The organism is Chryseobacterium culicis, from assembly GCF_002979755.1.
Taxonomy (GTDB): Bacteria; Bacteroidota; Bacteroidia; order Flavobacteriales; family Weeksellaceae; genus Chryseobacterium; species Chryseobacterium culicis_A.
This window is the reverse complement of record NZ_PCPP01000001.1, coordinates 115,344-156,566: the sequence shown is the minus strand read 5'-3', so window position 1 is coordinate 156,566 and position 41,223 is coordinate 115,344. Positions and strand designations below refer to the sequence as shown.

At 35.8% G+C, this 41,223-nt stretch carries 39 protein-coding genes and 19 tRNA genes (1 of these 58 cut by a window edge); 8 read left to right on the top strand and 50 right to left on the bottom strand.

Annotated elements, in window-relative coordinates:
* Window positions 1-108: 108 nt before the first annotated feature.
* The gene (locus tag CQ022_RS00815) at window positions 109-1,647 is read right to left on the bottom strand and encodes a SulP family inorganic anion transporter (protein WP_105684281.1); all 1,539 of its coding nucleotides are present in this window, start codon (window positions 1,645-1,647) and stop codon (window positions 109-111) included.
* Between the two features lie 620 nt (window positions 1,648-2,267).
* Between CQ022_RS00815 and CQ022_RS00810 the strand changes: the two genes are divergently transcribed.
* The 4 genes from CQ022_RS00810 to CQ022_RS00795 all read left to right on the top strand — a co-directional run bounded on the left by CQ022_RS00810 (window position 2,268) and on the right by CQ022_RS00795 (window position 4,843).
* Window positions 2,268-2,696 (top strand): transposase, encoded by a 429-nt coding sequence (locus tag CQ022_RS00810; protein ID WP_105684282.1) that lies wholly within the window; start codon window positions 2,268-2,270, stop codon window positions 2,694-2,696.
* Between the two features lie 11 nt (window positions 2,697-2,707).
* On the top strand, window positions 2,708-3,046 hold the full coding sequence (locus tag CQ022_RS00805; protein ID WP_105684283.1) for a hypothetical protein: 339 nt from the start codon (window positions 2,708-2,710) through the stop codon (window positions 3,044-3,046).
* A gap of 746 nt (window positions 3,047-3,792) precedes the next feature.
* On the top strand, window positions 3,793-4,026 hold the full coding sequence (locus tag CQ022_RS00800) for a hypothetical protein (RefSeq protein ID WP_105684284.1): 234 nt from the start codon (window positions 3,793-3,795) through the stop codon (window positions 4,024-4,026).
* 13 nt (window positions 4,027-4,039) lie between these two features.
* Window positions 4,040-4,843, top strand: a complete 804-nt coding sequence (locus CQ022_RS00795) for a GLPGLI family protein (protein WP_105684285.1) — start codon at window positions 4,040-4,042, stop codon at window positions 4,841-4,843.
* 228 nt (window positions 4,844-5,071) lie between these two features.
* Here CQ022_RS00795 and CQ022_RS00790 read toward each other — a convergent pair whose 3' ends face one another.
* Complete coding sequence (locus CQ022_RS00790; RefSeq protein ID WP_105684286.1) at window positions 5,072-5,911, bottom strand: hypothetical protein; 840 nt, start codon at window positions 5,909-5,911, stop codon at window positions 5,072-5,074.
* A 324-nt stretch (window positions 5,912-6,235) separates the two neighbouring features.
* On the opposite strand from CQ022_RS00790, the gene CQ022_RS23235 reads away from it, so the two are divergent.
* Window positions 6,236-6,358: a hypothetical protein gene (locus CQ022_RS23235; RefSeq protein WP_262497599.1), complete on the top strand. Its 123-nt coding sequence runs from the start codon at window positions 6,236-6,238 to the stop codon at window positions 6,356-6,358.
* 20 nt (window positions 6,359-6,378) lie between these two features.
* Here CQ022_RS23235 and CQ022_RS00785 read toward each other — a convergent pair whose 3' ends face one another.
* The 4 genes from CQ022_RS00785 to CQ022_RS00770 all read right to left on the bottom strand — a co-directional run bounded on the left by CQ022_RS00785 (window position 6,379) and on the right by CQ022_RS00770 (window position 10,048).
* Entirely contained in the window at window positions 6,379-6,600 is a 222-nt protein-coding gene (locus tag CQ022_RS00785) for a phosphate ABC transporter substrate-binding protein (protein WP_105684287.1), read from the bottom strand.
* A gap of 344 nt (window positions 6,601-6,944) precedes the next feature.
* Window positions 6,945-7,472 (bottom strand): DUF6584 family protein, encoded by a 528-nt coding sequence (locus CQ022_RS00780; RefSeq protein ID WP_123864366.1) that lies wholly within the window; start codon window positions 7,470-7,472, stop codon window positions 6,945-6,947.
* Window positions 7,473-7,710: 238 nt separating this feature from the next.
* Window positions 7,711-8,373 (bottom strand): hypothetical protein, encoded by a 663-nt coding sequence (locus CQ022_RS00775; protein ID WP_105684289.1) that lies wholly within the window; start codon window positions 8,371-8,373, stop codon window positions 7,711-7,713.
* A gap of 157 nt (window positions 8,374-8,530) precedes the next feature.
* Window positions 8,531-10,048, bottom strand: a complete 1,518-nt coding sequence (locus CQ022_RS00770; RefSeq protein WP_105684406.1) for a TROVE domain-containing protein — start codon at window positions 10,046-10,048, stop codon at window positions 8,531-8,533.
* A gap of 582 nt (window positions 10,049-10,630) precedes the next feature.
* Here CQ022_RS00770 and CQ022_RS00765 point away from each other — a divergent pair.
* The gene (locus tag CQ022_RS00765) at window positions 10,631-11,086 is read left to right on the top strand and encodes a VOC family protein (protein WP_105684290.1); all 456 of its coding nucleotides are present in this window, start codon (window positions 10,631-10,633) and stop codon (window positions 11,084-11,086) included.
* Between the two features lie 143 nt (window positions 11,087-11,229).
* On the opposite strand, the gene CQ022_RS00760 is transcribed toward CQ022_RS00765, so the two are convergent.
* The 33 genes from CQ022_RS00760 to CQ022_RS00605 form a co-directional block, all read right to left on the bottom strand.
* Complete coding sequence (locus CQ022_RS00760) at window positions 11,230-12,573, bottom strand: SWIM zinc finger family protein (RefSeq protein ID WP_105684291.1); 1,344 nt, start codon at window positions 12,571-12,573, stop codon at window positions 11,230-11,232.
* Window positions 12,574-12,576: 3 nt separating this feature from the next.
* Entirely contained in the window at window positions 12,577-15,273 is a 2,697-nt protein-coding gene (locus CQ022_RS00755) for a DUF6493 family protein (protein ID WP_105684292.1), read from the bottom strand.
* A gap of 37 nt (window positions 15,274-15,310) precedes the next feature.
* Window positions 15,311-15,826: a DUF6493 family protein gene (locus CQ022_RS00750; protein WP_105684293.1), complete on the bottom strand. Its 516-nt coding sequence runs from the start codon at window positions 15,824-15,826 to the stop codon at window positions 15,311-15,313.
* Between the two features lie 578 nt (window positions 15,827-16,404).
* Complete coding sequence (locus tag CQ022_RS00745) at window positions 16,405-16,956, bottom strand: 3'-5' exonuclease (protein WP_105684294.1); 552 nt, start codon at window positions 16,954-16,956, stop codon at window positions 16,405-16,407.
* 108 nt (window positions 16,957-17,064) lie between these two features.
* Entirely contained in the window at window positions 17,065-17,607 is a 543-nt protein-coding gene (locus CQ022_RS00740) for a 3'-5' exonuclease (protein WP_105684295.1), read from the bottom strand.
* 106 nt (window positions 17,608-17,713) lie between these two features.
* Window positions 17,714-18,277: a metallophosphoesterase family protein gene (locus CQ022_RS00735; protein WP_105684296.1), complete on the bottom strand. Its 564-nt coding sequence runs from the start codon at window positions 18,275-18,277 to the stop codon at window positions 17,714-17,716.
* Between the two features lie 23 nt (window positions 18,278-18,300).
* Entirely contained in the window at window positions 18,301-19,245 is a 945-nt protein-coding gene (locus CQ022_RS00730) for a peptidase (RefSeq protein ID WP_105684407.1), read from the bottom strand.
* A 198-nt stretch (window positions 19,246-19,443) separates the two neighbouring features.
* On the bottom strand, window positions 19,444-20,460 hold the full coding sequence (locus CQ022_RS00725; RefSeq protein WP_105684297.1) for an RNA ligase, Rnl2 family: 1,017 nt from the start codon (window positions 20,458-20,460) through the stop codon (window positions 19,444-19,446).
* Window positions 20,461-20,473: 13 nt separating this feature from the next.
* Window positions 20,474-20,845, bottom strand: a complete 372-nt coding sequence (locus CQ022_RS00720) for a cyclic-phosphate processing receiver domain-containing protein (RefSeq protein ID WP_105684298.1) — start codon at window positions 20,843-20,845, stop codon at window positions 20,474-20,476.
* A 36-nt stretch (window positions 20,846-20,881) separates the two neighbouring features.
* Window positions 20,882-21,367: a ribonuclease H-like YkuK family protein gene (locus CQ022_RS00715; protein WP_105684299.1), complete on the bottom strand. Its 486-nt coding sequence runs from the start codon at window positions 21,365-21,367 to the stop codon at window positions 20,882-20,884.
* Between the two features lie 100 nt (window positions 21,368-21,467).
* A tRNA-Trp gene (locus tag CQ022_RS00710) sits at window positions 21,468-21,538 on the bottom strand.
* A 184-nt stretch (window positions 21,539-21,722) separates the two neighbouring features.
* Window positions 21,723-21,795 (bottom strand) — tRNA-Phe (locus CQ022_RS00700).
* A gap of 81 nt (window positions 21,796-21,876) precedes the next feature.
* Window positions 21,877-21,952: transfer RNA gene (locus CQ022_RS00695), tRNA-Leu, on the bottom strand.
* A 372-nt stretch (window positions 21,953-22,324) separates the two neighbouring features.
* A tRNA-Glu gene (locus tag CQ022_RS00690) sits at window positions 22,325-22,396 on the bottom strand.
* An 84-nt stretch (window positions 22,397-22,480) separates the two neighbouring features.
* Window positions 22,481-22,564, bottom strand: a tRNA-Tyr gene (locus CQ022_RS22835).
* A 489-nt stretch (window positions 22,565-23,053) separates the two neighbouring features.
* Window positions 23,054-23,125: transfer RNA gene (locus CQ022_RS00685), tRNA-Asn, on the bottom strand.
* 4 nt (window positions 23,126-23,129) lie between these two features.
* A tRNA-Ile gene (locus CQ022_RS00680) sits at window positions 23,130-23,203 on the bottom strand.
* A gap of 5 nt (window positions 23,204-23,208) precedes the next feature.
* Window positions 23,209-23,280: transfer RNA gene (locus CQ022_RS00675), tRNA-Glu, on the bottom strand.
* Window positions 23,281-23,286: 6 nt separating this feature from the next.
* Window positions 23,287-23,358: transfer RNA gene (locus CQ022_RS22830), tRNA-Pro, on the bottom strand.
* Window positions 23,359-23,426: 68 nt separating this feature from the next.
* Window positions 23,427-23,498, bottom strand: a tRNA-Asp gene (locus tag CQ022_RS22825).
* An 8-nt stretch (window positions 23,499-23,506) separates the two neighbouring features.
* Window positions 23,507-23,580: transfer RNA gene (locus CQ022_RS00670), tRNA-Arg, on the bottom strand.
* 8 nt (window positions 23,581-23,588) lie between these two features.
* Window positions 23,589-23,662, bottom strand: a tRNA-Arg gene (locus CQ022_RS00665).
* 8 nt (window positions 23,663-23,670) lie between these two features.
* A tRNA-His gene (locus CQ022_RS00660) sits at window positions 23,671-23,743 on the bottom strand.
* Between the two features lie 569 nt (window positions 23,744-24,312).
* Window positions 24,313-24,441 carry a penicillin-binding protein gene (locus CQ022_RS00650; RefSeq protein ID WP_164976820.1) on the bottom strand — a complete coding sequence of 43 codons (129 nt, stop codon included), beginning with the start codon at window positions 24,439-24,441 and terminating at the stop codon, window positions 24,313-24,315.
* A 283-nt stretch (window positions 24,442-24,724) separates the two neighbouring features.
* On the bottom strand, window positions 24,725-25,747 hold the full coding sequence (locus CQ022_RS00645; RefSeq protein ID WP_105684408.1) for a hypothetical protein: 1,023 nt from the start codon (window positions 25,745-25,747) through the stop codon (window positions 24,725-24,727).
* Entirely contained in the window at window positions 25,740-27,437 is a 1,698-nt protein-coding gene (locus CQ022_RS00640) for a hypothetical protein (protein ID WP_105684302.1), read from the bottom strand. The genes CQ022_RS00645 and CQ022_RS00640 overlap by 8 nt, the downstream gene beginning before the upstream one ends.
* Window positions 27,427-29,805 (bottom strand): hypothetical protein, encoded by a 2,379-nt coding sequence (locus tag CQ022_RS00635; protein ID WP_105684303.1) that lies wholly within the window; start codon window positions 29,803-29,805, stop codon window positions 27,427-27,429. The genes CQ022_RS00640 and CQ022_RS00635 overlap by 11 nt, the downstream gene beginning before the upstream one ends.
* Window positions 29,796-30,539, bottom strand: a complete 744-nt coding sequence (locus CQ022_RS00630) for a hypothetical protein (RefSeq protein ID WP_105684304.1) — start codon at window positions 30,537-30,539, stop codon at window positions 29,796-29,798. Before CQ022_RS00630 ends, CQ022_RS00635 begins: the two co-directional genes overlap by 10 nt.
* Window positions 30,512-31,645 (bottom strand): AAA family ATPase, encoded by a 1,134-nt coding sequence (locus CQ022_RS00625; RefSeq protein WP_105684305.1) that lies wholly within the window; start codon window positions 31,643-31,645, stop codon window positions 30,512-30,514. The genes CQ022_RS00630 and CQ022_RS00625 overlap by 28 nt, the downstream gene beginning before the upstream one ends.
* 12 nt (window positions 31,646-31,657) lie before the next feature.
* The gene (locus tag CQ022_RS00620) at window positions 31,658-32,239 is read right to left on the bottom strand and encodes a DUF4919 domain-containing protein (RefSeq protein ID WP_105684306.1); all 582 of its coding nucleotides are present in this window, start codon (window positions 32,237-32,239) and stop codon (window positions 31,658-31,660) included.
* Window positions 32,226-32,882 carry a hypothetical protein gene (locus CQ022_RS00615; protein WP_165791709.1) on the bottom strand — a complete coding sequence of 219 codons (657 nt, stop codon included), beginning with the start codon at window positions 32,880-32,882 and terminating at the stop codon, window positions 32,226-32,228. Before CQ022_RS00615 ends, CQ022_RS00620 begins: the two co-directional genes overlap by 14 nt.
* A gap of 324 nt (window positions 32,883-33,206) precedes the next feature.
* Window positions 33,207-33,596 carry a VOC family protein gene (locus CQ022_RS00610; protein WP_105684307.1) on the bottom strand — a complete coding sequence of 130 codons (390 nt, stop codon included), beginning with the start codon at window positions 33,594-33,596 and terminating at the stop codon, window positions 33,207-33,209.
* A gap of 7 nt (window positions 33,597-33,603) precedes the next feature.
* A complete protein-coding gene (locus CQ022_RS00605) occupies window positions 33,604-34,746 on the bottom strand; it encodes an acyltransferase family protein (RefSeq protein ID WP_105684308.1) in 1,143 nt (380 codons plus the stop codon).
* A 109-nt stretch (window positions 34,747-34,855) separates the two neighbouring features.
* Here CQ022_RS00605 and CQ022_RS00600 point away from each other — a divergent pair, with 109 nt between their 5' ends.
* Together CQ022_RS00600 and deoD are read left to right on the top strand one after the other, a co-directional pair.
* Window positions 34,856-35,728 (top strand): AraC family transcriptional regulator, encoded by an 873-nt coding sequence (locus CQ022_RS00600; RefSeq protein WP_105684309.1) that lies wholly within the window; start codon window positions 34,856-34,858, stop codon window positions 35,726-35,728.
* Window positions 35,729-35,805: 77 nt separating this feature from the next.
* Window positions 35,806-36,516: a purine-nucleoside phosphorylase gene (deoD, locus tag CQ022_RS00595; RefSeq protein ID WP_105684310.1), complete on the top strand. Its 711-nt coding sequence runs from the start codon at window positions 35,806-35,808 to the stop codon at window positions 36,514-36,516.
* Window positions 36,517-36,576: 60 nt separating this feature from the next.
* Here deoD and CQ022_RS00590 read toward each other — a convergent pair whose 3' ends face one another.
* The 11 genes from CQ022_RS00590 to CQ022_RS00560 all read right to left on the bottom strand — a co-directional run.
* On the bottom strand, window positions 36,577-37,362 hold the full coding sequence (locus CQ022_RS00590) for a TatD family hydrolase (protein WP_105684311.1): 786 nt from the start codon (window positions 37,360-37,362) through the stop codon (window positions 36,577-36,579).
* Between the two features lie 6 nt (window positions 37,363-37,368).
* Entirely contained in the window at window positions 37,369-38,196 is an 828-nt protein-coding gene (locus CQ022_RS00585) for an SIR2 family NAD-dependent protein deacylase (RefSeq protein ID WP_105684312.1), read from the bottom strand.
* A gap of 20 nt (window positions 38,197-38,216) precedes the next feature.
* Window positions 38,217-38,286, bottom strand: a tRNA-OTHER gene (locus tag CQ022_RS00580).
* A gap of 4 nt (window positions 38,287-38,290) precedes the next feature.
* Window positions 38,291-40,222: a hypothetical protein gene (locus CQ022_RS00575; RefSeq protein WP_105684313.1), complete on the bottom strand. Its 1,932-nt coding sequence runs from the start codon at window positions 40,220-40,222 to the stop codon at window positions 38,291-38,293.
* Window positions 40,209-40,718: a hypothetical protein gene (locus tag CQ022_RS00570; protein WP_105684314.1), complete on the bottom strand. Its 510-nt coding sequence runs from the start codon at window positions 40,716-40,718 to the stop codon at window positions 40,209-40,211. The genes CQ022_RS00575 and CQ022_RS00570 overlap by 14 nt, the downstream gene beginning before the upstream one ends.
* A gap of 23 nt (window positions 40,719-40,741) precedes the next feature.
* Window positions 40,742-40,813 (bottom strand) — tRNA-Pro (locus CQ022_RS22820).
* A 13-nt stretch (window positions 40,814-40,826) separates the two neighbouring features.
* Window positions 40,827-40,896 (bottom strand) — tRNA-OTHER (locus CQ022_RS22815).
* An 11-nt stretch (window positions 40,897-40,907) separates the two neighbouring features.
* Window positions 40,908-40,984 (bottom strand) — tRNA-Ala (locus CQ022_RS22810).
* Between the two features lie 3 nt (window positions 40,985-40,987).
* Window positions 40,988-41,059 (bottom strand) — tRNA-Gly (locus tag CQ022_RS00565).
* An 8-nt stretch (window positions 41,060-41,067) separates the two neighbouring features.
* Window positions 41,068-41,138 (bottom strand) — tRNA-Ser (locus CQ022_RS22805).
* Window positions 41,139-41,148: 10 nt separating this feature from the next.
* Window positions 41,149-41,223, bottom strand: the 3' end of a protein-coding gene (locus tag CQ022_RS00560; protein WP_105684315.1) for an SDR family NAD(P)-dependent oxidoreductase. 1,290 nt of this gene lie beyond the right edge of the window; the window shows 75 of its 1,365 coding nt (coding positions 1,291-1,365); the start codon falls outside the window, past its right edge; its stop codon occupies window positions 41,149-41,151.

The window sequence follows — 41,223 nt, the reverse complement described above, 5'->3', positions numbered from 1 at the left end:
GGAATTTTGAATGGTCAATCGTCAATCCGCTGACGCTCGTCAATTTTTTCTCTACTGCAAAAATTCACTATTCACTTGCGTAGCAAAATTCACTTATTGACCCCTTTTTTATTTTTCCGGCATCACTTTATAGGTTGGATCTTCCTGGATGTTCACTTCTACTACAGCTTCTGCATTTTTAAGGATCTTCCGGCAGTCTTCACTGAGATGTCGCAGATGTACTATTTTATTTTCCTGTTTATAGCGTTTGGATAACTTGTCCAGAGCGTCTATTGCACTCATATCTACAATACGGCTTTCTTTAAAATCAACAACTACCTGCTCCGGATCGTTCATCGGATCAAATTTATCTGTAAATGCTGTCACAGAACCAAAAAACAGAGGTCCGTATATTTCGTAATACTTTATTCCGTTTTCATCAACATATTTTCTCGCCCTAATTCTTTTAGCATTATCCCAGGCAAAAACCAATGCTGAAATGATAACTCCTACTAAAACCGCTAAAGCCAGGTTATGAAGAATCACCGTAATCAATGCTACAGTAACTCCTACAAAAATATCAGACTTCGGCATTTTATTCACAATCCTGACGGATACCCACTGGAACGTACTGATAGCAACCATCATCATCACTCCTACCAGAGCAGCCATGGGAATTTTTTCTATAATCGGTGCTCCACACAGAATAATGATCAAAATCAGCAGCGATGCAATAATCCCTGATAATCTTGCTCTTGAACCTGCATTAAGATTCACCAAAGTCTGTGCTACCATCGCACATCCACCCATTCCGCCAAAGAAACCATTGGTAATATTAGCCAATCCCTGAGCTACGGATTCTTTATTGGCGCTTCCTTTGGTATTGGTAATTTCATCCACCATGGATAATGTCAGAAGAGATTCAATAAGTCCTACTCCGGCCATGATTAAGGCATAGGGAAAAATAATCTGTAAAGTTTCCAGGGAGAAAGGAATCTGGGGAATGTGAAAACTGGGAAGATTTCCACTGATATGGGCAATGTCTGCAACCGTTTTTGTTGGAATATTAAACCCAAGAACTACAGCAAATATGATGATAATAGCCACCAAAGAGGCAGGAACAATTTTCGTGATTTTTGGAAAAATATAGACAATAGCAATCGTGAGGGCAGTTAAACCCGCCATGATGTACAAAGGCATTCCCTGCAGCCAGCTTACCGCTCCACTGCTGTCAGTAATTTTGAACTGTTCCACCTGAGCCATGAAAATAATAATGGCCAATCCGTTCAGGAATCCATACATAACAGGCTGCGGAATCAGTCTCACAAATTTTCCGAGTTTAAAGATTCCTACCATCATCTGAAGGATTCCTGCAAGGGCTACAGTGGCAAAAAGATATTCTACTCCATGAGATTGTATCAGGGCGATTAATACCACGATCGTTGCTCCTGCTCCTCCGGAAACCATTCCCGGACGTCCTCCCAAGACTGCAGTTACAAGTCCCATCATGAAAGCCGCATACAACCCTGTAAGTGGAGACAAACCAGCAAGAATCGCAAATGATAGAGATTCCGGAATCATTGTCATAGCCACAGTAAAGCCAGCCAGCAGTTCATTTTTATAATTGATTTTTTTTGAAAAATCGAATAAGCTTATAGTATTTTTCATTGGTAGGCAAAGGTATGGACTGTCCCGATGGTATACAATTTTTTCTTTTTATGATTTTTTCACTGACCCATCTCTCATCTTGAATAATTCACACATTGGTTCTTATAATATGTTAATTTTAATTAAAATAAATATATAAAGTATGATTTTTACATTTTCAACTATTTTTACGTCTTATTTTTGTTTACATTTGAAAGCGAATAAGCAATTATTTGGTACTAATTAAAAATTCATCGTGTAAAAAGCTGTATATCAATTTATCTATAGCTTTTACTCATAGAATTATGTAAAACCTTAATAGGTTATATATTATTTCACACAAATGGCAGGAAAAGAAGTTTGGAAGAGAAGAAGAGAAAACCCATTGAAAATAAAGAATATATCCAAGTAGATTAAGGTGATTCCTACCCGCCTGTTTTTAAGATGTTTGGTATATTATAAATCTGTTTTCTAAGATGAATTGTCTTATGAAACCTATTTTAGTATTCTTAAATCATACGTTCTATCTTTTATCAATTTCAATTTCTTGTGAATTATTTCCTGTTATGCAAAATAATATATATCGCCTATTTTCGTTTTTTTATATATAAGTTTAAACAAAAGAACAATATTCAGTAAAAATGTTATATAAAGAAATCCATATTGGGAAATTTATTAAGGAGAGGGTTGATGAAAATGAAATAACAGCAGAGAGGATATGCAAATTTTTGAGTAAAGATGAAGAGGCTGTCGAAATGATGTATGACAGCAGATCAATGGATACAGATCTTCTTTTAAGATGGAGCAAATTATTGGAATACGATTTTTTCAGACTCTACAGCTCACATTTGATTTTATACGCTCCACCGTCTGCCATCAACAAGAACCAACAGAAATCTGAAAAAACGCCTTACTTCAGAAAAAACATTTACACTCAGGAAATCAAAGACTTTATTATGAAAAGGATTCTTTCCGGTGAGATGACCCAAAGCGAAGTCATTAAAGAATATTCCATTCCGAAAAGTACCCTCCACAGATGGCTTCAGAAGGGTGACAATGCAAACGGATAAACAGATAAGACATGCGCCCGAATTACAAGAAAATATATATGGATATGCTCAGAATGGAATATCCTGAAAAGCTAAAGGATCCAAAGGTCAAAGAGCTTCTTGAAAAGCTTCATACCAGTGAGGATGTACTTAAGTTCAACGAGAAACTGTTCAAACAGTCCAGAGAAAACCAAAAGCTCAAAACGTATGACCGGCAAACGATGCTAAAATTGCTGCAGTATCAGAAAAAACACGGTCATTCTACAAGCTATATGTCCAGAAAATATAAAATAAGCAGAACTACGCTTTCAAAATGGAAAGGGATGTTTGAAGAAGAGCTTGAAGATACAATGAAAAATGCCGGTAAGTAATCTACCGGCATTTTTTAAAGGTAATGATAAGGAAAAAACCGGGCTAAACGTTTGCCGGAGTCGAACCGGATAACCTTGCCGGAGTGACCGGCTTCGCTATTCCTCCCATGATTGCGTTACGATGAATTTTTCCTAACGACACTTTATAATAGTCATATAAAGAAGCTGGAAGTGGAAAGAAGAAAGATCGTAAAGTCTGAAAATTACTCTGACTTTATAGAAAATTATGATACAAAGAAATTCAGCTTACACTTAATCTGACACCAATTATCCTTAACCAGAAATTACAAAAAGTTTATTGGAATAAAGATTTTATAATTCATTTATCTGATGATGATTTTGAAGAAGAATCAAGTCATCAATAATGGCTGAAATCATTTCTGAGAATCAACAAGAAAAACTATCTATTAAATCCATCAATGAAAATGTGGGGAAATTATTACGGAAATTGTGCTCAGAAAAAGCATGTTCTTCGTTTGAGGTTAAAAGAAAGTATCAAAATAATATTTAAATTCTAAAAAATGAGCTTTTTTTATCTATTCCCGAACGAGTTTTGGAACTTTTATTTTTAGCGTTTAAAGCAAATTAAAGAATATTATGAAGCTAAATATATGTTTCATTTACATCATATTCTACACAATAACAAAGTTTTAGCAAATACAAACATCCATAATTGTCAATAAAAATTAAATTGTATACTTGTCATAAGATTGCAATCACAAAAAAACAATTTAAAAAATTAGACAATGATGAAAAAATTAATTGTATTAGCAGCCTTTGGAGTTACTGGTCTTGTTAGTGCCAAAGAAAGTGTTTTTAATGCTAAAGAAAAAAATGATCAAAAAGCAGTTGAATGGTGTGGAACTGTTACATATCATACATCTTGCGGATTTCCTATTCAAGACTCTTATTGTACGAGTTGGGGAGAACAGTGCCTAATGGATAATATGGCCTTATTGGATGAATATTTTTGTGGTTAAAATTTAAGCTTTAATGGTAAAGATATTTTCGCTAATAATAATTTTGATGGACAGTATTTTTGTTTTTTCACAAGACAAGAATACTGTTCTTTATTCTAACTTGATTTGTAAATATCATGTTAAATTCCTCAAAGATTCAACAAATAAATCGAGTGAGAGAGAAGAAATAATGACACTTTTTATTGGAGATAATGTTTCTCTTTTTAAAAGTGATCAAAAGGTAAAAAGTGATTCACTAAAAGAAGCCATTGTAAAAAATAGTATGAACAATATTACTTCAGGAAATCTTAATATTGATTTTTCAAAAGTTCCACGCGTAAATATGAATCAGGAAGTATTCCTAAGAGATGGCAAGCTAAAAGTTTATGATAAAGTATTTAAAAATTTGTTTTCATTTGAACCAGCTAATAAAGTTGAATGGAATTTATTGAATGAAACAAAAAAAATAAATGGGTATAATTGTAAAAAAGCTATCGGTAAATATGGAATGAGGGAACTTACTGCCTGGTACACCTTGGATATTCCAATTTCAGAAGGCCCTTATACCTTCAAAGGTCTTCCAGGGCTGGTTATTTACTTAGAAGATCAAAAACAAACATATTCTTTTGAATTATTTTATTTGAAAAAAGAAAAGCGGGAAATTATACCTCTTAAAAATGACGCTCCCACAACCTACGAAAAATTTTCAAATGCAAGACAAAATGCTAAAGATAATGCTGTAAGTAATGTAGGTGGACTTCTTCATAGAGAAATGACAAAACAGGAAATGGACTTAATAAGGAATAACGCAGGTAAATCAAATAATTATCTAGACTAAAAGGTGTTATTATATAAATTATCATACAAAGAAATCTTTCAACGTCCCACTTCCGGTTTCTCATATTATGAAAACAAGGCAATACGCGAATAATGTAGTCGTGCTCTAACCAACTGAGCTACTCTTCCTATTATAGACTGTGTTTTTTGTTGTGGAAGAGACGGGATTCGAACCCGTGACCCCGTCGTGATGAGCGAAGTAACATTTTTCTACGGCACTTGTTTGTTTTTATTTTTCTTCTTCAGCTATATATGTTTTAACAATAGGATGAACTCTGGCATTTTCAGGGTGATAGCTTAAACCAAAACTACTCCATCCGGAAGACCAATAAAGAATCATTTCTTTCAAATAAGGAATATCTTTGGATTCATCATACTTAAAATTTTCATTATTAATTTTTTGCACTTCATCAATAAGTTCAGGATAGAACCTTTCATCTTCTTCATCATATACATCTGTATAAATATTAAGATGCTCTCTTAACTCATATAGTAAATAAGTTCTGAAATCCCAGCCTACGATAACAATACCCGAGCCACTACCACCTATTACAGGATTCCATTTTAAGTTTTCATTGCTGACAACATATGCTGAATCTCTAACGGGCAATAATTGTGGGAGTTTTGAAAACCATTCATCAAAAATTTGCTTCTTTTTGTCAATTGATTTTGGTTTGATTCCCCAGGATTTCAACCAAACATGATTGACATCGATTACATCATTCCATATCCCTTTATAAAAATATTTTGTCTGAGCGGTAATCTCTTCTTCATTTTCAAGCCAATTATAAAAGAAAATACATTCTTCTGTAATCAACTCTCCTTCATATTCATATTCAACAATTTCTTTTTTGTCGATAGCATGAAGAATTTTTAGGAACTCTCTATGTTCAGAAGTAAAACTGACCTCATATTTTCTTTCAACCTGGTCTATCTCCTCTTCAGAAAGCCCCTGCCATCTGGCATTATAAAATCCTTTAGGACAATTTTCATCATCTACGGACCACAGTTTTTCTGTACTTTCTTTGACCCAGTATAAAAATTCAGTCAGATTACTTGGTATATCCATTGTTATTAATTTTAAAATAAAAAGAGGCAAGATTCAAAAAGACTTGTACAAGATCACTTTCATGACCTTCTGGAGTCGAACCAAATTAAACCGAAGTAGGCCTTTTCTACGGCACTCTTTTATATCAATCAAGGTAATTTTTTTCAGAATCTTCCGTGCATTTGCTCTACCTGCTGAGCTACCTCTCCTTTTCTGGGGAAAAGGCAGGATTCGAACCTGCGACCCAATGTTTACTCAATCTCGAAGTATGATTCTAAGACGACACTTGATTATTTTTTTTCATTTATTAGTTTTTAGTAAGCCTTCCTTACGACATTCTTTTATATGATCAGGGTAAAAGTGGCGGAACCTTTTCCTTTCCCTCTGCTCTATCATTTGAGCTACATTCCGTTTACAACAGGAATGGCAGGAGTGGAACCTGCATCTGAAGGAGTAACCGAAGTATGATTCCAAAACGACACCTGATTTTAATTTTTCCATTGAGTTCTTCTATACTTCTTCCAGTTTCTCTGGAACTTTGTGTACTTTGCATTCACCACTTCATAACCGTGTTGAAAACAGTACGAACAACCCATTTCATTCCCGTACAAGATTCTTGAGATCTGTACACCGGAAATTTTCTTCGGAAAGTCAGTCAATCCATATTCATTGAATCCGAATTTCTTTCTTACTTTTTTAATTTTTTTCATAAGTATTGAGTATTAACCTCAATACAGTGTTCCTTTTAGATTTGGTTTATGATAAATCATAATTATTCGTTTTATCTTTTGCAAATTTATATCGCTAGTGCGCATTCTTTTTACGCACTTATTTTTTTATTAAAAAACCAAGCAAATTAATAATAAGAGTAAATGATATTCAATTGGAAGTTGACGATGAAACTCTTATCGACGGCATTGGTTAGCTAGCGGGCAATCATGTGAAAGACTCTGTCTGTTTTTGGAATCGAAGTAGGTCTTTCTAACGGCACCGATAGTATTAACACTGCAAAATTATATTACATGTACGCAATCTTTTTACGTAGTTTATTTTTTTATTGAAAGAAAAATGATTTTATCAATTCAAACAGCTTATATATTCCGAGAATAGGAATCAAAATAATTGATCCAACGAATAAAAAAGTTCCAAGTTTACTTAGAAAACCTGTTTGACTTTCTGAATATTTTCCCTTCTCTCTTATTTTAGCTTTAAAAACAGGAATATGCTTTGTGGCTTTGAAACTATCCTGCTCAAGTTTAGCCATTACTTTTATGGCATACTCATCAAGACAATCTTTGTCTCCCCTGAAAACAATATCTTTTAGAATTGCGCTTCCCGAATTACTCAATGATTTTCTGTAAATCTCCACAGCATTTTTCATTTCATTATTCTCTGGAGTACATAGAATCCAAAATTTACCTGCTTCATCAAGAAATCCTGCTTCAAAATAAATCTGTCCTAATTTTTTTCTCAGGGAAATATCATTGGGAAACTGATTGATCATATTTCTTAGCCTGTCGCATGCTTTTTTCTTTCTGCCTGCTTTAAGATCCTGTTCAATTCTGAACATTAAATTACCCATAGTACTATTTTAAATTAAACCAAGATTTTTTGATTCTGTTCGTTTTGCCTTGAAGCAAAAGAACCAAAAGTTCAAGACTTGGAAACTCCGGCTAAAAATAATCTATGCTCTCTAAAAATTCTAAAACTTGCGCGAATGTAATATGAGTTCTTCGTTTTACTATTTGCCTCGCGCTTCAAACAATAGAATTTTCTTAACGTTCGCATAGTTTATTTTCTTAACGCCTCCATTTCCTATGTCATTCTTTAATTCCCGCCAATTGTTTTGAAATTTTCTCTGGATATTTACAATTCAGCGTTTTTAGAACAGACATTATTCTGTTTTTTAAATTGATTTGTTGCATGACTACTTTTTCTAACTCAGCTTTGAGTTCAGATTCTTCTACTTCTGCAACAATTTTTATGTTTTCAACGTCTTCAACGTTAGATTCTGTATATTCTGAGAAACAGACTTTTCCATTTTCTCTTTTGTAAAACACCCACGGATGTCCTATCCAAAGGACTTTCCATTCTGAAAATGGTGTCTTAAAAATATTTTCCCAATCTTCAATATTACTTATATCACCACAACAGTTAGGCTGTATCCGTATTTTATCTTCTATTTTTAATACAATTCCGCCGTCAAAAGCCATGATGCAAATATCTTCTTCAGATTCATCTGATTCCATGTCTTCCATTTTGGCCTCTACAATCATCTTCAGATTTTCATCATCGAGAGTTTCAATATCCGCCAGGTAAGATCCTTTCTCAATGGTCTCAAAATTGAAATTCAGTTGAGAAACGGCTTCTTCCCATTTGGTAAACCATTCTTCGGGATCGGGATAATCAGAAATTTCCGGCAGTTCGAATTCTTCTTTAGCATATCTCAGTGGACTAATTTCAATGGTATTAATGAGTTTCATAGCATATCGTTTTTTTTAGCCCCGATTGCAACGGCATCCTTTTTCTTAATGGCTTGCAAAAAGCTTTGGCGAAAAAGATACAGTGGAAAGCGGGATTAAGCTCCTAAATATATGGATGGTGTTCGTAGTTATCTGTTTTATTTAAAAGCAGTGCCTGTTACAGCACTACTTTTTGAATCATTTTCACTGCAGATTTTTTGTCTTCCAAAGCATTCAGTACATCGAAAATTTTGTCGGACCAACCTGCAATAAGGTGTACATCATTTTTTCTGACATCAAGCGGCTGCTGACCGTAACCTGCCAGGTCAAAAATATACAGTTTTGCATGAGGAGCAATGGTTTTATATCTGTTCCAACAGTCTTCGAAAGAATTCCTGTTTCCAGTGCTATCCCACAGCTGGATATCGGTGAAAAGCATTACTTTATCCACCTGTTCTTTTCTTTTGATCAGATCTTCGATGACCAGATAACCATTGGTAGAATATCCTACTTCACCTTCTCTCTTGTAGAATGCATCTACATTCCTTAAGATACCGTTTTTCGGCATTGGAACTCTTAACCAGCGGTCACCAAAGATACCTGTCACCACGTTTTTACACTGTGACTGCAAGATCATAGACATCAGCAAACCGATATCATACAGCAATATTTTACTTTTGCTGGAAACCGCTTTCTGCATAGAGCCTGACACATCCGCGGCAATTACTACAGAAGTGTCAAAGCCAAAACCTTTGATGTTTTTTGCACTTACCACCACCGCATTTTCCAAGGCTTCCAATACTGAAGACAGATAAGGAGAATCTATTGTTTTTAATTCTCTATAGGCTGCCAGGAATCGGAACGGAAGTTGCTTTGCGTTGGATACTGCTTTTTCATCTGAAAGATATCTGCAAACTTTATTCATTGCATCAGGTGATACTCCGGCTTCCAGGATATTCCTCAGATTTCTCATGGTTGCCATATAGCCTAATTTATTACTGAAAATCAATTCTTCCCACTTGTTTTTGAAGGCCATTTTTCTTTCTGCATCGTTTGCAAATTTCTTCTGACCCAAAACGGAAAGTTCTACTTCCCAAGTGTAAGGGGTTTCCAGTGTATTATTGGCAATTTTGTTGAAAACAGACTGCTGATTTTCATCTTTAGCTTTCGGGTGAACCAGGAAGAGCGCATCTTTCAGGGTTACCTCTGCTTTTCTGTTGTATTTGGCAAACTGATATTCATCAAATTTATTGAATGATTTTACCAAACCTTTCTGAATCTGCTTTGACAGTTTGTTCAGCTTTTTGGTATCTGTTCTTTTATTTGCAAGCTGGTAATACGCCAGCAATTCTGTAATTTCATCCGCTCTCTGTACCACTCCATCTACTGTTTTGCTTACAAGGTCTGTACCGGAAGTCTGTTTTGCCAATTCGGTCGTCAAAACCAAAGGAATGGATCTTAAGTACATATCTTTTCTGGCATACACGGCAAGTTTTGCAACAAACTCAGGGTCATTTTTTTTGATCAGAGACTGTATTCTTTTCAATCTGTCATTTCCCTTTTCATAGTTGGCATCAGACAGCCCTGTTGTAACAACAGCACTATACAATTCTTCTGCAGGTGTCATCGCATAAGCTTTTGCACCTGCGTAGTTCTGTACTACTTTATTTTCTTTTCTTAAAAAATTAAATTTCATGGTTACTGTTTTTTTGTTAAACATTGGAAAGATTGATACTTCCTCCCTGATTTCTGATGCAAAGTAAAAACAGCATTGCGCAATCTATTTGCGTAGAAAAATTTTCTTAGATTTTTTTATTTAAAATGTGATTAAATGATAATGTATGCTGGATATTTTGTGCTTAAATAACTCTTGCTGATCTTTCAGATTACACAGATTTCTAAGTTTCGGCTAAAGCCATATGAATAGAGCTTTCTTATAAGGCGGGCTAAAGCCCACGTCTATTGAATAGTAGGCATGTAGAAATTATTTCAGCCACGAATCTGCTAAGAAAGTCTATTAGATAGGTTTCGGCTAAAGCCGGATGAAAGTGGTTATATTTGAAAGAGTGGGCTAAAGCCCACCCCTATTGAAAAAAGTTAAAACTGATATTGATATTTAATGACAACCTAATTCCTAATTCCTAATTCCTAATTCCTAATTCCTAATTCCTAATTCCTAATTATAAAATCCTTCTATCATTCATTTCCATTTAAGAAATCGTTTATAGTGAGTTTTCCGGAAAGGGTTTTCTAGCTTTGTCATTATTAAAATTAAGCTATGATTAAAGGAATATATGAGACTCATGTTCAGGTGAGCAATCTGGAAAATGCTATAGGGTTTTATACAGAAGTATTAGGGTTAACACTGGCTCACAGGGATGAAACCAGACCTATTGCTTTTTTATGGGTTGGCGAAGGGAAAGAGTTTATGTTAGGACTATGGGAACAGAAGGAGAATCTTCAGACCAGGCATTTTGCTTTTTCCAGCAGTAAGGAAGATATTTTAAATTATTCAGTGGAATTCCTGGAAAATAAGAATTTAAAGCCTTACAATTTTTTGAAAAACGGCAGTATTGAACCTATGGTATTTGCATGGATGCCTGCACTGGCCATTTATTTTAATGATCCTGATGGAAACCAGCTTGAGTTTATTTCTATTCTTGAAGGGGAAAGCAGACCGGAATTGGGTGTGCTGAGCTATGAGGAGTGGATGAAACAGGCCGAAAACTTATAGAAGTAGAAGTACATTCGTTGAATGTAAATACAATGCAGAGGCGCAATAAAAATATGAGCTTACCGTAAAGCTCGTCTCAAAAAATTAAATTTTTTGCGCCTGTGCGATTGTCAACAAAATAATGAAACGAGCATCAGCAGTTTTTAAATATTTACCAGTTTTTTTACTGCCAATACATGTTTACAGGGTCCTCTTTCACCCTGATATTTACTGAACCATTCGCAGGTACAACGTTCTTTTTCTTCGTCAATGATTACCGTATGATGCACTCCTGTTCCTTCTACTCTGGCTTCTGTTCTTTCTTTACTATTATTTAAAATTTCTACTTTTCCGGATTCTATAAGCTTTTCAGCGTTTTTTATGCGGGGATTGAGCCCGATAATGCGACTTAATTTAAAAGGAAGCCTGCGGTAGAAAAATTCTTTTTCATCAAGATCGTAGCCGAGTAATCCCATTGCAGCAAGCCGCCGTGTAATGTTTTCAGCTTTGATAAAACTAATATTTTCTTCCAAAGCAAGTTTCTCCGGATTGAAAGATTGATTGGCATAAGCATATTTATCCAGAACATCAATCCATTCATCAGAAACATCAGAAATCAGACTTTCCAGAATAGCTCCTTCTCCTGAAAAACCTCTCCAGCTTTCTCTTGACAAAGAAAAACTGAATTTTATATTCCCCATATAGAGCTGCCATGTTGTAGACTGCCTATTGGTATGGGAAAAAACCTTCATACAATCAATATAAGGAAGAAGAGGTTCTAAAAGGCGAAGCCTGTTAAGCCCTCCAATACAAACAGAATCTGCCGATTTTACCGGAGAAAAAATGGGTTTATTTCCTCTCACAATCAAATAATAATCTGACTTCACGATCCCTTTCGGCATTCCGCGAAACAGTTGCTGAGTTTGGATTTTATTAAAAGTATGACGTTCCTCAGATTCTGATAAATAGACCTGAACAGTTCCCAGTCCTTTAATCCATTTTGTAGGCAAAGGCACTTTTCTTTCTATTATTTTATTTTCCTCTTTATATAGACCGACTTCTTTCTGCCCTACAGAAAGCATAATCTTTTCATTCGGACGGATACTTCCCAAAGCAGTTATCATAGGCTGATTAAAATCCACATTCGTCGTTCCGTTTTCCAGAAACTCACCATCCAATCCATCAGGCAGTACATCTACTCTTGCATACACTCCTGCACAGTGTGAAAAACCTTCAAACCTTAATCTTTCATTTCCTGCCGTCACGATAGGATCTTTAAGAAGTCCAATCTGAAACGGAGAAAGGTTAAAGCTGGATTTTACAATATTGGAAAGCGTGATAAGACATCGAGCTAAAATAAAGGGCTGCTCCACATTTCCCCAGAAAAAACAGGGAGCATCTGTATTTTTATGAATTTCACTGTATTTGGCGAGAAACAACTCTTCAAGAGCAGCTCTTCTGACTAAAGAGGATGCTCCTGAATAGTTATAAATAAGCGTATCTTCCATAATCTATTTTTTCAGAAGAAGATTGCAGATTTTTTTCAGACTCGAGTTTTCTTTCCAGCTGTTTATTTTTTCTATAACTTCTTTATGGACTGATGATTGGTTCAAAGCCAATACTTCATGATAAATTTCAAGAATTCTTTTCAGATTGGTAACCGGTTCTTCCATTTGAAGCAAAATATTGGAAATCAATTCCTCAAGGGCAACATTATGATTCTTACTTACATTCAGCATGTGATGCTGCATAAGATCTGTTAATCTTTTAACCGGAGCCCACTCCAGCTTTTCGTGTAAACCAATCACTCTTCCCAGCCATGCATTATCCATCATCTGGCAAGAAACATGTTCAAGCCAAATTTCAGCAGCTGTTCCACGGATGGTTTTATCACTGTCCAGAAAAATAGTACCTAGAAACAGATAGCCAATTTCATCCAAAGGCTTTTTGATCTGATACAGTGTATTCGCAGTATTCAAAACAAGGCTTCTTTCATACACCTCTGCAATTCCGGAATAGAAAAGGCAGTATTTGATTACTTTCGCCAGAGCGTTTGCAGGGGTATTGGGAAAGCAAAGCATGAGTGCAGGAATTTCATTAAGCTCTTTCTGTTCAGCAACAAAATATTCCATGAATAAAGGTTCTTTTCTTTTTTCAAGATGATATTTTGGAATGACAATATTCAGCTCCACAGGATAGTATGAGTTTTTCTTACTGTCAATCGTTTTCCATTGGTAAGCTCCTGAAAAGAATTCTGCAGGAATATTATCATATCCGAAACTTTTGAATTCCTCAAAAACAGTCTCTGGTGAACGGGTAATCCCAGCTGTCATCCACCATGAAGGATGTATAAACTTACCTTCAGGATTGGCATTTTTACCAAAGAAGAAAAGCAGCAACTCTTTATATTCACCTTTTAATCTTTTCTCAACTTCCGCAATAGCTTTTGAAGTATCATCTAAAGCACAACGCTGCAGTGCCAGCTGAATATCCAGATGATGAGGCTCTGTATTACTATTCTGATAAAGCTCCAGCCTCTCTACCAAAGTGACGGGAGAAATCCAGCATGGAGCATGGGTAATGGGAAATAGCAAAGGAATTTTATCTCCGGATTTTATTTTTTCAACCGCATAGATAGCAATTTCCTTAAACGCCTGTCTTGCAGGACAATCTGCCCCAACTTCTTCTATTGGACCCAATTTTTTCTGATAATTGGAATAAGACTCTCTTGTGGATTCTTCTTCCTGGGTTTTCTGGTATATTTTTTCCAGATTCTTTAGCTGAATCGGATATTCTTCCTTTAAAGCCAGCCCATAATTAATAATCGCATTGCATAACAAAACATTGAGATAAGGGACTTCCCATTTCGCAATGGTTTTACAGGCTTTCAAAAATACGGGTTCTATCAGTTTTACTGATTCAGCATCCACATCTCCGGCAAATTTGATAAACCCTGTCAAAGCAATATCACAATGATAGCTATACGGATCATCCATTGCCAAAGGAAGATAGAACATCAGATCTTCAAAATTCTGAAGGACCTGTACTGCATTTTCATCTGCTGCCAGCTGTAGTTTTTCTGAAGCTATCGCCTCAAGTTCCGGCTGTTTCTCTTCAATATATTTTACCAAAAGAGGACGCACATTGGTCAGTATATTATCTGAATAATGAGAAAGCGCCTCAATCATATTTTCTGAAGCCGGAATATATTTAAGGATAATCTTTGCTGCTTTTGACTGTATCCCGTCATCTTTACTGACAAATGCCGTACTTAAAGCCATTCCAAGCATATCAGGATCCATTTTCTTTCTCTGAAATATTTTTTCAGTAAGCCCCAGACTGGAAACCACTACTGTTTTTACCTCTGAACTCAGCAGGTTCGGGAGATAATGTGAAAATTCCTCATTTTTAAATTCAGGAGTTCCCACTATTTTTTTCAAATGTGACAGAATCGTATTCACTGCTTTTGACTGTGAGGAAGCCAGCCCTGCAAGCAATTCATCCTGCAAATCGGACAGTTCCTCTTCAGTAGGCTTTAAAGAGGTAAATGTATCCATAAACCAGCCTGTGACATTTTTATTAAAGTTTCTGTTGGAAGCCAAAAGACATTCTTTCAAGAATCTTTTTCTTTCAATCTTCTTCTCATTAATCAATTTTTGGACGATCGGAAACCATTCTTTACGGAAGGGTAAAGATTTGGAAGGATATTCACACAAATACCAAAAATGAGTACTGAGGGTTTCAGGATGATGGTCAAGATCAGCCGGATAATTACTTAGGTGATGTCCCAGCAGTTCCGGTTTGGGCTGTACATAGCCTTTCTCTGTCCATCCTAAAATATCTTTATAATTGAATGCTGTAAATTCAGCTTCTACCGATTCGTTGATAAAGTCTGAAAACCATTCCGGGCATCCCCATTCCAGTATCTGTTCGGTTTGTTCTGCATTACGGAAAAGACTCCAGTAGTTTTTACCAAAGTTCTTTTTGTCCATGCAGACAAAAGATGCGATATCTATAATGGAATGTTGGTTTACAGATCCTGCCGTATGGTAGGAGTTTTTAGTCATTATAATTTTACTGATCTCACGGTCCATTTTCTTTATAGACGGTATCAGTGTTTTCCTTTCTTCAATACTAAGCTCTTTTAGAAAGGGGATAATCTCATGTATTTTTTCCTCATTAAGGATCTCATAAAGTCTTTCTTTCATGTGCTTTAATTTGATGTATAAATTTGTTTCAGGTTATTCATTTTTTCCATTCTTCGGGTAGTCTGATAAGAACTATTTCCTGTCCATACCCATTTTGCTGTAACAGTTTATGATAAAGCCCGAGGAGCTTTTTGGCATTAAAAACCGTTTTCGTAACCGCTGAAAGAATGGGAATCAGCAGCTTTCCAAAAGCAATATTACAACTGTTAATCAGACTGGTAAGTTTTGAAAAACCATGGGTAACCCCATTTACTTGATTTCGTTCAAAACTTAACTTTTTACCAATTATTATTCCCAACTTCATTTCTTTTAAATCATTCAAAACTGCCTTGTTGAATATGGCTTCAAAAGCCGTACCACAGAGTGTTTCATATTTATTAAACAGTCCGGAAAACAGGAATAAATATATCCTCTTCCGGGAAGGTAAATCCAGATTCATCCCAACATTTTGAAACACTGCATTATACCCAATATTAAACTGATATACAGTACTTAATGAAATCTCATTATTTTTTACTGTAAAAACAGAGCCTGAAAAAACAGGATGCTCCATATAGAATTCTGATCATGGCATGATGATAAACACCACCATAAGAATTGAATCAGTTATTTAAAAAATAGTATTTTAAGGAAGGTCAATTTTAACAAAATAAGTCAGTATCTCATCGTATCCTGAATTTTATTCTTTATTTCACAGTTTAAATATATTACCTCAAAAACCTCATCAATAAACATAAGTTCATTCTTGTCGGCTAAAATAAAAAAAAATGACTGACAGACAGTAAATTATCCCATTAAAGTGAATTTTTTAACAAAATATTAAGTTAATAAAACAACTGTCAGCATAGCTTTTAGCTCTTTCTAAATAATTCTCTGTTTAAAGATATATTGTTAAAAAAGTAGGTAAAAGCCCTCTACTTTGACATTTACACATTATTTGGTGTCTTAATTTTAGAATTTGTAATGCCTTAGCATAAAATTATTTTATCATACAGATACGTTAATTTTTTTTAAAATAATAAAAACAGGGCTGTAATTCACTAAATTTTATATAGTTACAAAATAAAAAACTGCCTCATTATTTGAGACAGTCTTCATTTTCAAACTGAGCTGTTGTTACTTCGCTGCCATTTAATAATTCTTCAGGCACCAATGCAGAATTTTTGCAATGTTTTTGGCATCATCGACTCCTCTGTGGTGTGTACCTTCTAAAGTCATACCCAATTCACCCAAAGCACGGTTCATTCCTACACTTTTCCTGATAGTAGGATGAATTTCTCCAAATAATGTCTTCACATTGATGTGGTCATCACTCATTGGATAATCGGTGTAGAATCTCCTTGCCTGGTTCTGAAGCATATTCAGATCATAATTTCCATAACTTGCCCATGTCAGTTCTTCAGAATCATATTCTGCTCTCAGAATATCGAATGCATCATCCAGCATGATTCCTTCATGATCCAGCATATTTTGGGTAAGAGTGGTAAGCTCCGTACAGAACGGACTTACTTTTGAATGTTGAGGCTTTATTAAAATCCCTTCATTTTTAGAGATCTTCCCGGTTTTTGCATTCATGATGCATACACCAATCTCAATGATCTCGCTTTCCTGGCCTCTTGGCGGTCGGTTTTCCCAACATGTTGCTTCGAGGTCTACTATTAATATATTTTCTGTTGTTTTCACGTGTTTAAAATTTAATTGTTAAAGGATAGAAGATGGATACTGGAAGAGGAATTTTTTTTATAATAACTAAATTTCCTTCCAGCTTCAGTCCTCCAACTTCCTTACTATTTACAGAATCTTAGTTAAAATTCTGGCTGTATTATAAGCATCGTCTGCTCCGCTGTGGTGGGTGCCTTCAAAGTCCATGTTCAAATAATCCAGGGCTCTTTTAAGTCCTATTTGTTTGTGTAATCCGAAATGTCTTTTAAATTCATACATCACATTCATATAGTTTTCTGAAAAAGGATTCTTTATACCGAGCCAGTCACATTGTTCTATGATCTGTTCTCCATCGAAGTTCCCATATCCAGCCCAGGTAAGTGGTGCGGAATGGTATTCATCCTTGATTTTTTCACAGGCTTCTTCGAAATAGATTCCTTTTTCTTCTATCAGTTGCGGAGTAATTCCTGTCAGTTTTGTGCAGAATCTGTTGATTTCTGATCTTTCAGGAATTACATAAATGCTTTGTTTTTGGGAAATTGCTTTTGATGTTAAATTGAATTTGCAAATTCCTATTTCTATAATATCGACTTTCTGTCCGCTGGGAATTCTGTCGTTTTCCCAACATGTCGCTTCCAGATCGATGATTATAATCTCATTGGTTGTTTTCATTGTTATTGTAAAATGTACTTTGTAAAAAGTAAAATGTATGATAAAGGCAGTTGAATACTAAATAAATATCTTTTTCTTATATCAAGTCACTACTTTTTACCAGCAATTAATTTCTGGGAGCAAATGGAGGCGTCCATTTTTTCCTTTTCATCAATTCTTTGACTTCCTCGTAGGAAACGGGATAAAAATTGTGGCAGTCTACCCCAACATCAAAACTCAAAGCCATCTCATCATCCGGTAATGTTCCGTGTGAATGGCCGTATAATTGCCAGACACCGCGGTGCGAGCCATTCCAGGTACGCATGGCATAATGGAAAAGAATGATTTTTTGTTTTCCGTTGCTGTTATCTGCTTCATCAATTTTAAGTTCGTGATAATCTCTGATGGAAGCAAAACGCTTGGGATAGGTTAAAGCTGCCCCTTCGTGATTGCCTTTGATCAGATGGATATTACCATTTAACCTGTCTAAAATATCTTTGGTAAAATCAGGTTTTCCTAGACTCATATCTCCTAAATGGTAGACGGTATCACCGGGTTCTATTTTCTCATTCCATCTTTTAATGAGTTCTTCATTCATATGATCCAGTGACTCAAAGGGTCTCTCTGAAAATTTTATAATATTTTCATGACCAAAATGATGGTCTGCTGTAAAAAATATATTGGGTTTCATTTTTTTTAATTGTTTGTTTTTAATTAATTTTTACGAAATGCTTTATAAAAAGCAGTTTCAATTTCTTCCTGATCGCTTTCTGTGTATCTTCTTGAAAAGTGAATCGGAATGGCTTCTTTCACCTCGCATTCATTCATGATATTCCCTGATGCGGAAGCAAAGCTGTGATGATTGATCCCTGCAAATTCCTGGTCAGAATCCTTATAAAATGTTTCAATATACACCAGATCTGCTGCTCCAAACACGGCTTTTATTTTCTCATAATTGCTTTTGTCTACTGCATGATCCATGATCACACCAAGCTTATAGCCTTTATTACGGGTTAACAAATGAAAAAGATCGGCTGCTTTATAAACAGTTCCTTCAATTTCAATTTCTTTGTCTCCGTTATTATTTTCAAAAGCGGTCTTAAGCTCGCTGATCCATTTTCCTTTTTTAAATCCGGAACCAGTTTCATTGAAGCTGACAGTATCTTTTTCTTTAAACAAATAAGCAATAGAATCTATTTTGTGATCAAGAATGGTAAAATCAACGTTGACATATTCGTCTTCAAAAAGGAAATTTTGGGTATTGATTAATTCCAGATTCCAATGTGGCGGACGAAGAGTGTAGATATTAATTTCGTCTTTTGAAACAATCTCACGGATTTCATAGGCAATTGCGTTTTCATCAATCAGATTCCAGGTGTAAGATTTCAATCTTGCTTCAACTTGTTGATGAATATTTTTCGGTCCACAAATCACAACCTTTTCTCCGCTTCCGATCTGATGTCTGAAAATTCCATCGAAATTTGAAAAGTGATCTATATGCGTATGACTGATGAATATTGCGGATATGGACTGAACTTCCTTCACAGTCAATAAACTTGCTTCTCCGCAATCACACAAATAGTGCTTTCCGGAATTAGGAATTTTGATTAATATACTGATGTCTTCTTTTAAAAGACTTTTTATTTCTGCTTGTAACATAGCTTTTTCTTTTTTGAACCATAAATCTCTATAACATTTATCCTTTTGAATGAATCCTACATATATTTTCACTTTTAACGATTGAGATTCCTGACGGAATAACAAACTTGCTGCATAATGAAAATCAGGTTTCTAAGACTTATGTTGTCTCTATGGTATGGTTTATACATAAAAAAGTTTCGGTAAAATTTACCGAAACTACACTTTAAGAGTCATCAACTCTTCTTTTATAAAATCAATGACTAAAGAATTCAACTTTTTATTGATCCTTTTCTGCTCTTCTTTTTCAATAGCTGTAAAAGCCGCCGGGAAGTCTTTCTGGAAATCTTCTAAAATATCCTGTGAAAAAAGACCAATCACTTTACCTATCATTTTAGGTTCGAATTCGCCGATTTTGCTTACCACATTATTTAATCTGTTGGCTGTAGCATATTTTTGTATTTCTTCCCAGATTTCCTGAGCTTTTTCACTGAAGTGGACCTGTTTCTGAACAGTTTTTCCCTCTTTTTTAACCATTTTAGATTTCTCGATCCATTTTTCATTCTTATTTTTCAGAATGATCCTTGCCCCGTTTCCAAAATATTTGGTTTTCAAAGTTTTTACGATAGTACCTTCACACATATTGTTCTCCAATTCAGGCAGTCCCAGCCAAGCCGGAATTTTTGAATTGAAAACATTGGGGTATCTCAAAGCGTCTTCAAGAGTCCCTTGAAACAAGATTTTAGCATAGAAAAAACCGGTCTCCTCAAAAATCTGATTGACCACTTCCGTATCTAAATAGGTAATTCCATTCAGTTTAATATCAAAAGCGTAAAATTCGTTGTAAGGTGCATACTCAATACCTTTCTGTACCTTTACCGCATCTTTTACAGGCTCCACTTCTTTATGTTTGTAACCGCCACCGAACAATTCACCGTAGATCACTACAGTTTCAACATCCGGGTAGATGGCTTTCACTTTTTGAAACACTTCTGTTACATTTTTTCTGTAGCGTTCCAATATCTGATATGCATTGAAAAACTTCTCATCTTTTTCGATGAAAGCAGTTCTCTTCGCGATTTTAATTTCCTTTCCGTCGGTAAAGAAAGAGAAATTAGCTCCGTGAACTTTTTCTTGTACAATGAAAACCTCATCCCCAAAACCCTGTATCCTGATCTGTTCGATCACGCGGGCCTGGTAAGCATTTTCTATAGAGTTATATGTTTTGAAAATCATTTTGTTTTAGTTTTTAATCGTTCTTAAAGTTTTTTAAAAGGCTAAGAATATTTTCCTTTCCTACCGGATTCATGGAGTGACAGTAAAACTTTGGAAGATCCAAATAGTTGTCCATACAATATTCTATCAGCCATTTGGCACAGTCATATCCTGTCTTTTCGACATATTCCTGAGAATGCTGATCCAAATAATGTTCATCTGCCAGATCATGGTCAAAAGAAATCATTTCCGGAAGTCCTTTTTCCAGGATTCTGTTGACAAACTGCTCGTAATTCCGAACAATATGCCACTCATTTCTGAGGAAAATATCTTGTTTGGTATAATGATACGCCTCAATCGGGTATCTTATATCATCCAGAAATAGTAATCTTTTTGTTTTTTCCATGATTTAATTTATATAATTTTTAAGCTTCCCGCTTTATTACACCATCATATCAGCACAATTGGAACTTGCGAAGGCAAAAGGTTTTGCTTTAAACACATATCCCATTCCCAGAATATATCCCATTGCATCTTTCAATGCTACGTTGGATTTAAAATCGGGATCGGTATTAATGTCTGCGTGTACCTCCATTTCCACACCATAAGTATCCAACACAGAGCAGATAGCATATGCAATTTCTACGGATTTGTTAACCTCATTAAGCATTCGCTCCTTGATACTGATACTCTGTATTTCTCTTTCTTTTCTGATAAAGGTAAACGCTCCTTTTCCCTCACGAATAAATACTACTGCCGTAGCATAATTGATGGCATCTCCGTATACATGAGAGTCTGATCCCACACATACTTTCAGACGGTGTCCGTTTGCCTGTTCGCGGATGATGGCTTCTTCTACCAGCTGTGTGATAGAGTTTTGGAAAAATTTCCCGTTCATATTCTGCCATGTTTGTTGTTGCGTTTCCATTTTTTCTACATGTTTTAATTCATAAATGATTGTTGATAATTGATAAATGATCACTAGCTGTCATAATTTCTAACGTCTAGTTTCTTATTTCTATTTTTTGCACTCCGAATCGGACTCGAACCAATACCATCAGTTTTGGAGACTGAGATGCTGCCATTACACTATCAGAGTAAGTATTGTTAATTCATTAGGACTCGAACCTAAACTCCAAGAATCAAAATCTTGTGTGCTGCCTATTACACTATGAATCAGGACTTAAATTAATGAGTAATAAGTAATTGGTAATGAGTAATGCCAGAAACGAGTCAGGTATCAATGATTACTCATTGCTCATTACTTATCATTCATGTTTTTGTGGAACAGACAGGAATTGAACCTGTACCTTTAGTTTTTCAAACTAACGTGCAGACCTTCTACACTACTCTTCCGATTATATTATAATTGATCAATGATGATTGATGAAGTGCGTAGCAATAATTGATCATTGATGTCTTATCATTTATATTTTTTGGTACGGAAAGAGGGATTCGAACCCCCAAAAGCTTGATCCTAAATCAAGAGTGTCTGCCATTCCACCATTCCCGCAGATTTTTTTATGAGTAATGAGTAATTGGTAATAAGTAATATTTTCTATTTTCTATTTTCATTATTACTCATTGCTCATTGCTTATTACTCATATTATGTATAGGTTTGAGAAAGCTCTGTCTGTTGATAAACTATGCCTGTTAGTGTTTGTAAAGATCTTCTGTGCTTGACAAACCTTTCTCATTTCCTAATGTATTTTGTTTTAAAAAAGTAAAAGGCTGTCCATTTTTATTGACTAAAGATCTTCTGCTCTTGACAGTCCTTTTCTCTTTTCTTCATTTTTTGTGTGAATGGCAACTGGCCAATTTTTTTAAAATCTGAACTTTCATGGTATTAAATCAATTCAATATTGACCAGTTATTCACATCCAGTACTCTATAAGGGAATCGAACCCTTATTTTCTGCTCGAAAGGCAGGCGTCCTCACCGTTAGACGAATAGAGCATTAATAACCCACTGACCAGGAATCGAACCTAAACAACAAGAGTACATTTCCTGTATGCTGCCATTACATTATCAGTGGTTGGGTGGAAGTAGTAGGATTCGAACCTACTCAGCAATGAAGCAACAGATTTACAGTCTGCCCCGACTCTCCAACTTCGGCGTACTTCCGGATTTTTATGAGCAATAAGTAATTCCTCATTTTTCCTTTGAAAAAAGAAAAGGCTTGTCTTTATTGAATGTTTAACTAAAGATCTTCTGCGCTCGACAGCCTTTTTCTTTTATTAATAAAGGATATTTCATAAGAGTGATTGTATTCCCGGGCATTCCCGTTTCTACAATTTGATCTCTTTTCTTGAGATGGTTATGGGATTCAAACCCACTCAGTTTACACAACGGTTTTGCAGACCGCCCCGACTCTTCCCCTTCGGCGAACCATCAGATTAAAAAATAAAGTCTGTCTTAATTTGTTTGATATAAGAACTTCTGCGCTCGACAAACTTTATTTTTACCTAAAAATTTATAAATGATATTTTTTAATTTCTAATTCATCCGGAGAGAAGAAAAGCCTGTCTGTATTTTTTGTGTTTGGCGTAAAGATCTTCTGCTCTCGACAAACTTTTACTTTTTCTCCTGAAATAATTAACAATTAGTTACCTGCGATTTTGGAAAGACTCGAACTTTCAACTTCCGGTTTAACAGACCGGTGCTCTGCCATTGAGCTACAAAATCATTGTAATTCCGGAAGGACTCGAACCTTCAACCTTCGGTGTATCAGACCGACACTCTAACCACTTGAGCTACGAAATCATTTGTATTCCATAAGGGGATCGAACCCTTGTCGTTCGGTAGAAAGCCGAATGCACTTACCACTATGCTAATGGAACAAATTGTCTGGAAAGCAAGATTCGAACTTGCGACCTCCCGCGTCCAAGGCGGGTAAACAACCACCGTTATCTTTCCAGTTTTGCAGATTCACTTTAAAATCCTTTTCCGAGAGACAGTCGGAACCGAAATTTTTTATGAATCTTTGCGGTCTATGCGAGAATCGAACTCGCAGTGCCCAAGAGACAGTCGGGCAGGTTAGCCATTACCTCAATAGACCTTTTTTTGTGATTCCGAGAGGATTTGAACCTCTAACCCTGGGTTTAGAAAACCCATGCTCTATCCAGTTGAGCTACGGAACCGTTTTTTGTAATCTCAGAAGGACTCGAACCTTCAACCTTCGGTGTCGTAAACCGACGCTCTATCCAATTGAGCTATGAGATTTTATATTGGGGTATCTCCGGGGATCGAACCCTGTTCTCCGGTTCCACAGACCGACGCTTTACCAAATAAGCTAAAGAAACCATAAAAAAAGCGCCTCTTTTCGGGAGGCGCTTCATATATTTTAACGTAAGAGATCATTAGCTGACCCACGTATATAAGCACCTTTTATCCACAATTCCACGATCAAGAATACACGCAACACCTGTCGGTTCCTGTCCGAATAGTCTTGAATATTGATTGAATATGCTGTGTAACTGTTTCATTTTATTTTTGTTTGTTTCTAAATTATTTTTAACTGAATCCTGAAAACCTGTTGCTTTCAATTTTCGGTTGCAAAGTAAATATGAATTTTTGGAATCCGCAAATAAATTTTCAAATTAAATTATTGATAATCAATTAATTACGTCTTATTTTTAGAATAGAGAATTTCTGTCCGCAATATTTTGCGGATATCTTAATTACCTAAATGACTGTCTCTCACCGGGTTGCTTATCACTCTATTTTATCGTATTAAAGTTTCATTGTTTATTAAAAAATTTTCATGTTTATGGTTATTTTTTTTCATTCTAAATAATTTCTGACCTAAAAAACAAAAAACGCCTCGATTTTTCGAGGCGTTTCTGTTGTATTTTGTTTAATTTTTTACAAGTTTATAGTAAATAATTTCCAAAGTCAGCACATTTCGCCTCATTCCATATCACCTCATCACGTCCAAATAATCCTTTATTAGAAGGACTTTCGAATAGTTCTGCATTGATATGTGCTCTTTGTATTGTCATAATTTTCTGGTGCAAAGATAAATCTTTTTTGATATTATTTTATAGTTTTCACAAGTTTGGGAAGATTTTGAAGACGCAAAAACGCAAAATGACATCAAAAAATTGTGCTTTAAGGCGCGAGGATTTTATCTCCGATAAAACTTTGCGTCTTTGCGATTTTCCAACAAAATTGCTATGCTATCTTAAACGCAAAGTTTTTATTCCTTTAAACAATTATTTTAAGGGAGCTAAGAGAAATCAATTAACATTGATTAGATGAAGCGGATGTTCTATTTTCAGTTTTTTAATTTCTGAACATTTTATTTCTTCCTGTTTTGAATCTTGAGATATCTTTCAAAATCACCTCATCGTTAGGATTAAAAAACTTCAGTTCATTTACAATTTCGGATCGGGTGCTTACTTTTTCAGCAATGATTTCATAAGCTATATTTCTTGTAACGGTGTGGAGTTTCGGATCTTTCTTGAATTCATATTTCATAACGTCCAGATACGTTATTTTTTTGTGAGCCGGAGCTTTTTCATATAAATTCTGTATCTCAGACTCCAACTTTTTAATATCAAAAATATTGGCGAAGTAATTATTCAAACAGTTGAAGGCATCTTTATCTTCTTCCCATCCTTTCAGTAAAACTTTTTGAGCCTCTTCTGTTTTTTCCATTTTTCTGCGGTATACCAAAGAAGCTTTTACCATCTGACTGTTTTTCACATAATCATCAGCAACCATTTGATAATAGTGATGAGCATTTTTAAGGTCGTTGATTTCTTTATAGAGATCTCCTACTTTTTCTTTCTGCTCCATTTCTTTATAAAGATCAATGGCTTTTTTATGTTGCTTTGCTTTTTCATAACAAACGGCAGCATCGGATTTATTGTTTAGCTTTTTTAGGTATACTACTGCTGCTTCATTGTAGAGTTCACCATTTTCTAATGTTTTTGCTCCTCTGTAGTTATCCTGAAGGAGATTCATATAAACTCTCGCAGCTTTTTTATAATCTTTTTCAGCAATATATTTTTCGGCCAGCTCTTCATATTTGCTCCGGATTCTGTCAAAAAGTGAGTTTTCCAGATAGAAACTACTGCTCCCACTGCCTTTACGTCCTGCTGAATTTCTGTTGTTTTGTTCTTTATCTTTTAAGGAAGTGATCACAATGAGGATAATAAATGCCACAATTAAGAAAATACCCAATGTTCCTGCCACACTCCAGAAACTTTCATGGAATAGCTGGGCAACAATTCCGATAATCTTAAACATCGCCAGCAGCACGAATGCCGCCATAAATTTGTCTATAAATTTCTGTCTATTCATCATCATCGGATTTTAAAATGGTTTTATCTTCTCTGAAAAGACGATAAAGAAGTAACATCACAGCCATCACAAGTATCCATACAAACCAGTTGTATCCGAACATTTTCACCAGTGGATAAAATAGATACACAAGCATAACCACAAGGATTGTTATTAAAATAAATTTAATCCATGCCGGTACATTATCTCCACCAAGATGTAATGATTTATTTTTAAAGAGAAATGAATACAATCCTACTCCGGCAATCATGAGAATAACCATGTACAGAATATCTGAAACCGGAGCCTTTTTCTCTAGCGGAGTACCTTCTGTACCCAAGCCTTTTACTTTCGATTTGTCTATGGAAGCAGAAGAAGGGTCCACGATATCCAATGTCCCGTAAAGTTTCCCAAGTGAATCAGCCATTAAAGCCTTCCTCCTTTTCAGCAGATATTTTACCACATCACCGTTCACAGGTTTTCCTTTGGTATACTGTTTCAGAGAGTCTGAAATTTTGCGTTTCAGCTTTTCAGTTTTTTCTTCAACATGTTTTGTAATTTTCTTAGTGTAAATGGTTTTTAATGAATCTCGGCTTTGTTTTTCTTTATTCACAAGCTTACTGATATCTCTTCCTATTTCACTTACCTCTCTGCCACCTGCTTTTTTATAGTTTTCTTTGTCTTCTTTTGTTTTGGATTCTATAATTCCCGCATGAATAAGTTCTTGGGACAATCCTTTTCTCTCCTGATGATACATTGAATCTATCTTAAGATCAATTTCCGACGTTCCGGACTGAAAAGCAATCATATCAGAAGGTGCCTTTACGGCATTGTTTACAATAGTTCCTGATGAATTATTATGTTCTTCCTGCTCTGAATTTGTTTTATCTGAAGGCAGTGCTATCTTTAAAACAATAGCTACAATAATGAGCGCCCAGAATACTCTACGAAAATTCCTTGTTCCTGCACTTTCTGTTTTCCCACCTGAACCTCCGCCAAATAATCCTTCCAGCCAGGTAAACTTACCAAAGCCGTCTCCTCGAGAAGTTCCCATAACATCCAGAGAAATGCCCAATTCCACAGCTCTTTCAGGATATTTTTCAATATATTGTAAATATTTCTCTATTTCTTTTTTGTTCCCGGCCATTACTTTTTTAAGGTCAAACGGAAGGTTATTCATCCATTCTTCTTCGGTTTGTTTTGGCTGTAATGCTTCCATGACTTTTTCATCATCTATTTCAACCGTATAGCTTTCTATTTTTTGAGGAATTGAAACGCCTTTCAGAGGTTTTCTGATGCTTTCATCTATCTTTCCGGGCTGTTGAATCAGAGCAATCCAGTCAATTTCTTCAGACAGTTTTACCAATCCGAATTCAGGATGCATAATCAGAAAACGGGAATCAAGCTGTGCCCAGTCTTCCGGATTTATTTTGGGATAAAAAGTTGTATTTTCAGGAATGAAAAGCCTGTCGTCCACATTTTGAAAGTAAGCATTTCTGCCTATTTCCTGTGGAGCATGGTCATTAAAAACCAGAAAACAACCATACAGCACATTGGGAGTATCCGCCGGAATAGCATAAGATCTGACCTGGTTCAAATTGATTCCAAGGATTTCCATTTCCTGAAGCCATACCACAGGTGAAGAGCCTCTGATCAAAAGTCCTTTTTTGGGAAAATTATTTTTCGGGAAAGGTTTTATTCTAAGCTCCATAATCCAAAATCTGTTCTATAAACGGTTTTAAAAACCTATCACACATATCATCCATGGTTCTTACCTTCAACAGGGCATGCTCCGGAAGATAATATTCTGAGCCACCAAATTCCGTATAAGTCGCCAATGATAGAAAGCCACCCAATGTGGAGGGAATAAAGAATTCTTCAATGCTTTTATTACTGCTTCTGAAAGTCAGCATTCCCCGTGAATCGGTAATAATTTCACTTCCATCCGGAAATGTAAATTTATTTTTATTCTGCTCTGCGAAAATTTTAATATCATATTTATTTTTGGAAAAATCCAGGGTGTTTTCAGAAGCACTGTATAACTCATTTCCTGAAACAACCAGATTTTGAAAGGTGTTGATTCCGATCTTATTGAAATTATTAACAATTCTCAAACCGCTTCCCTGCAATTTTGCCACTTCGGCTTCTGCTTTTATGGTATTTTTTTCAAATTCTTTTTCTTTTCCGGTAATAGGTTCTATAGAAATGTTCCCATCCATATTGATTTTATAATGGGTAGCATTGTCAGGGTGATGCAAATAAAAATTTCGTCCAAAATAAATCAGTATGTAAAATTCCGGAATATTCATCCCTGTAAGATTCTGCTCAGAATATTCTCCAGTATTAAGATTAAGCTTTGAAATCAGTTTCTGACCAGACTGATACTGGCACAGAATAAACTGCTGCTGTCTGTTTTTTGCAAGAGCAAACTGTCCTTTGGGCTTTATGGAAATGTGATCAAACAGTACTTCACAGCCATGATGTGTTTTATAATAATCATAGGAATGTCTGTCATAATAATTATCGGAAAGATAAGTCTTCAGCAATTGTTTTTTTGAACTCAGAATGAAAAACTCTCCTTCATATAAGAACTTAGCAATCTTATTAACGGGGGTTGGGAATAAGATCGGATAATTTTGCGGAAGATCTGTTTTCTTTCCATTGAAGTTCTGAGCAGATTGTTTCTGCTGTGGCGGATTGGCCCACATCTCCTGCAATGGAAGTTTTATTTTCTGAATATGTTTTCTTGCTCCTTTATGATGTTTATAAAAATTAATTTCACCATCTGAGGCTGTTGTCACCAAAAACTTCAGTTGATCTCTGTTCTGGTATACAACCCGCTGAATTTTCTCATCATCCATATTGTCCTGATGGGTAATAAAGAAAACTTCAATATCTTTTTGTGAATGGTGTTCATTAAAAAATTTTTCCAGAACTTCTGAAACTTCCAGTACAGGACTTACCTGATTGAGGTTTTCCACCACTTCTTCCACTTTGTTAAGTGCAATGGGCAGGTTTGTCTGACCTAGGGCAAAAACTTTACATTCGGAATGGGCTTTCGGATGTTTGATAATGGCTATTGCAGAAGCATAAGCCAAAACTTTTGGAGTTCCCCAGTTTCTGAGGGAAGTATCAATCAGGATAATTCTTTCAAAAATATTTTCTTCAGGGGGAATTTCTCTTTGAATATAAAGGGCTTCATTATTTGCCACACGATTCATGAAAACATCATCTTCATTGGCAAATTCGGTGAGAAGCATTCTGTGAAAATCACCTTTATTGGTCATATCAGAAATTCCTCCGATAGGCTGTTCACCGGGAGAGAGATGGCGCATCGGAATTTTCAGCCCGCTCCATATTCTTTTAATGAGGCTTCCTACCTGGAAGGTCTTGGGTTCATCAATTAATTCTTTGATAAAATCTTTATCCGTATTAGCCGTTGTTTCTTCTTCTACCACTTCATCTTCAAGCTCTGGCTCATCAATCAAACCTTTCATAGCATCAATGATGGATTGTACGGTTGGAAATTTTTCGTTCAGATCCAAAGCACTCAGATCTTTTTTCAAAACTAATGAATCAGCATCTTTTTTTTCTGCGCTTATGGCAAGCTCATGAGGTCTTTTATAGTAGATTTTTAGACTAACCTCTGCCTGAAGGATTGCTACTCTGTTATAACCATTATTAAATAAAGTCAGCAGCAGTACAATTCTATTTTGTTTCTGTTTATAAATTTGGGGAAGGGATTCTATTTTTTCAAGAAATTCAATTTGTTTTTCCGCATTGAACTCAAAATCTTCTCCACTGTAAAAATCTACTGTACGTCTCAACGGACCGGCAAAATCTGTATAACCATCCTGCATGGCGTACAAAACCATAAGCAATGCTCCAAACGGAGGCCATCCCTGCGGCTGAAGTTCTTTCAGAATCTCCATTACATAAGGCCTGTAAGCAATTGCTCCCACTCCGGGGATGGAGAGGAGATTATTTTCATGATAACCGGAGTCACCGGGAACATCTTCATCCGTTTTCCATTCCCAAAAGTAGTTTTCATAGGATTGGAAATAAGTCTTTAATTCCATTCTCTTGATTTTTCGGTAAGACGGAATGAGCTTATGGACAGGGGACGAAAATCAGAATCTTTTATTAAAATACTATTTCCATCTTCATCCCATAACAACCATCCTTCAAGCTCTTTATTATATTTCTGCTGCAACAGCATACTTACATTTTTAAATTCAAAATCCAGACCGGCAGGCAGCAGATGTTTGTCTTTGGTCCAATAAGCTTTTCCGGGAAAGCTTAATAATGGAACGCCTATAAACAGGGCTTTATCTCCCAGTAACGTCCATTGTATTTTTTCCAGTTTAAACTTAGGCAAAGTGACGATAGTTTCTTTAATATCAGCAATGTTGCTGAGCAGAGCAATGACCGTCTGTTCTTCATCACTTTCTTTCAGTTTTATCTGAATCTGTTCCTGAATTCCAAAATAGTTTTGGTTCGAAGGAGGAAGACGAAGCTGTAATGCCTTGTCTATGGGAATCCAAAGCAAAGCTGTTCTCATTTTTTTACTGGGAACTAAAGCATCTTTTCTGAATAAAAGTCCATCACGAAGTTCATATAAAATAAAATCCGGCAATTGTTGTATTTCAGAAGCTACTGCCTGTTCATCCGTAAATCCTTTCAACCAGATTGTTTCATCATCTACAGCAATCTGAACGTTTTTCCAGTCTCGGATTGAGCCCAGAAAATCTTCATCTACCCGGGGAATTTCTGCCCAGAATTCTTTTAAACACTTTGAAGAATCTTCTGCCATAAGCTTTCAATTTCTTGCTGAATATATTGTTTCTGATCCTGATTTCTGATCCACTCACAACGGGTCTGCAGATATCTCAGTTTGTCTTTTATTACGTTTTGTTCTTCAAAACTCAGCATTCCTTCATTCCATTTTTCCACCAGAATCTTCACATCTTTCATGACTTCTTCCGGATTGGGAGTTTTGTTATGCATTGCCTGTGGATGGGAATCCGGATGATCATCTTTCTCGATCGTTCTGTTGATAATTCCTTCCAGAATTTCAATCTGTTCTTCTGTATCCCAGATATGTTTCAACACCCATAAATCAGAAAGTACGGCTTCTGTTCTCCCACAGATCAGGGCACTTGCGGCAATCAGATTCTGAAGTTTTACGGCTCTACGGTCTGAAATAGCAATCCCTGTATTTCTAAGACTCATAATGGTATTCAGATATACTTCATAAATAGGTTTAAGATCTATTGTCCGGCATAGGCTCTGGAGCTGTCTGATTTCATCGGCATGGATTTCCGGAACTTCTGTTTCTTCATCATTCTCCAGTTTTCTTCCGGCTAAAAGTACCTGCTGCAAGAGTTCGGGATTTACATAGTCTACATTAATTCTTACCAGAAAACGGTCAAATAATGCATTCAGTGCTTCATCTTCTGGAAGAACGTTACTTGCCCCTACAAACATCAATGCTGGTAAGTGTTTTGTTTCTTTTCCTCTTTTAAAGATCTTTTCGTTGAGCGCTGTCAGAAGTGAGTTCAAAATTGCAGAATTGGCATTAAAGATCTCATCCAGGAAGACCATTGAAGCTTCGGGCATCATTCCTTCCGTGTGGGTCAGAAGTTCACCTTCTTTCAGTTTTCTGATATCAAAAGGGCCGAAAATCTCGTTTGGTTCTGTAAAACGGGTTAGCAGATATTCAAAATTTTTGCCGTCTTTTACTGTTTTAGCGAGAGTTCTGACAATCGCAGATTTTGCAGTCCCCGGAGGTCCGTATAAAAAGGCATTCTCTCTTGCCAAAAGGCATATTCCCAAAAGATCTACGACATCATTTTTACCTACAAAAGTATCTTTTACGTAGTTAAGGACTGTATTAAGCTGATTTATATTCTGATTCATTGATTTAAAAAATTAAAATTTCCACCACTTTTTCTTCTCTGATTTCTGTTCTTCTTTATTTTCTACCTCTTCATTTCTTTTGCTGAATGAAAAAGCCAGTCTCTGGTAAGGATCTTTGATATCGAAGTATAACTGCGTTCCATCATCCAGTGTAAGTGCGTCCATCATCTTATTTCCCTCCTTGATCAGACTTTGTGAAACATCGTGTTTATTAAAATGCTGCCTGATCAGATCTCTTTCATCGGAAATTCTTGTGATAATATAGGGAGAATCTTTGGTTCCGTCACCTGTTTTTTCAAGGCATTCAAAAATAGGCTGTGCTATTGTCATTTCAATATTCCTGCCTTTTTCATCACCCAATTCTTTGTAAGCAAAATACTTATAAATATGTGCCCTGGGGCTTAGCAGAATATTGACATTGGTATATTGTACAACCTCTTCAAATTTCCCTTCATTCAATAAAACCTGCATGTTTTCAATATCTTCCGAATAGGGATCGTATTCCGGATCACTGAGTACCATTTCACGGCATTTCAGGAAAGTTTCTTTGGTTGGATCGGTTAAAAATTCAAATACTTTCTCATAGGTTTTCATTGTGGTCTTCGGTTATAGTTTTTAGTTCTCGCCAGAAGGCATCTTTGTGCATTCCGAATTCGGCTATTAGTAGTTTATTAATAAACGGAATTTCTGCCAGTTTATAATCTTTTTTTTCAACAATTCTTTCCAGATACAACTTCCGGTAAGTACTGTCTTTTAATTCTTCCTTCCAGTTCACATTCTTCAGGTTAAGATCATATCCTATTCCGGAATAGTGAAACTGGGTCAGAATATCTTCCAGCATAGCAATTAAATGGTCTTCAGGATCTACAGAGTTTAAAGCAACAATCACTGGCGGTAAAAACCTTAATGATAAGTCTGCGGATAAAATAGAAGAAATATCCCGGGTTCCTTTAAATCCGGGAATAAGATTTTCAATATTTTTTTCTGTATTTTCTCTGATGAGATAAAGCTGTGCACTGTGATAGAGCACTTTTGCAGCCCATACGGCAGCTTCTTTGTTATAAGTCAGTTGATCAGATAAAAACTCAAGTCTTTCTTTTTCGAATTCTGTTTCAAAATAATCTCCTGCATCCGCCTCTTCCTGAGGGGAAATTTTCTGTAAGCTTGAAAAAAGAGTAATACATTCTTCCTTACGAAGCAAAAAGATCGTGTCTAAAAACGGTGACTTGGTTTCCATGATCTAACAAAAATAAAATTATTTCGTTGAGAATAAAATTTTTGGGAAGAAGTTTCATGTTAAATATGGAATTAAAGTATTGGAAAACGTAAAGGCGCAAAATTTAATATAGGCAATGTAGTAAGGCGCAAAGATTTTATCTTCGATAAAATGTAATACAGTGAACTATCATTCTAATAAAGTAAATCACTACGAAGTATTTTTGTTAAAAATCTTTGATTTTCTTGCGCCTTAAAACAGCATAATGTTTAACATCTTTGCGCCTTTGCATTTTTCCAACCTATATGAGATTGCTTCGTCGCTGGAGCTCCTCGCAATGACAGGTTAGGCTACGATTTCAATGATATTATTTTCAGGATCAAGGATTACACTTTCATAATATCCGTCTCCTGTGGTCCGTGGCTCTCCTGCAATTTGGTATCCATCATTTCTCAATAGTTCTGTAAGCTCATCTACTTTTTGTTCACTGGCTACGGAAAATGCAAGATGAATGATTCCATACTGCTGGGATTCATAAGAGTTTTCACTTTCTTTAATATCCGGTCTGGTCATGATTTCTAGACGACAGCCATTTTCAAAACTTAAAAAATAGGATTGAAAATTTTTAACAGGATTATGGTATTTTTCATTGGAAACCGCTCCAAAATACTTTTGATAGAACGCTCTTGATTTTTCAAGGTCTTTAACCCAGATGGCAATGTGTTCGATTTTCATTTCTTTTTTATTTGTTTGAAATTAATTTTTTATTCAACCATTTTCTAACAGGAATATCATAGAATTTCATGGAATAGTATGCTAGAATTATTGAAATTGATACAGTTATAAATCCTAAAATCCATGACAGAGGTTCGTCCAATGTATGTTTACCATTTACAACCCATGCCATATAGACATACACCAATGGGAAATGGGTGATATATATCGGATATGAAATATCACCTAAAAACTTACAGAACCTATTTGTTTTTTCATTGGTAACTTTCCCTCCGGCTCCCAGCAGAATAACAACAGGGAACATAATCATTAAAACAAAGCATTCATATAAAGCATTCTGCCAATGTGCGGTAGTTCCTCCCAAGCGGGGAAATGCAAATAAAACGATCAATAAAATACTGGTTGTAAAAAAAGCATTTTTTGTAAATTTCAGTGATACTGCTCTTGCTAAAAATATTCCCATCAAAAAAGGAAAAGCCAACCTTGTAAAACCTATTTTCATTTGTGCTGCATCATCAATAGACCAGCCTCCGATGATATCTCCATTTGGATTGGTAAATGCATAATAAATGGTAAACCCAGCTGACATCAACACCAGAATTCCTAATACGATTTTGGAAACTCTTCTTAGCACCAAAGCATACATAATATTGGCAATGTATTCAAAAAACAGTGACCACGATGGACCATTCAAAGGATGCATCTCATTCCAGCCCCTGATATCAAGACTTTTACCTACCGGAATAACCGTCATTCCAATGAACATGACCAATAGTAATTTCCAAACAGGAGTAGCGGAAATTCCCCCCCATCCCAATCCTTCCGAATGTTGAAAATAGAATAAAACAGCCCCAACCAAAGAGCCAATAATGATCATCGGCTGTAATCTCACAAGACGACGGATAAAAAAGTCTTTCAATGTCATGTTGTTCCATCGGTTATCATAAGCATAACTGATCACGTATCCGGAAAGCATAAAGAAAAAATCTACTGCCAGATATCCATGATTAATAATCTGCTTTGTATGATCTCCATTGGAAAATGTTTCAAAAACATGGAAAAATACAACCATGATGGCAGCTACACCACGGAGGCCATCAAGAATTTCATAATGAGGCTTTGATTGAGAAACAGATAACGTTTGATTCATATTTTAATAAAGATTTGATGCAAAAATAGAAGGTCTTACCTCAAAAAGTTTGTTCTATATTCTCCAATCATTGTCTTATATTTACATTATTGTGATTATTATTTCTTAAATGAAGCAAAATTTAAAATATTATCCAAAAGCAAGAACCCATACCTTTCATTTCGACCATGTTCATATCAAATGGAATCAGCAGGTTCCGTTACACCAGCAGGAAACCTGGGAATTGTCTTATATTATTACCGGAAGTGGTGTGAGAATTATTGGGGATATTGTGGAAAACTTTTCAAAGGGTGAGGTCATTCTTATTCCTCCCAATATACCTCATTGCTGGTCTTTTGATGAATCTGTTCATGACAGTAAAGGGAACATTGAGAACATTACGATTGTTTTTGAAAACGTTTTTTTAGAAAACTGTAAAAATATTTTTCCAGAACTGATGAACAGTATTTCTGAGCTTCAAAGCAATGAAAATGCGGTTTCTTTTAAAAATGAACTGTTAGAAAGGCTTCAGACCTTAATGACTTCGATGATTGATCAGAATAGTATAGAGAGACTTTCTTCTTTTATACAATTACTCGAGTTAATTTCTTACTGTAAAGAAATGCAGATTGTCGGCAGACCAGTTTCTGAAAACAAAAAAGAAAAAAAGCTGCAGGAAATATATCTTTTCATTCTAAATAATTTCCAACGGAATATTACACTGGAAGAGATCTCCAGATCTGTAGGAATGCAAAAATCTTCATTCTGTGTTTTTTTCAAAAAAATGACCGGAAAATCTTTTTTCACCTATCTGACAGAATTTAGAATAGAGTCTTCCTGCCAAATGTTATTGAAGACAAAATTGTCTGTAGCAGAAATCTGTATTGCTTCGGGTTTTAGTGATATTCCATATTATAACAGAGTTTTTAAGAAAATTAAAAACATTCCTCCAACACAGTTCAGGAAGAATGCAGAACATACCAGAACGTCAGAAATACAATAGATAAAAAGTGATAACCTACCGGATGGTCTGTTCACTATTCACATATTTGCTATCTTTGTCCCATTCAAAAAAACATTATGAGTATTCACATCAGTGCAAAAAAAGGAGAAATTGCTAAAGTAGTATTGCAGCCGGGGGATCCGCTTCGTGCACAGTATATTGCTGAAAATTATTTAGAAAATGCTAAACTGGTAAGCAAAACCAGAGGAATTTTTTATTATACAGGTCTTTATAAGGGTAAAGAAATCACTGTAGGAGCAAGTGGAATGGGATTCCCAAGTATCGGAATTTATTCTTTTGAATTGTTTACAGAGTATGAAGTAGATACGATCATCAGAATCGGGACTTGTGGTGCTTACAACACAGATCTTCAACTTTTTGATATTTTAAATATTGATAAAGCGGCCAGCGAAAGTACTTATGCCAAATATGCATGGGGAATTGAAGATGAAATCCTTTCTCACCAGGGGAATATCTTTACGACCATCAATGAAACGGCTAAAGAATTATCATTAAATGCTAAAGCCATCAATATCCACAGTAGTGATATTTTCTACAGAAAAGATCCTGCAACTCCGGAAATTGCTACAAAATACAACTGTCCTGCAGTAGAAATGGAAGCTTTCGGTTTATTCGCCAATGCTCAACATTTAGGAAAAAATGCAGCGACTATTCTTACGGTAACGGATATTATCCCAACCCATGAGAAAATTTCTGCTGACGAAAGAGAAAAAGCGTTGAATCCAATGATGGAGCTGGCTTTGGAATCGGCAATAAAGAGTTTATAAGAACCGGAAAAGCAAATTCGCTATAAAAAAAGAGCTTTACTTTATCAGTAGAGCTCTTTTTTATAGTTTGAAAAAATTTCTGGCCGTTTCTGTAGTCTCATCCGCCACCTCAGAAATACTGATCCTCTTCAGATAGGCAACCGTTTGGGCTACGTAAGGTAAAAAGGATGGTTCATTCCGTCTGTTTTGCATTCTGGGCATATTTTTCGGAAGCATAAAAGGAGCATCTGTCTCAATCATCATCCTGTCAAGAGGAACATATTTTATAACATCTTCCAGGTGTTTAAATCTTTTTTCATCACTGATTGCGCCTGTGAACCCTAAATAAAATCCTTTATCCAGATATGTTTTTGCTTCGTTCAATGTTCCGGTAAAGCAATGTACTACGGCTGCAGGTAATTGGGGAAGGTATTCGTCTGTGATCTCATTAAACCTTTTAAATGCAGATCTTTCATGAAGAAAAAGCGGTTTATCAACTTCTATTGCAAGCTCCAGCTGAGCTTTGTAACATCTTTCCTGAATGGGTCTCGGAGAGAAATCCCGATCAAAATCCAGTCCGCACTCACCTACTGAAATCACATGATCTTGTTTCAATAATTTCCTGAGTTCATTAATACTTTCGCCGTTAAATGATTTGGCATCATGAGGATGAATTCCAGCTGTTGAAAATAGAATTTCCGGATATTCTTCTGCAATTTCAGCAGATTCTTTGCTACCTCTTACGCTGGTTCCGGTGAGAATCATATGTTCTACCCCTTGATCCAAAGCGCGGTTGATAATTTCTTCGTGTTCATTATAGAACTGTTTATTGGTCAGATTAATGCCAATATCAATGTATGTGTTCATTTGTTTTTAAATTTTTATTATTTCTTTAATCATTGTCTTTAATTGTGGTAATGCCAATGTACTGCTTTCCCGGATTGAACAGAGTGTTTTGCTTCCTTTCAGAATATAATCGAAATAAGTATCACTTTCAGGGTTGATAAGCACAATCCATTTGGCTCTTATTTTTACTGTTTCTACAATATTGACAGGCAGTGCCGTAGATCCTGAAGTTCCGATGACAAATAAAATATCTGTGTGATCAGCAATATCATAGGCGGTATCAAAATAGTAGTATTTTTCGTTATAAGACTCATCAAACCATAATGTATGAGGTCTTAGCCAGCTTCCACATTTTTTACATTTCAAACCTTCAATATCTTCTGGTGTAAGATCTTCAGTATATTCTTTCTGTTTCACATTTTCAGGAAAGTCAATAGGTTCGCTGCATTCTTTTGAACAACGTACTTTCTGTTTATTTCCATGGATTTCATAAACTTTTCGGGTACCAGCTCTTTGATGGAGGCCATCTACATTCTGAGTGATCAGCTTAAATCTCTCTCCCAGAAGATTTTCTATTTCTGTCAGTGCAAAGTGTCCTTCATTCGGTTGTGCTTCTTCAATAAGTTTCTTCCAGAAAAGATTGTACTGCCAGACTTCTTCTGTTTCTTGTCTGAAATATTTTAATGTTCCAAATTCTTCCGGACGATGGTACTTAGTACCTTTGATCCAGATTCCATCAATAGAGCGATATGTTGGAAGACCGCTTTCTGCAGAGATTCCCGCTCCGGTAAGAAATGTAATATATCCTTTTTTCTCTTTGATAATGGTATGTAAAATTGATTGTAATTCTTCCATGATTTTTAGTTTAAAAAAATAGAAACAGATCGGGTTCGAACCGATGACTTTCCTTTGAGTGGAATATTTTTCCAGTTAAACTACTGTTTCTTGTTTATGTTTCGGCTCTCAGAAGATTAAAGTATTCTGAAGCTGTAAGAGGTCGTATTTCTCCTGTGGGGGTTACTTTTTCTTTCAATTCGCAGATGAGCAAATCGCCTTGTCTCTTCAAGCATTTTATATAAGGAATCAGATTACTGTGTATTCTGAAGGTAGATGCAATGGCTGTCAAAGCATCACCTTTATATCCCTCCTCTATCCATAGCCAGTGTTCTTTTTCCGTAGACGGACACCAACATTTCACTGCATAAGAATATTCTGCCCTGCTTCCCCAGATGAATACACCCAGTTTACGGTTTTCAACTTCATGCACTTCATAACGGTTGACTTTTCGGATTAGTTTTTCGTTTCCGTTTTCATCATACTCCTGGTAGGCAATTTCAATTTCTTTTTCATTGATCTTTCTGGATTCAAGTTTTTCCATCAGATTTCCTACGCCATAATAACTGAAGCAGAACAGTTTAAAATTCCGATCTTCTGATTTAAAGAATTCTTCATATTTCATGGGCTCCACTTCCGTCCAGAGACTTTCAATTTTATCTAAAACCTGTGTAAAAAACGGAGTAGTAAAAGATTCCCATTGTCTTTCATATTCACGGGTTTCAAAATTCTGAAAGCTGCTGTGTCTTAATTTTAAGATCGCAACCAGTTTTCTCAAAGGATAACGCTTTTCCTGGAAAATATAAGGGAAAGATGTTCGTGAGATCATGAAATGATCTTTCGTAAGATGTAGGTTATTATTTATTTTAAAATAAATATTCTTTGCAATATGTTCAAAGCCATCATAGGTACCGTACAAATAATTGTTGATACATTCCAACGCAGGGAACTTCAGGTCCTTCATCCTGGAATCTCCCCATTCCCCAAGATACTCCAACGATTTAAAATCTGTCGTAGGGTTCACATTATACAAAAACTGAATTTTCCCGTTAACTTTTTGAAGGTGTTCAAAACTATCGGTTTCATGAATAATCAGATCTCCTACCTCAGCAATGTTAGGAGCAACCGCATTATAGGTATTGAAAACACCTTTCACATATCGAAGAGCATTCAAATTGCACTTTTCAGAACCATTATACATGAAATTTCCATTAATATCAGTCAAAACAGGAAATGATCCTCTGCTTCCTCCATTGAGCATTATATTACCTGATTTCTCAAGCGCCGGAAAAGTGACATAAGAACCATTTTCCATATGAATACTTCCGCTTGTTTCCTGAAGCACCGGAAATGAAGCACTGGTATTTTCAAATTTCAGGTTACCGATCAACTTCTTCAGCACAGGAAAATGATGGGTAAATTTATGTCCAATATGATATTCACTCCTTATTCTAAGCGTACCATGAACGAATTCCAGATTCGGGAATGAAACATTTCGTCCCACAATCGTAATTTTACCACGGATTTCCTGATGAGGAATTATAATATTATCTCCAAGGATATTGATATCAAAAATACCATCTTTCAGAAGCAAATCCGCCTGAAACTGATACTGAACAGGAATAACATCTCTTGTTTTCAGCAACTTCCCATTCCTCGTATTTACCGTAGCATTCTTTACAGCAATGCATCCTCCGATAGTTTCCAGGTTTTTAAAAGTAGTATCAACAATACACTTAAAATTTCCTCTGACTTGTTTAAGGTCGTTCATCACGGTATGACAATGCATGGTAAAATGACGTTCTACTGTTTCCAGTTTTGGCAATTCACAATTTTTGGCGTCAATAGAGAGGTTTCCTGTGATAAGTTTCAGCTCCGGGAAACGGCATCCTTCGCCACGCAAAAGCAGGTTTCCTTGTATTTCTGTACAATGAAAGGTGATGTTTTTAGCATACACTTCTATCAGAGCATGGTCATCAAAAACAATATTCGCCCAGTCTTCTTCGGAGAATATTTTATATTTTTTTATGGTATCAGTCGTATGCATTTTCTATCATTTGAGTTATCGGGTTATATTCCTGCTGGATATATTTTACAAAGTAATCACTCTCTATACGGAGCATCTTATGTTCATTATGAGATATAAAGGCATCTTCGGAAATCTGGAAAGCTTCTGTAGTTCCGGCTTTAGCATAGATATGATACTCTCTTGTCTTCAACATATGCTGGTTGCTTGTTTTCTCAAGACAGTATTCTCTATAATCCTTTGTATATTCTGCAAGATTTTTAATTTTATGATGATAGCTTCGGTTTGTTTTTCTTTCTCTCGGGGTAATAATAGGTTCTGTCACTTTCTTTTCTTTCACTAAACTTTCTGAGGCTTCTCTTTTTTGTTCCTGTAAAATACTTTGTCTTTCTTGTAGCATTTCGGCTCTGGAAAGCGCCAACGCTTTTTCCATTGGAGTTCTCTCTCTCCTTTGTATAGGTACCGGAATCTGAATTTCATCAATAATGTTCAGATAAATCAATAATTTTTTAAGCATGGTATTATATTTTAAAATGAAAGCCAAAGAGACCGGGATCGAACCGGCAACCTATCCCCCATGGATATGCTTTTCCTGATTAAGCTACTGCTCTGACTTTCGAATTAGGGAGATAAGCACGATTCGAACATGCATCGATTCCGGGCAGGGAATCGTTTTTCCGTTAAACTATTATCTCCATTGTTTATATGGGAAGTACAGCAGGATTTGAACCTGCAGCTCGTCCGTGCTGAGGACGTATTCTTCTCCTTTTGAACTATGTACTCCTGTGAAACGGACAGGAATCGAACCCGCAACCTCTGGCGTGGCAGGCCAGCGCTCTTCCGTTGAGCTACCGTTTCAATAGTTGGGAGATAAACGGGATTCGAACCTGCAACTCATTTTAGCAAAATGTATTTTTCCATTTAATACTATTATCTCCGTTTGGATTTTACCAGGTATGAACTTTATAATTTTTCAATAAAACTCCACTAAAGTAATTTCCTTGTATTCCTTCTATCACAGG

What these genes read in the sequence shown, in the direction of transcription:
- CQ022_RS00815 (WP_105684281.1), bottom strand. Translation starts at nt 1,647, where the DNA reads ATGAAAAATACTATAAGCTTATTCGATTTTTCAAAAAAAATCAATTAT.
- CQ022_RS00810 (WP_105684282.1), top strand. Translation starts at nt 2,268, where the DNA reads ATGTTATATAAAGAAATCCATATTGGGAAATTTATTAAGGAGAGGGTT.
- CQ022_RS00805 (WP_105684283.1), top strand. Translation starts at nt 2,708, where the DNA reads ATGCGCCCGAATTACAAGAAAATATATATGGATATGCTCAGAATGGAA.
- CQ022_RS00800 (WP_105684284.1), top strand. Translation starts at nt 3,793, where the DNA reads ATGATGAAAAAATTAATTGTATTAGCAGCCTTTGGAGTTACTGGTCTT.
- CQ022_RS00795 (WP_105684285.1), top strand. Translation starts at nt 4,040, where the DNA reads ATGGTAAAGATATTTTCGCTAATAATAATTTTGATGGACAGTATTTTT.
- CQ022_RS00790 (WP_105684286.1), bottom strand. Translation starts at nt 5,911, where the DNA reads ATGGATATACCAAGTAATCTGACTGAATTTTTATACTGGGTCAAAGAA.
- CQ022_RS23235 (WP_262497599.1), top strand. Translation starts at nt 6,236, where the DNA reads ATGATCAGGGTAAAAGTGGCGGAACCTTTTCCTTTCCCTCTGCTCTAT.
- CQ022_RS00785 (WP_105684287.1), bottom strand. Translation starts at nt 6,600, where the DNA reads ATGAAAAAAATTAAAAAAGTAAGAAAGAAATTCGGATTCAATGAATAT.
- CQ022_RS00780 (WP_123864366.1), bottom strand. Translation starts at nt 7,472, where the DNA reads ATGGGTAATTTAATGTTCAGAATTGAACAGGATCTTAAAGCAGGCAGA.
- CQ022_RS00775 (WP_105684289.1), bottom strand. Translation starts at nt 8,373, where the DNA reads ATGAAACTCATTAATACCATTGAAATTAGTCCACTGAGATATGCTAAA.
- CQ022_RS00770 (WP_105684406.1), bottom strand. Translation starts at nt 10,048, where the DNA reads ATGAAATTTAATTTTTTAAGAAAAGAAAATAAAGTAGTACAGAACTAC.
- CQ022_RS00765 (WP_105684290.1), top strand. Translation starts at nt 10,631, where the DNA reads ATGATTAAAGGAATATATGAGACTCATGTTCAGGTGAGCAATCTGGAA.
- CQ022_RS00760 (WP_105684291.1), bottom strand. Translation starts at nt 12,573, where the DNA reads ATGGAAGATACGCTTATTTATAACTATTCAGGAGCATCCTCTTTAGTC.
- CQ022_RS00755 (WP_105684292.1), bottom strand. Translation starts at nt 15,273, where the DNA reads ATGAAAGAAAGACTTTATGAGATCCTTAATGAGGAAAAAATACATGAG.
- CQ022_RS00750 (WP_105684293.1), bottom strand. Translation starts at nt 15,826, where the DNA reads ATGGAGCATCCTGTTTTTTCAGGCTCTGTTTTTACAGTAAAAAATAAT.
- CQ022_RS00740 (WP_105684295.1), bottom strand. Translation starts at nt 17,607, where the DNA reads ATGAAAACAACCAATGAGATTATAATCATCGATCTGGAAGCGACATGT.
- CQ022_RS00735 (WP_105684296.1), bottom strand. Translation starts at nt 18,277, where the DNA reads ATGAAACCCAATATATTTTTTACAGCAGACCATCATTTTGGTCATGAA.
- CQ022_RS00730 (WP_105684407.1), bottom strand. Translation starts at nt 19,245, where the DNA reads ATGTTACAAGCAGAAATAAAAAGTCTTTTAAAAGAAGACATCAGTATA.
- CQ022_RS00725 (WP_105684297.1), bottom strand. Translation starts at nt 20,460, where the DNA reads ATGATTTTCAAAACATATAACTCTATAGAAAATGCTTACCAGGCCCGC.
- CQ022_RS00720 (WP_105684298.1), bottom strand. Translation starts at nt 20,845, where the DNA reads ATGGAAAAAACAAAAAGATTACTATTTCTGGATGATATAAGATACCCG.
- CQ022_RS00715 (WP_105684299.1), bottom strand. Translation starts at nt 21,367, where the DNA reads ATGGAAACGCAACAACAAACATGGCAGAATATGAACGGGAAATTTTTC.
- CQ022_RS00650 (WP_164976820.1), bottom strand. Translation starts at nt 24,441, where the DNA reads ATGACAATACAAAGAGCACATATCAATGCAGAACTATTCGAAAGTCCT.
- CQ022_RS00645 (WP_105684408.1), bottom strand. Translation starts at nt 25,747, where the DNA reads ATGAATAGACAGAAATTTATAGACAAATTTATGGCGGCATTCGTGCTG.
- CQ022_RS00640 (WP_105684302.1), bottom strand. Translation starts at nt 27,437, where the DNA reads ATGGAGCTTAGAATAAAACCTTTCCCGAAAAATAATTTTCCCAAAAAA.
- CQ022_RS00635 (WP_105684303.1), bottom strand. Translation starts at nt 29,805, where the DNA reads ATGGAATTAAAGACTTATTTCCAATCCTATGAAAACTACTTTTGGGAA.
- CQ022_RS00630 (WP_105684304.1), bottom strand. Translation starts at nt 30,539, where the DNA reads ATGGCAGAAGATTCTTCAAAGTGTTTAAAAGAATTCTGGGCAGAAATT.
- CQ022_RS00625 (WP_105684305.1), bottom strand. Translation starts at nt 31,645, where the DNA reads ATGAATCAGAATATAAATCAGCTTAATACAGTCCTTAACTACGTAAAA.
- CQ022_RS00620 (WP_105684306.1), bottom strand. Translation starts at nt 32,239, where the DNA reads ATGAAAACCTATGAGAAAGTATTTGAATTTTTAACCGATCCAACCAAA.
- CQ022_RS00615 (WP_165791709.1), bottom strand. Translation starts at nt 32,882, where the DNA reads ATGGAAACCAAGTCACCGTTTTTAGACACGATCTTTTTGCTTCGTAAG.
- CQ022_RS00610 (WP_105684307.1), bottom strand. Translation starts at nt 33,596, where the DNA reads ATGAAAATCGAACACATTGCCATCTGGGTTAAAGACCTTGAAAAATCA.
- CQ022_RS00605 (WP_105684308.1), bottom strand. Translation starts at nt 34,746, where the DNA reads ATGAATCAAACGTTATCTGTTTCTCAATCAAAGCCTCATTATGAAATT.
- CQ022_RS00600 (WP_105684309.1), top strand. Translation starts at nt 34,856, where the DNA reads ATGAAGCAAAATTTAAAATATTATCCAAAAGCAAGAACCCATACCTTT.
- deoD (WP_105684310.1), top strand. Translation starts at nt 35,806, where the DNA reads ATGAGTATTCACATCAGTGCAAAAAAAGGAGAAATTGCTAAAGTAGTA.
- CQ022_RS00590 (WP_105684311.1), bottom strand. Translation starts at nt 37,362, where the DNA reads ATGAACACATACATTGATATTGGCATTAATCTGACCAATAAACAGTTC.
- CQ022_RS00585 (WP_105684312.1), bottom strand. Translation starts at nt 38,196, where the DNA reads ATGGAAGAATTACAATCAATTTTACATACCATTATCAAAGAGAAAAAA.
- CQ022_RS00575 (WP_105684313.1), bottom strand. Translation starts at nt 40,222, where the DNA reads ATGCATACGACTGATACCATAAAAAAATATAAAATATTCTCCGAAGAA.
- CQ022_RS00570 (WP_105684314.1), bottom strand. Translation starts at nt 40,718, where the DNA reads ATGCTTAAAAAATTATTGATTTATCTGAACATTATTGATGAAATTCAG.